The organism is Roseateles sp. DAIF2 (genome assembly GCF_015624425.1).
Classification (GTDB): Bacteria; Pseudomonadota; Gammaproteobacteria; order Burkholderiales; family Burkholderiaceae_C; genus Kinneretia.
In genome coordinates this window covers 2801429-2858895 of record NZ_CP049919.1, presented here as the reverse complement: position 1 = coordinate 2858895, position 57467 = coordinate 2801429, and the positions used below count along the sequence as shown (strand labels likewise).

Genomic DNA, 57467 nt, shown 5'->3' with positions numbered 1-57467 from the left:
CGATCCCCGGCCCGCTGGACCGCCCGAACGTGCCGCAGCTGCCCGACCTCTATCTGCGCGCCTTCTGACGCAACAGCCGCACGCCCGCCATGCCCTTCTCCCTCTTTCCGCGCCTGCGCGAGCTGGGCCTGCCGGGCCCGATCGGCGTGCTGCAGCTGGGCGCCAGCTACGGTCAGGAGCTGCGCGAATTCGCCGAGAACGGCATCCGCGCCGGCGTCTTCGTCGAGCCGCTGCCCGAGCCTTTTGCCCATCTGTCGCAGACCTGCGCGCTGCTGCCGCCGGAGCGCTTCATCCCGGTCAACGCGCTGTGCGCCGAGACCTCGGGCAAGACCTTCCGCTTCCATGTAGCCAGCAACGGCGGCATGAGCAGCAGCATCCTGGCGCCCGGCAGCCACCTGGCCGTCAACCCGAGCGTGCATTTCACGCATGAGCTCGAACTGGTCTCCAGCACGGTGGACGAGCTGCTGCAGCGCGAGGAGGCGCAGGGCCGCGGCCGCATCGTCGCGGCGCTGGACCTGCTCTACATGGATTGCCAAGGCGCCGAATTCCAGATCCTGCGCGGCGCCTCACGCTATCTGCCTCAGTTCAAGTACATCTACACCGAGGTGATGCGCAACGAGCTCTACCAGGGCCAGGTGCCCTTCCTCGGCTACTGCCATTACCTCGACGCGCTGGGCTTCACGCTGAACGACGTCTACTTCGGCTACCCCGAACAGGCCGGCAACGCGCTGTTCATTCGCAAGGATCTGGTGGCGGTTCGAGGCTGAAACCCAGCAGACTGTCGCAAACCTACTGCGGCGACCATCTGCGTCGTTGTGCGGTGCTCGGAATCCTCACGTACAGGAAGTACGTTCCGGTTCCTGCGCTCCGGGCGCCTAGCAGCTGGCCGTCCTCGCGACGGTTTTCAACAGCCTGCTGTCAGGGTCGAGTCTACACACCGCCGGTCGGTCACAGCAATGCTGGCTGAATGCCGATTCAGCACAACCCAGCGCCGCCTCACCACTCCAACGCCAGCAGGCTGTTCGGCAGCGCGCGCTCCAGCCCGTCGTGGCGGCTGGCCTGCAGGCCGGCCCGGCAGGGGCGGCCCAGGCGAGCCGCCAGCGCGGCCTCCAGCTGCGCCACCTCGGCGGCCGCACAGGGCCGGCTGGCCAGCACGCACAGCAGGCCGCCCGACTCGGGCTTCAGTGCCGCGCCCAGCAGGCCGGCCAGCCGCGGTAGCAGCGGCCCGGGCAGGCCCAGCACCAGCACCAGGTCGAAGCCGCCGTCCTGCGGCTCGTAGACCAGATTGCCGGCCGCCAGCGCGGCGGCGGCGATGTCGATCTTGACGCCGCGATGCGCCGGCAGATAGGCGCCCAGGGCCGCCTCGGCCGCATCGCATTCGGCCGGCTCGTAGGCGGCGGGTGCGCCCTCGTCCTGGATACGCAGCAGCAGGAGTCGGCCCGCACGCTCGCGGCGCGGCGCCAGCAGGTCCTGCAGCGCGCCGGCCACCTGACGCCGCGGCGCGATGCGCGCGCCCAGGCTGGAGCCATGGTGGTGGCAAAGGAACTCCAGCAGCTCGGGCCGCGCCGCATAGTCGCGCCCCTCATGGCGGCCATGGTCCAGGTAATGCTGGCGCGGATCGGCCTGCGCGGCGGCGTCGCCGCGGTGCAGCCACGCATAGCGCACCGCATCGAAATTGGCATGCACGCGGCCCGGGTGGATGTTGGCCGTGTTGTGGATCAGGTCGCTGTCGTTCTTCAGCCCCGGCAGATGCTCGAGCCGGGCGCCGCTGTGCTGCACCGCGAAGTCGAAGGACATCTGGTCGCGCTTGCCGAAGTTCAGGATCTGCTCCCACCAGGTGACGCCGAAGCGCTGCAGCGCCGGATGGCCATGCTGGCGCAGGATCACGGTGCAAGTGGACAGCGGCGTGATGCCCTCCAGCGGGCCGAGCTTGGCGTAAAAATCCAACTGGCCACAGATGCGCTCGGCGCTCTCGTAGCCCAGCTGCACGATGGCCGCCGCCTCCTGGCGCGGGTTGACCCGGCTCGCATGGCGGAACACCTTGAACAGATAGGGCCCGGCGCTGGCCAGGTCGGCCGCCTGCGGCAGGCGCTTGAAGACCGTGATGTTGTCGATGTAGAGGCTGTAGTCCCAATCCTGCAGGTACTCGTGCGGCAGGGCCTTGGGCCGGCGCGACAGCTTCTCGCTGGGCAGCGGATGCGCGCCGATATCGCGCAGCTGCCAGACCTCGGAGCGCAGCCGCGGGTTGTCGGTGAAGCAGACCCAGTCGATCTGCAGATCGCTGCTGGCGCCGGGCGGCAGCGCGGCCAGCGGATTGCCCAGCGCCTCCTTGGCGCCGGTCAACACGGTATAGATGACGAGGCGTTGTCGGGTCATTGATCGCGTCGGTTCGAGGCTTAGCGCAGGGGGGTGAGCACGCCGCGGCCCATCGACCACAGCAGCGCCACGGCCTGCTGGCCATCGAACAGCGCGTTGACATGGGCCACGCGCAGCGAATAGTAGTCGGCCTCCGAGCCCATCACGTCGAACAGCGAGCGCCGGCCGAGCTGCTGCCATTGCTGCAGGGTGGCGGCGCGCACGCGGTCGCTGTTGCGCAGGATCTCGACGATGCGGCGCGCGCGGTCGAAGGAGGAGACCGCGACCTCGTGCATGTCGGCCACACGGTAGCGGCGCGATTCGATCGCGTCCTCGCGCTGCAGCCGCGCCGCCTCGGCACGGCGGCGCGCGGCCGAGATGCTGTGGTCGGCGCCGGGGTTGTAGAGCGGGATGTTGAGCGTCACGCCGGCCACCCAGTCGCCGCCGCGGTTCGGGCCGGTGATCGCGGTGGTGCCGACCTGCCAACTCAGCTGCGGCTTGTGGCCGGCGGCCACCGATTCGGCATAGCTGGACTGGGCCTTGGCCTGGGCCGACAGCTGGGCCACTTCGGCCGCCTGCAGCACATCGGCCTGCATCTGGCCCAGCTCGGGCACCTGGGTCAGCAGGGCCGAGTAGCTGGCGCTGGGCGGCAGCTGGTCGCCGACGAAGCGGCGCAGCCGGATCTCGGTCTGGCGCAGCGCGGTGAAGGTCTGCTCGACGGCCAGCTCGGCCTGCTGGCGGTTCTTGGTCGCCTGCACCAGCTCGCTGGAGCGGCCGCGGTCGGCGCGCACGATGGTCTCCAGCGCCTCGACCAGGCAGGCCATCTTGCGCACATATTGGCCGTAGACCTGCACCTGCAGCTGGTAGCGGCTGCGGTCCATCGCCAGCGAGACGGTCTGCAGGGCCAGCTGCTGTTCGGCATTGATCAGGCCCTGGCGCGCGGCCTCGGCCAGCTGACTGCGCCAGGCGGCGAGCTGCTCGATGCGGCCCGAGTCATAGAGCGGCGCGCTGACGTTCAGCGAGGCGCGGCCCTGCACACCCTGCTGCACCGGCAGGCCCTCGGTCTTGGTCCCGACATGGGACAGGCCGCCGCCCAGATTGATGATCGGCAGGCGCGCGGCGCGCGCCTCTTCCCAGTCGTCGCGCGCGGCCTGCGCCAGAAGGGTGATCGCGCCGAGCGACTGGCTGCGCTGCTGAGCCATCGCCACCAGCTCCTGCAGCTGCCCGCGCGGATCGGCCGTGCTGGCCTCGAAGGCGCCCGGCGCGCCGGCCGCCCCGGGCAGCGCTTCCTCGTCGCCGCAGCGGGTGCCGCTGCTCACACCGTTGCCCTCCTTGGCCGCCGGCGCCGGCGCGCTGGCAACCATCACCGGCTCGACGCGCGACTTCGCGGCGGCGCGCTTGGCCGCGGCATTGCTCTGGGCCTGAACGGCAGGCGTCAGCAGCAGCGAGCAAAGCAGGAACGCGCTCGCGCGGGAGGGGGAAAAGACGTCCTTCAACATGAACGTTACTTCATCACAGTGCGGCCAAGGCGAAGGGCCGAACAACTGGTAGGCAGCGGCGCAAATCGAGGATTGCCGCGCATCGAGAAGGCAACTGCGCGGATGCCCCTGCGCGGCGAGAGCCGCGCTCAGCGCTCCCGCAGCGCTTCCTGCGTCTTCAGCAGCGGCCGCAGCACATAGCTGAGCACCGAGCGCTCGCCGGTCTTGATCTCGACGGCGGCGGTCATGCCGGGGATCACCGGCAGGGCCTCGCCCTTGTAGCGCAGGGTGCTGTGCTCGGCGCGCACCAGGGCGCGGTAGACGCGGCCCTCGCTCACCGGCTTGCCGTCGATCTCGGTCAGCGCGTCGGGGCTGATGTACTCGACCTTGCCCTGCAGGCCGCCGAACAGGTTGTAGTCGTAGCCGGAGAGCTTGACGGTGGCATGCTGGCCGACGCGGATGAAGCCGACATCGGCGGGCTTGATGCGCGCCTCGATCAGCACGCGCTCGCCCAACGGCACGATCTCCATGATCGGCGCGCCGGTCGTGATCACGCCGCCGACCGTGTTGGCGCGGATGTTCTTCACCAGGCCCTTGACCGGCGACTTCAGCACCGTGCGCACCAGCGCGTCCTGGCGCACCACCATCTGCTCGTCCAGCAGGGCCAGCTCGTTCTGCACCTTGACCAGATCACTGCTGGCCTCCTGGCGGAAGCGGCTGACCCGCTCGTTGCGCTGCTGCTGCAGGTCGTTGATCTGGCGATTCAGGCGCATCACCTCGACATCGGACATCAGGCCCTTGGCCGCCATGTCCTGCGCGATGCGCTGCTCGCGCCCGACCAGACCGGCGCTGCGGTTCAGCGCGGCCACCGCCTCGTCCAGCACGCGCCGGCGCGCCTCGAAGGCCTCGGTCTCGGCGGACACCAGGCCCGGCTGGCCCTTGATCAGTTCGGGCGGGAACACCAGCGCGCGGCCCGAGGCCTCGGCCGACAGCCGCGCCGCGGTGGCCCGCAGCGCCTGGCGCCGGATCTGGCTTTCGTTCTGCTGCGATTCGACCCGGGTCGGGTCCAGCCGCGCCAGCTCCTGGCCCTGCTCCACCTGCTGGCCCTCGCGCACCAGCAGCTCGCGCAGGATGCCGATCTCCATGCTGGCGATCACCTGCTCGCGCCCATCCGGCACGATGCGGCCGTCGCTGCGCGTGACCTGGTCGACCTGGGCCAGCGAGGACCAGGTCAGGGCCACCACCAGCGCCGCCAGCAGCAGGTACAGCACCCAGGTGACGCGCGGCAGCGGCTCATCGACCTGCGCCCGCGCCACCGCGCTGAGGAACATGTTCTCGTCGCGCGCCACGCCGCTCATGCTTCAGCCACCCGCATCAGACCGAGGCCGAGCGCTGCACCGGCTGCGCGGTCGGATGCATGTGCAGATTGGAGGATTCGGCGGCGGCGGCCTCGGCGGCCGGCTGCTGCGCCGGGCGCACGCCGGACAGCGCGGCCAGCACCTGGTCGCGCGGGCCGTCCATCACCAGGCGGCCGGCGTCCATCACCGCGATGCGGTTCACCAGCTCCAGCACCGCCGGGCGGTGCGTGACGACCACCAGGGTGCAGTCGCCCGCCGCGTCGCGCAGCTGGCGCAGGAAGGCGACCTCGGACTGCGCGTCCATCGAGCTGGTCGGCTCGTCCATCAAGAGGATCTTCGGGCGCGTCACCAGCGCGCGCGCCAGCGCCACCAGCTGGCGCTGACCGCCCGAGAGCAGGCTGCCCATCTCGCCGACCGGCAGATCCCAGCCCAGCGGATGGCCGGCGATCACGCGGTCCAGCCCGGTCAGGCGCGCCACCTCGACCAGGCGCGCCGCGTCGATATGGGCGCGGCCCATCAACACGTTGTCGCGCAGCGTGCCGTGGAACAGGCGCGGCTCCTGCGAGACGAAGCCGACCCGGGCGCGGAACTCGGCCGGGTCGATCTGGCGCAGGTCGATGCCGTCGACATCGACCAGGCCCTCGCTCGGCTGGTACAGGCCGGCCAGCAGGCGCAGCACGGTGGACTTGCCGCTGCCGATACGGCCCAGCACCGCCAGGCGTTCGCTCGGGCGCAGCTTCAGGGTCACGCCCTTCAGCACCTTGGGCGGCGTGCCCTCGCCCGCCATCGGGTAGGAAAAGCCCACGTCCTGCAGGCCCATCGCGCCGCTGATCTGGTTCAGCGGCACATAGTTGCGGTCGGCCACGCGCTCGGTCGGCTTGGCCATCAGCTGGTCCAGCGAGATCAGCGCCGCGCGCGCGCCCTGGTAGCGGGCGGCCAGGCTGACGACGCTGCCCAGCGGCGCGATCGCGCGGCCGGCGAACATCACCGCGCCGATCAGCGAGCCGGCGGTCACCGCGCCGGCCTCGATCAGGTAGACGCCCCAGACCAGCATCACCAGCGTGATGCCCTGCTGCAGAGTCATCGACAGGTTGTTGCTCCAGCTGTGCATGTCGCGCGTGCGCAGCGCCGATTCGGCGGCCAGCGCGGTGCTGGTTTCATAGGTGCGCAGGAAGCGGCCCTCGGCGCCCGAGGTCTTCAGATCCTCCAGGCCCTCGATCGCCTCGACCAGGGTGCCCTGCAGGTCGGCCATCTCGGCCATATTGCTGCGCACCGCGCGGCGCATGCGGCCCTGGATGGCCCAGGTCAGGCCCAGGATCAGCGGGATCGCGATCACCAGCACCCAGCCCAGCGGGCCGCCGACGACGAAGGCCATCGCGACGAAGATCACGATGAAGGGCAGGTCCGAGACCACCGAGACGCTGGCCGAGGTGAAGAAGTCGCGCACCACCTCGATCTGCGCCAGGGTATGGGCATAGGAGCCGGCCGAGTTCGGCTTGTGCTCCATGCGCACGCCCAGGGTCTGGCGGAACAGCTTGGAGCCGATGATCAGGTCGGCCTTGCGCCCGGCCAGGTCGATCAGGTGCGCGCGCAGCTGGCGCGCGAACAGGTCGAAGCCCAGCGCCAGCGCGGCGCCGATCGCCAGGGTCCACAGGGTCACGAAGCTCTGGTTCGGGATCACCTTGTCGTAGATCACCATCGTGACCAGGCCCGACACCAGCATCAGCACATTGCTGAGCAGGGCCGCCACCATCGCGGCGCGGTAATAGGGGATGAAGCGCTTCAGCGTGCCCCACAGCCAATGGCTGCCCTCGGCGCGCAGCAGCGGATCGGCGCGGCTCTGTGCCGACGCGGTTTCCTGCAGGGTGGCCAGCAGCACGAAGCCGCTGAACTCGGCCTCCAGCTCCTCGGCCGCGGCGACGCAGACATTGGCCTCGGCGCCCGGGAACACCACCTCGTAGCGCGGCCGGCCGCCCTGGCCCTCCTCCGCGCCCAGGCGGCGCACCAGCACGCAGGCGTCCCCGCCATTGAGCAGCAGCACCGCCGGCAGCAGCAGCGGGCTCAGATCGTCGATGTTCTTGCGCACCAGGCCGGCGTTGTAGCCGGCCTCGCGCATCAGGCGCAGCGCCTGGTCCGGCGCCAGCGGGCCCTCGCCCGGCTGGCCGGCGCGCAGCGATTCCGCCGAGCGGGCGCGGCCATGGTGCTGGGTCAGCCAGACCAGGGCCTGCAGCAGCGGGTCGCCGATATCGACCTCGGGTTCGTCGACGGCACGCGGCGGCGGCGCACCGCCGCCTTCCGCCGCCAGATAGAGGCTGGGCGGACCGGCCGGCTTGCCATTGGCGCCGTCGAAGAAGGGGTCGTGTCGCACCGCGTGTCAGTCCTTGGCTGGGCTCCTGCCTATCGGGCGGCGGCGTCGCGCTCGCGCAGCGGCAGGGCCAGGGCCTCCAGCTTGTCCTCCAGCTCGCGCACGAAGCCGGGAATGTCGAACAACAGCGAGGTACGCCCATGTTCGCTCAAAAAGCGCTTGTAGGACGCGACGCGGGCCGGATTCTGGCCAATTTGTACCGCGCGCTGCTCATATTCCTGCAGCGAATGGGTCACCAGGTCGGGCAGGCCCGCATGGGTCAGCAGGCTGCCGGCCATGCGCGAGATATGGCTGCGGCCCGAGCAGGTCAGGATCGGCGTGCCCATCCAGAGGCAGTCGCTGGCGGTCGTGCCGGCATTGAACGGGAAGGTGTCCAGCACCAGGTCGGCCAGCGCGAAACGCGCCAGGTACTCCGGCGGCGCCACGCGCGGCGCGAAGATCAGGCGCTCGGCCGCGATGCCGTGGCGGGCGGCGCGGGCCAGCATATTGGCGCGGCACCATTCGTTGTCCGACAGCAGCCACAGCACGCTGTTCGGCACCTGGCCGAGGATGCGCATCCAGCTGTCGAATACCGGCTCGGTGAACTTGTGGTTGTTGTTGAAGGAGCAGAAGACGAAGGCGTCCTCGGGCAGCTGGTAGCGCGAACGCTCGGGGCGCGGCGCCACCTCGCGCTGGCGGTCACTGACCTGGTAGCAATGCTCGAGATAGATCGGGCGCTCGGTGCAGTAGGGCAGGTATTCCTCGGGCATCACGAAGCGGTCCGCGATGATCCAGTCCACGCCCGGGATCGCCGAGGTCGCCGGCAGGCCCAGGTAGCTGACCTGCACCGGCGCCGGCCGGTAGGCCAGGATGTTGGGGCGGGCGCCATTGGTCAGGCCCTGCAGGTCGACCAGCACGTCGATGCCGGCCTGCGCGATCGCGCGCGCGGCGCTCTCGTCGTCGACGCCGACCAGGCGCGTCACCTTGTCCATGCCGCGCAGGAGGCGCGCGCGCTGCGCGGTGCCGTCCTCGCGGCTCCAGCAGAAGGCCTGCACCTCGACGCGGCGGCGGTCGTGCAGCTCGAACAGCTCGGCCGTCAGCAGGCCCACCGCATGCATGCACAGATCGCCGGACAGATAGCCGATCTTCAGCCGCCCTTCGCGCCGCGCCGGGCCGAAGCGGCGATGAAAGGGCTTGTCCTTGTACTTGACCACCTTCTCGGCCACAAAGCGCTGGGCCGACAGCAGCTGCAGCGCCGGATCGTCCGAAAGGCCCAGCATCGCCAGCAGCGAGGTGCTGGTCAGCAGCTGGTTCGGCGTGACCTGGCCCACCGGCTGGTAGACCGGCCATTCGCATTGCTTCTGGCGGATATGCACATAGTGCTGCAGCACATCGCTCTGGTCGGGCTTGAGCTCCAGGCTCTGGCGCATCAGCGCCTCGGATTCGGCATAGCGGCGCTCGCTCTCCAGCAGGCGCGCCATATTGTTCAGAGCATGCAGGCGCAGCTCCAGCGGGTCGCCGCCGAACACATCGGTCGGGCGCTCCTGCACCGCGATGCCGCGCCATTCGGCCAGCGCCTCTTCCTTGCGGCCCAGATGCTCCAGCTGATGCCCGAGGTTCAGGCGCGCCTGGATGAAGTCGGATTTCAGCGTCAGCGCCTGGCGGTAGGCGGCCTCGGCCTCGGCATGGCGGCCGATCGCGCCCAGCACCGTGCCCCAGTTGTAGCAGGCGACGATGCGCAGCGGCGACTGGTCGCTCGCGATCCATTGCTCGTACAGCGCGGCGGCGGCGGCGCCCTGCCCCTGGGCCTGCAGCTGGCCGGCCGCGGCCATCAGCTCGGGCAGGTCCATGCGCCGCGCGGTGGTGGCGGTCGTCGCATCGGCAAGCTGCTGGGCGCTGGGGGATGACATGTCCATGGCGGTTCCGCCACGCGAGGGCGCGGCACGGGTTTGCCTGGATGTTAGAGGGCCGGCCGCGCTCGAGGCCGGCAAATAGCCCGGTGATCCGCCCCCAAATCCGGCCCTGCGGCGCACCACCCCGGCTCCGGCCTGCGATCTGAGCGCCGTTCGGGCCGCTTTTCGGCCCATGCCCGGCCCGGGCGCTGCCGAAAATCAAGGCAGAGAGAAGAGAAAGAAACCGCGTCGCGCCGTCCGGAGGGGGATGGCGGAATGCCGGATCACTACAAGAAGCCAGCCATGCTGAACATTCTGTCTCGTTGGAAACGGTCCCGTTCGTTCGCGGCGCCCCTGCCCACCGGCAGCGCGCCGACGCAGCCGCTGTTGAGCCAGCACCAGCAGCAACGCATGCCGGATTCGCTGCTGCAGAGCCTGCTGCGCTGGCTGCCCGGCGAGAGCACGCCCTGGGGCGCCCGCGCCGAGGATCCCGGCCTGCTGCCGCTGCTGCGCAGCGAGTTCCGGCTCTGCCTGGCGGACATCGCGGCCCCGGACGAGCTGGTGCAGAGCATCCGGCGCGCGCGCCGGGTCGATGATTTCTGGCATCTGCGCGGCTGGCTTTACACCGAGGTGGCGCGCGCCCACACCCAGCGCGAGGCCGAGCTGCGCCTGGCGCGGCTGAACCGCCATTTCAGCGAACCGGCCGATACCTTCTTCATGGCAGCCCCGAACCGGAGGCAGTGACATGGAAACCCTGACCCTGCGCGAGATCCCGGACTTCCTGCCGCCTTGGTCCTATGCCTCGGCCGGCTCGGACCGCCGCGGCCACGCCCAGCGCGTGGCGGCACGGCGGGCCTTCATCGAGCTGAAGCTCGGTTTCACCCGCGCCGCGGCCGCGGTGCCCGGGCCGGACGGCGCCGACCTGCAAAGCCAGGTGCGCCATGCCAGCGAGCCGATCGAGCTCTGGCTGCTGCGCGGCCGCCTGCTGGCCGCCCTGCCCGACGAGACGGCCGAGATCCAGGCCCGCGAACTGGCGCTCGCGATGGCCGGCGTCGACCGGCTCGGCGCTCAGCGATTGCCCAGGTAGTCCGCCTTGCCCAGGTCCACCCCCGCGTGGCGCAGCAGCGCGTACGTGGTGGTGACATGGAAGTAGAAGTTCGCCAGCGCGTAGTGGCGCAGGTAATCCTCGCCGCGGAACTTCAGCGGCTCGCCACTGCGACGCGGGATCTCGATCGCACGCTCCTCGCTACCCTCGACCAGCGCGGCCGGCACCGAGTTCACATAGTCGATCGTGCGGCGGATGCGCTCGCTCAGCTCGTCCAGGCTCGCCTCCTTGTCCTCCCAGCTCGGCACCGGCTGGCCGGCCAGGCGCGCCATGCAGCCCTTGGCCGCATCGCTGGCGATCTGGATCTGGCGCGTCAGCGGCAGCATGTCCGGCGCCAGGCGCAGGCCCAGGTAGACGCTGGTATCGAACTTCTTCGCTTCGGCATGGGCGCGCGCGGCGTCCAGCCAGGTGAGCAGATTGCCCAGCATGCGGGTGAAGACCGGCGCGCTGGCGGAATGCATCGAGAGGCTCATGGGGTTTGTCTCCTGGAAGGAACGGGGGTGGGCGGCATCGTAACGATTTGCGCGATCTGCTGCAGACCCGGGGCCGGACGGCCCCAAACGCAAGGCAGAATGTCCGACCAGACGCCATGAACATCATCATCCTCGACGACTACCAGGATGCGGTGCGCAAGCTGCGCTGTGCCGCCAAGCTGGACGCCCTCAACGCCAAGGTCTTCACCAACACCGTCAAGGGCACGGGCCAGCTCGCCGTGCGGCTGCGCGACGCCGAGGTGCTGGTGCTGATTCGCGAACGCACCCATTTCCCGCGCCAGCTGCTGGAGAAGCTGCCCAGGCTGAAGCTGATCGCTCAGACGGGCCGGGTCGGCAGCCATATCGACGTCGAGGCCTGCACCCGGCTCGGCATCGCGGTGGCCGAGGGCGTCGGCTCACCCATAGCGCCGGCCGAGCTGACATGGGCCCTGATCATGGCCTCGATGCGGCGCCTGCCGCAGTACATCGGCAACCTCAAGCATGGTGCCTGGCAGCAGTCGGGGCTGAAGGCCCTGTCGATGCCGCCCAACTTCGGGCTGGGCATGGTGCTGCGCGGCAAGACCTTGGGGCTGTGGGGCTACGGCAAGATCGGCAAGCTGGTGGCCGGCTACGGTCGGGCCTTCGGCATGCAGGTGCTGGTCTGGGGCAGCGAGGGCTCGCGCCTGGCGGCGCAGAGCGATGGCTACCAGGTGGCCGAGAGCCGCGAGGCCTTCTTCGAGAACAGCGACGTGCTGAGCCTGCACCTGCGCCTGAACGACGCGACGCGCGGCCTGGTCACGCCGGACGACCTGGCCCGCATGAAGCCCACCGCGCTGTTCGTCAACACCTCGCGCGCCGAGCTGGTGGCGGACGGCGCCCTGGTTTCGGCCCTGAACCGCGGCCGCCCCGGCATGGCCGCGATCGACGTGTTTGAGAGCGAGCCGATCCTGCAGGGCCACCCGCTGCTGCGCCTGGAGAATGCGGTCTGCACGCCGCATATCGGCTATGTCGAGCAGGACAGCTACGAGCTCTACTTCGACGCCGCCTTCGACAATGTGCTGAACTTCATCAAGAGCGAACCCAGCAATATCGTCAACCCCGAAGCGCTGAAAGTGCTGCGGTGAGCGAGGCCGGGGTGCCGCTGGCGGGCGACGGGCAGCGCGCGCGGCCGGCCTCGCTGTCGGTGCTGTTCTGGGCCTTCAACCGGCTGGCGCTGCAGGGCTTCGGCGGCGTGCTGGCGGTGGCGCAGCGCGAGCTGGTCGAGCGGCTGGGCTGGCTGACACGCGAGGAGTTCCTCGAGATGCTGGCGATCGGCCAGGTGCTGCCGGGGCCCAATATCGTCAACCTCTCGCTGATGATCGGCGACCGCTTCTTCGGCCTGCGCGGCGCGCTGACGGCGCTGGCCGGCATGCTGGCCGTCCCCTGCGTGATCGTGCTGGGCCTGGCCTCGCTGTCCGGCGCGCTGCTGGAGCATGAGCGCATGGCCGGCGCGCTGCGCGGCATGGGCGCGGTGGCGGCCGGGCTGATCCTGGCCACCGGGCTGAAGCTGCTGCCCTCGCTGAAGAGCAACCCGGTCGGCCGCGCCTGGGCCCTGCTGTTGGCGCTGGCCGCCTTCGGCGCGATCGCGCTGGCGCGCCTGCCGCTGATCTGGGTGGTGCTGGGCCTGGGCGGCGCCGGCATGGCGCTGGCCGTCTGGCATCTGCGCCGCGCGGGGGCCGGATCGTGACGGGCGAGGCGCTGACCTTGGCCCAGTACGGCGATCTGTTCCTGCATTTCCTGCTGCTGTCGCTGCTGGCCATCGGCGGCGCGATCACCACCGCGCCCGAGATGCACCGCTACCTGGTCGGCCAGCAGGGCTGGCTGGACGATACCCAGTTCACCAGCTCGATCGCGCTGGCCCAGGCCGCGCCGGGCCCCAACATCCTGTTCGTCGCGGTGCTGGGCTGGAACGCCGCCGGCCCGCTGGGCGCCCTGGTCACGATGCTGGGCATCATGCTGCCCTCCACCACCCTGGTGCTAGCCGCCACCCGCTGGGCGCGCGAGCACAAGCACACCCTGGGCGTGCGCGCCTTCACCGCCGGCATGGCGCCCCTGACCCTGGGCCTGCTGGTCGCGACCGGCTGGCTGCTGGCCGTGCCCTATGTGAAGGATCCGGCGCACCGCCTGGCCACCCTGGCCCTGATGGCCGTGACCGTGCTGCTCACGCTCAAGACCCGCATCGGCCTGGTCTGGCTGGTGCTGGGCGGCGGGGTGCTGGGGGCGCTGGGCGTGGTCTGAGCCCGGCTCAGCGCGAGAAACGCCGCGCGCCCGCGACGCACAGCAGCACGCCCATGGTGACCGCCAGCATCGCCGGGCTCACCGCCTCGCCCAGCAGGCCGGCCGCCAGCGCCAGGCCGAACAGCGGCTGCCGCAGCTGCAACTGCCCGACCGCCGCGATGCCGCCCGGCACCCGCCTGCCGACGCACCGGGAGCTGGCGGCGCGCGAGGGCTTTGCACTCGTCACCGCCACCCGCGTCTATGCCGAGTTGGAGCGCATGGGCCTGGCCAGCGGAGAGACCGGGCGCGGCACCTTCGTTCGCGAAAACGCCCTGCCGCCGGGCCATGGCATCGAGCTGGCCGCGGGCGGCGCCGGGCAGATCGACCTGAGCTTCAACTATCCGGCGCTGCCCCGGCCAAGCGGAGCTGCTGCGGCGCGTGCTGCGGCAGCTGGCCGGCAGCGGCGACCTGGAGGCCCTGCTGCATTACCAGCCGCATGGCGGGCGAGCGCGCGACCGCGAGGCGGTGGCGCGCCATCTGCTGCGGCGCGGCCTGGCGGTTGGCGCGTCCGAGGTGCTGCTGGTCGACGGCGCCCAGCATGGGCCGGCGGTGGCCCTGATGGCGCTGCTCAAGCCCGGCGACGTGGTGGCGGCGGACGCGCTGAGCTATCCCGGCTTCAAGCTGCTGGCCCAGACCCTGCATCTGGAGCTGCTGCCGCTACCCGCGGCCGGCACGGGGCCGGACCTGGCGGCGCTGGATGCGCTGGATGCGCTGTGCCGGCGCCGGCGCGTGCGCGCGCTCTACACCATGCCCACCCTGCACAACCCGCTGGGCTGGGTCACGCCGCTGGCGCAGGGGCGCGAGCTGGTCGCCCTGGCGCGCCGCCATGAGCTGCTGCTGATCGAGGACGGCGCCTATGCCTATCTGGCCGAACCGGCCGCGCTGGCGCCGGAGCGCACGGTCTATGTCTCGGGCTTCTCGAAGAGCGTGGCCACCGGGCTGCGCGTCGGTTTCGTCGCCCTGCCGCCGCACTGGGTGGCGCCCTTCGAGCGCGCGATCCGCGCCACCAGCTGGAACACCGCCGGCGTGATGAGCGCCCTGGTCGGCGGCTGGCTGCAAGACGGCACGGTCGAGCGCCTGGAGGCCGAGAAGCGCCGCGATGCACGCGCGGCAGCGCCTCGCGGCCGATGTTCTGGGCCCGCTGCCACGCATCGGCCACGCCAGCTCCTACTTCGTCTGGCTGCCGCTGCCCGAAGAGGTACGCGCCGATCAGGTGGCGATGAAACTGCGCCTGCAGGGCATCAGCGTGTCGACGGCCGAACCCTATGCGCTCACGGCCCAGGCGCCGCATGCGCTGCGGCTGGCGCTGGGCTCGGTCGGCCTCGACGCCTTGCGCGATGCGCTGCGCCGGGTGCGCGAGACGATCGAGGCGCGCAGCTACTGAGGCGTCGGAGCTTCAGGCGTCCTTGGTGCCGAAGATCTTGTCGCCCGCGTCGCCCAGGCCCGGGATGATGTAGCCATGCTCGTTCAGATGGCTGTCGATCGCGGCGGTCCAGCAGCGCACCTCGGGATGCGCCTGGTTCAGCGCGGCGACGCCCTCGGGCGCGGCCACCAGCACCAGCGCGCGGATGTCCTTGCAGCCGCGCGCCTTCAGCAGGTCGACGGTCGCGATCATCGAACCGGCCGTGGCCAGCATCGGGTCGATGATCAGCGCGGTGCGCTCGGACAGCTGGCCGACGAACTTGTCGAAGTAGTTGACCGGCTTCAGGGTCTCATGGTCGCGCGCCAGGCCGACCACACTGACCTTGGCGTTGGGCATCATGTCCAGCACGCCGTCCAGCATGCCCAGGCCGGCACGCAGGATCGGCACCACGGTGACCTTGCGGCCGGCGATCTGGTCGATCTCGACCGGACCGCACCAGCCCTCGATCGTGGTCTTCTCCAGCGGGAAATCGGCGGTCGCCTCGTAGGCCAGCAGGCGCGCCACCTCGCCGGTCAGCTCGCGAAACTTCTTCGTCGAGGTGTCGGCCTCGCGCATCAGGCCGATCTTGTGTTTGACGAGGGGATGCTTGACTTCGATGACGGCCATGATGGGTGGGGCTCGGATATTGGGGGGTAATGGCCCGGATTATCGGCGCTGCCGGCCTTGCCCCTCAAACCGGTGTCGATCAGGGCAAGCCCTAGCCGCGGCGGCAACGCCGTTCCGCGATGCTGTGCTCGGAAAACAGCAGTAACAAAAAACCGGGCAGTCGATGACGGTGGCGGAAGAAGACGCGCAGCAGCGCTCAAGGTCCTGGGTCCGGGGCGCCGAGACGGCGGCCCTGATGGGTCTGCTCGTGATGGCCGCGGCCCTGCTGGGCATCTACAGCCGGCCGATGGGGCAGCTGGCCTCGCTGTGGCCGGCCAATGCCCTGCTGCTGGGGCTGCTGGTGCGCTTCCCGGCGCGCAACACGCCCGCCGCCTGGCTCGGCGCGCTGGCCGGCTATCTGGCGGCCGACCTGCTGACCGGCAGCACGCTCGCCACCGCCCTGCTGCTGACCGGCGGCAATCTGCTGGGCATCGCGACCGGCCAATGGCTGCTGTCGCGCCTGCCGATCGAGGACAGGCGGCTGCAGGGCCCGTTCTCGGTGCCGCGCCTGCTGCTGGTGACCACGGCCGCATCGGCGATGGCCGGCCTGGTGGGTTTCCTGATCGGACCCTCGCTGCTGGGCCTGTCGCCGCTGCTGGGCTGGGTGTTCTGCTTCGTCAGCGAGCTGGCCAACTACCTGGCCTTCCTGCCCGCGGTGCTGACCCTGCCCGAGGCCCAGCCGCACCGCGGCCCGGAGCGCCGGCGCCGGCTGCCGCCCTGGCCGGCGCTGGGGCATGCGGTGCTGCCGGCGCTGGCCCTGCTGCTGTCCTGCCTGCTGGCGATGGCAGTGGCGGGCCCGGGCGCGGTGGCCTTTCCGGTGCCGGCCTTGCTCTGGTGCGCGCTCAGCTACGGCGTGTTCGGCACGGCGCTGCTGACCCTGGGCTTCGGCGCCTGGGCGCTGATCTGCATCGCCCAGGGCCTGCTGCCGGTGGAGAGCGCGGGCGTCAGCCCGCTGACGACGCTGATGTCGATCCGCCTGGGCGTGTCGCTGATCGCGATCGCGCCGATCACCGTGGCCTGCGTGATGGCAGCGCGCCAGCGCCTGCTGAAGCGCCTTCAGCACATGGCCAGCCATGACCAGCTGAGCGGCCTGCTGAACCGCCATGCCTTCCAGGAGCGGGCTCAGGAGCTGCTGCTGCAGCTGGCCGCGACGCGCCAGCCGGTGGCCCTCTTGATGCTGGACATCGACCATTTCAAGCGCATCAACGACGCCCATGGCCATGCGGTCGGCGACCGCGTGCTGGTCGCCTTCGCGCGCCTGGGCGGCGAGGCGCTGCGCGAGGTCGACCTGTTCGGTCGTGTCGGCGGCGAGGAGTTCGCGATCCTGCTGCCGGGCTGCGAAGCGACGGCCGCGCTGGCGGTGGCGGAGCGGGTGCGCCAGGCCTTTCATGCCGCGACGCTCGACGACGGTCGCGGCGGTGTGATCACCGCCAGCGTCAGCGTCGGCGTGGTGGCCCTGCCACGCGCGCAGGCGGCGCTGGAGCCGCTGCTGCTGCGCGCCGACGAGGCGCTCTACCGCGCCAAGCGCGCCGGCCGCAACCGGGTCGAGCCGGAGAGCCCCCGGCCGGGTGGCGGCACCGCCGCCACAAGCGACGACACTCAGCCGCGCTGGCGCAAGGCTTCGTAGAGGCAGACGCCGGCGGCCACCGAGACGTTCAGGCTCTCGACCGCCCCCTTCATCGGGATGCTCACCAGCTCGTCGCAGGTCTTGGCGGTCAGCTGGCGCATGCCCTCGCCCTCGGCGCCCAGCACCAGGGCCACCGGGCGCTTCAGGTCGACCTCGTAGATCGACTTCTCGGCCTGGTCGGAGGTGCCGATGACCCAGATGTCCTGCTCCTTCAGCTCCTTCAGGGTCCGGGCCAGGTTGGTCACCATCAGGTAGGGCACGGTCTCGGCCGCGCCACTGGCCACCTTGGCCACGGTGGCGTTCAGGCCAACCGCATGGTCCTTCGGCGCCACCACCGCATCGGCGCCGGCACCGTCGGCCACGCGCAGGCAAGCACCCAGATTGTGCGGGTCGGTCACGCCGTCCAGCACCAAGAGCAGCGGCACGCCCTCGGCCGAGGCCACGTCCTCCAGCACCTCGTCCAGGGTGCGGGCCTGGGACACGGCCGAGACCCGCGCCACCACGCCCTGATGGCGGTGCGTGCCGCAGATCGCCTTCAGGCGTTCGTCGTCGCTGTCCAGCAGCTTGGCGCCGGCGGCCTTGGCCCGCTCGACGAACTGGCGCATGCGCTGGTCGCGCCGGCTCGCGTCGATATGGATCTCGCTGATCGAGTCGGGCGCGGTCTTCAGCCGCACGGTGACGGCATGGAAGCCGAAGAGGATCTTGTTGGCGCTCATGCCCCTATTGTCGCCTGCACCAGCATCAGCGCCCCGATCAGCAGCGGCTGGTGCAGCATGTAGAAGCTCAGCGACCAGCGCCCCAGCACCGCCAGCGGCCGCAGCGGCGCCGCCAGCGCGCCCTCCAGCAGCGCCGGCCGCCAGCGCGCCAGCGCATAGCCCCACAGCATCACGCCGAACCAGGGCAGGATCGGCACATAGTCCTCGGTCACCGGGCGCAGCGTCACCAGGCCCAGCGCATTGGTCCAACGGCTGTCGAAGAAGGGATGGGACAAGAACTGCGGCAGCACCAGGCAGGCCAGGCCCAGCGGCACCAGCGCGGCCAGCGGCAGGCGCGGCCCGAGCAGGCGCAGCAGGATCAGCATCACGGCCATGCCATGCAGCACGCCGAAGCTGATGAAGCTGCGCGGGAACATCCACCAGGAGCCCAGGCTCACCAGCAGCGCGCAGCCCGCCACCTGGGCCCAGCGGCGCCAGAAGCGCGACCAGGGCTGACCCTGCGCCAGCGCCACCGCCTGGCCCATGCCGGCGCACAGCAGGAACAGGCTGACGATCGCCGTGCGCTGCTGCTGCCAGAAGGGGTCGCGGTAGAAATCCCAGGCCGCATAGCGGAACCAGGCCAGGTCGAAGCAGAAATGGAACAGGGCCATCCAGACGATGGCGGCGCCGCGCAGGGCGTCCAGGCGTTCATGGCGGGTGGCAGGGTCAGGTCTTATCATCGGCCCCGCAGTCTACCGACCCGCCGATCATGCGCCGCCCTTTCGCCCTCCTCCTCTCCTCCGTCCTCTTTCTCATGGCCGGCGCCGCCCAGGCCCAGCAGCCGCGCCCGGTCGCGCCGCGCGGCCCGCTGGAGGCGGCGGAGCAGAACCATATCCGGGTGTTCAAGAAGGTCTCGCCCTCGGTGGTGCACATCACCACCCTGGCCTACCAGCGCGACTTCTTCTCGATGAACGTGTCCGAGGTGCCGCGCGGCACCGGCAGCGGCTTCATCTGGGACGAGGCCGGCCATATCGTCACCAATTTCCATGTGATCCAGGGCGCCAATGCCGCCAAGGTCACCCTGGCCGACCAGAGCACCTTCGAGGCCGAGTTGGTCGGCGCCTTCGAGGACCGCGACCTGGCGGTGCTGCGCATCAAGGCGCCGAAGGACAAGCTGCTGCCGATCCCGATGGGCGCCAGCCGCGACCTGCAGGTCGGCCAGCAGGTCTATGCGATCGGCAATCCCTTCGGCCTGGACCAGACCCTGACCACCGGCATCGTCTCGGCGCTGAACCGCGAGATCGAGTCGATGAACCGGCGCAGCATCCGCGGCGCGATCCAGACCGATGCGGCGATCAACCCCGGCAACTCCGGCGGCCCGCTGCTTGATTCGGCCGGCCGGCTGATCGGCGTCAACACCTCGATCTATAGCCCCAGCGGCGCCAGCGCCGGCATCGGCTTCGCGATCCCGGCCGACGAGGTCAACCGCGTCGTGCCGCGCCTGATCAAGGACGGCCGCTTCATCCGCCCGGCCCTGGGCGTGACGGCCGGCTCGGTGCAGCTGAGCCAGGCGCTGCGCCTGCCCAAGGGCGTGGCCCTGGTCGGCGTGGCCGAGGGCGGCCCGGCCGACCGCGCCGGGCTCAAGCCCTTCCAGCGCGACCGGCGCGGCCGCATCGTGGCCGGCGACGTGATCACCGCGGTCGATGGCCAGGCGGTCGCCGACCTGGACGACATGCTCACCCTGCTGGAGGACCGCCGCATCGGCGAGCGCGTCAACCTGACGGTCTGGAACGGCGGCAAGAGCCGCCAGGTCGGCGCGGTGCTGGGCACGGCAACCGATTGAGGCGCTCCCCGCAATAGGGGTCGCCGGGCTGCCGCGCCGGCGGGTGCTTGTGGTAGCGTGGTTCGAGCGCCCGCCCCATGAGCACAAGCACCGCCCTCCCGCCGCTGCCGCGCACCGCGTTCCGGCTTGGCCATGCGCGCTTGGGCTACTGGCCCGTCTGGCTGTGCGCGCTGCTGAGCCTGGCGCTGGGCCTGGCGATGCTGCGCGTGCAACAGCAGCAGCAGCGCGGCGAGGAGCGCCTGCATGTCGAGCAACGCCTGACCCTGCTGCGCGACCGGCTGGAGGCCAGCGCCCAGGCCACCTTCAGCCCGACCCTGGGCCTGTCCACCCTGATCCAGGTCGATGGCGGCATCAGCGAGCAGCGCTTCGAGCAGCTGATCCAGCGCGCCGTGACCCTGGTGCCGCAGCTGCGCAGCGTGGTCGCGGCGCCGGACGATGTGGCGCGCCATGTCTACCCGCGCGCCGGCAACGAGGCGGTGTTCAACCTCGACTACCGCCGCATCCCCGAGCAATGGGCCCAGGTGCAGGAGGCTCGCCAGCGCCGCCAGCCGCTGCTGCGCGCGCCGGTGCCCCTGGTGCAGGGCGGCCTGGGCGTGATCCAGCGCACGCCGGTGTTTCTGCGCGGCGAAGACGGCGGCGGCGGCGAGCCGCGCTACTGGGGCGTGGTCTCGGTGGTGGCGGACCTGGAGCGCTTTGTCCAGGCCGCGGGCCTCTCCGCCGAGCAGGAGCTGGAACTGGCCCTGCATGCGGCGACGCCCGAGGGCCGGCCCGGCGCGCTGATCTGGGGCCATGAAAACACGGCCGAGGACGGCGTGCACCTGAGCGCCCGGCTGCCCGGCGCCGACTGGCTGCTGCTGGCGCGGCCGCGCGCCGGCTGGGGCCAGGCCAGCCCCTGGAGCCCGATGCTCTTGATGCTGTGGAGCGGCGGCGCGCTGATCACCGCGCTGCTGGCCCTGCTGATGCGGCAATGGCATGCGCTGTGCCGCCACAACGAGGCGTTGACCCACGAGATCGAGCAGGGCCAGCGGATGCGCAGCCAGCTGGAGGAATCGCAGGCGCGCTTTCGCAGCCTGGCCAGCCTGGCCAGCGACTGGGTCTGGGAGCAGGACGCCGAGCTGCGCTTCACCTATATCTCGCGCATGGCCGAGGAGGCCAGCAACACCGATTCGAGCCTGGTGCTGGGGCACCGGCGCTGGGACTCGCCGGCCCTGGTGCCGGGCATCGCCTGGGACGAGCATCGCGCCCTGCTGGAGCGCCACGAGACCTTCCGCGACTTCGAGTACGCTCAGATCTCCTCGGACGGCAGCGTGCGGCATCTGAGTGTCTCCGGCGCGCCGATCTTCGACGCCCAGGGGCGCTTCGGCGGCTACCGCGGCACCGGCCGCGATGTCACGGTGCAGCGCCGCGCCGAGGCGGCGCTGCGCGCCTCGCAGGCCGAGCTGCAGGCCGCGCGCGACCGGCTGCAGGCGGTGCTGGATGCGGCGGTCGAGGTGGCCATCGTCGCCACCGATGCCGAGGACCGCATCACCGTCTTCAACCGCGGCGCCGAGCGCATGCTGGGTTACAGCGAGCCCGAGGTGCTGGGCCGCAGCCCGCATCTATGGCATCTGCCGGAGGAGATCGCGGCGCGGGCGGCCGAGGCCCAGGCCGAGCTGGGTGTGCCGGTGGCGCCGCACGAGGCCTTCATCGCCCGCCCGCTGCGCCAGGGCAGCGACACGCGGATCTGGACCTTCGTGCGCCGCGACGGCCGGCGGCTCGAGGCCTCGCTGACCGTCAGCGGCGTCTATGACCGCGACGGCCAACTGGTCGGCTTCCTCGGCGTGGCGCGCGACATCAGCGCGCAGCTGAGCGCCGAGCGCGCGCTGCGCAACCTGAACGCCGAGCTGGAGCAGCGCGTCGCGGCCCGCACCGCCGAGCTGGGCGAGACGCTGGAGACCCTGCAGCATGCGCAGGAGGAGCTGATGCGGGCCGAACGCATGGCCGCGCTCGGCTCGCTGGTGGCCGGCGTGGCCCATGAGCTGAACACGCCGCTGGGCAACTGCCTGACCACCGCCTCGACCCTGGAGGGCCGCAGCCGCGAGATCGCCGGCCAGCTGCAGACCGGCTCGATCCGCCGCTCCGGCCTGGAGGCCTATCTGCACGATGTCGGCACCGCCAGCGACATCCTGCTGCGCGGCCTGACCAGCGCCTGCGAACTGGTGCAGCATTTCAAGCAGCTCTCGGTCGACCAGACCAGCGAGCAGCGCCGCAGCTTCCCGCTGCAGGATGTCGTCGGCGATGTGCTGGGCCTGGCGCGGGCGCGCTGGAAGAGCACGCCCTACCGCATCGAGACCGAGATCGCCGAGCTGCCACGCCAGCTCGACAGCTACCCCGGCCCACTGGGTCAGGTCTTGTCCAACCTGCTGCAGAACGCGCTGATGCATGCCTTCGACGGGCGCGACGGCGGCCTGCTGCGCATCCGCGCCCGGCCACTGTCCGACGAGGGCTTCGAGCTGGTGATCGAGGACGATGGCCGCGGCATGAGCGAGGAGGTGCGGCGGCGCGCCTTCGACCCCTTCTTCACCACCAAGCTGGGCCGCGGCGGCACCGGCCTGGGACTGAACATCGTCTACAACATCGTCAACGATGTGCTGGGCGGCAAGGTGGAGCTGAGCAGCCGCCCCGGCGAGGGCTGCCGCTTCGTGTTCCGCCTGCCCTATGTGGCGCCGCAGCTGGCGGGCTAGCTAGCACAGAACCCAAAAACCCGACGCCGAACACGGCGGCGGGGGCGGTCCTAGACTGCGGCCCATCATGTCGACCCAGATTCCTCTCTCCATCCTCGATCTCGCCCCCATCGTCGAGGGCAGCGATGCCGCGACCGCGCTGCGCAACAGCGTGGCCCTGGCCCGCCATGCCGAAGGCCTGGGCTACCGGCGCTTCTGGGTCGCCGAGCACCACAATATGGACGGCGTGGCCAGCTCGGCCACCGCGGTGCTGATCGGCCAGATCGCGCAGGCGACCGAGCGCATCCGCGTCGGCTCCGGCGGCATCATGCTGCCCAACCATGCGCCGCTGACGATCGCCGAGCAGTTCGGCACCCTGGCCACCCTGTTCCCCGGCCGCATCGACCTGGGCCTGGGCCGCGCGCCCGGCACCGACGGACCGACGATGCGCGCGCTGCGCCGCCACTTGAGCAGCGCCGCCGAGGACCGCTTCCCCGAGGATGTGCTGGAACTGCAGGCCTATCTGGGCCCGGCCCGCGAGGGTCAGGTCGTGCGCGCGATCCCCGGCCAGGGCACCGAGGTGCCGATCTGGCTGCTGGGCTCCAGCCTCTACAGCGCGCAGCTGGCCGCCTATCTGGGCCTGCCCTTTGCCTTCGCCTCGCATTTCGCGCCGGAGCTGCTGATGCAGGCGCTGGAGCTCTATCGCGCCCAGTACCGCCCCAGCGCCCGTCATCCCGAGCCGCGGGCGATGGTCGGCCTGAACGTGATCGTGGCCGACAGCGACGAACAGGCCCGGCATCTGTTCACCTCGATCCAGCAGCGCTTCCTGGGCATGCAGCGCGGCCAGCGCGGCCCGCTGCCGCGCCCGGTCGAGGACATGGAGCCGCTGTGGAACCCGGCCGAGAAGGCCGGCGTCGCGCGCATGCTGGCCGAATCGGTGGTCGGCTCGCCGGCCACGGTGCGCGCCGGCCTGCAGGCTACCTTGGAGCGCACCGGCGCGGACGAGTTCATCGTCGCGAGCGCGGTGCATGACTTCGGGGCGCGGCTGCGGTCCTATGAGCTGCTGGCGGGGCAGGCCGGGGGCGCCGCGTCCGCCTAGTTGCTGAGCGCACGCCCGGCCCGGCCGCGCGCGCCGGCACCGCGACAATCGCGGCACCATGCCCCTGTCCCTGCCTGCCGGCCTCGCGGTCCTGCGCGAGCGCAACTTCGTCCTCTACCTGGCCGCGCGGCTGCTGGGCGCCTTCGCGGTGCAGATGCAGAGCGTCGCGATCGGCTGGCAGGTGTATGCCTTTTCCGGCGAGGTGTTGGACCTGGGCCTGGTCGGGCTGGCGCAGTTCCTGCCGTTCCTGATCCTGATCCTGCCCGCGGGGCAGGCGGCGGACCGGCTGGACCGGCGCCGCATCATCACGGTCTGCTTCGGCATCAACCTACTGTGTGCGCTGCTGCTGTGGCTGATGACGCATCGCGGCCTGACCAGCGTCTGGCCGGTGCTGGCGGTGCTGACGCTGTTCGGCTCGGCGCGCGCCTTCAGCATGCCGGCCAGCCAGGCGGTGCTGATCAACCTGGTGCCGCCCCAGCATTTCGCGCAGGCGGTGGCGATCAATTCCTCGACCTTTCATGTGGCGGTGATCGCCGGCCCGGTGCTGGGCGGCCTGCTCTTCCTGGCCGGGGCAGAGGTGGTGTACGGCTGCGTGACCCTGCTGCTGGGCGCCTCCGTGGCGCTGATGCTGATGCTGCCGCGCAGCGAGAAGAAGGCCGCGAGCCAGGAGCCGGCCTCGCTGCGCTCGGTGCTGGAGGGGCTGCGCTTCGTGTTCTCGCGCCCGATCATGCTGGGCGCGATCTCGCTGGACCTGTTCGCGGTGCTGTTCGGTGGCTCGGTCGCGATGCTGCCGGCGGTGGCGCGCGACCTGCTGCATACCGACGCCACCGGCCTGGGCCTGCTGCGCAGCGCGCCAGCGATCGGCGCGGCGCTGACCACCGCGCTGCTGGCGCTGCGGCCGATCCAGCGCCATGTGGGGCGCTGGATGTTCGGCGGCGTGGCCCTGTTCGGCGCGGCCACGATGCTGTTCAGCCTGTCCGGCTGGCTCTGGCTGTCACTGGTGGCGCTGCTGCTGATGGGCGCGGGCGACATGGTCAGCGTCTACATCCGCCATATCCTGGTGCAGTCACAGACGCCGGACGAGATCCGCGGCCGGGTCAGCGCGGTCAGCGCGGTCTTCATCGGCGCCTCCAACGAGCTGGGCGAGTTCGAGTCCGGCGCGGCCGCGGCCTGGCTGGGCCTGCGGCCCTCGATCCTGGTCGGCGGCGCGGCCACGATCGGCATCAGCCTGCTCTGGATGCGCCTGTTCCCGCAGCTGCGCCGGATGGACCGCTTCCCGCCGATCCACGGCTAGCGCAACGCCAACCCGAAGCGCTCCGGCCGCAGCGTCCAATGCCCCAGGATGTCGGCCGAGACCAGCACCCGCTCGGCGCGGCCGATCAGCTTCTCGCGCGGCACGCTGCCGATGAAGCGCGAATCCTCGCTGTTGTCGCGGCTGTCGCCCAGCATGAAGAACTGGCCCGCCGGCACGGTCACCGGCCCGAAGTCGCGCCGCGCGCCGGCAATGCCCTCGAGGTACTGCACCGCATGGCCGGCGCCCGCCCCGGCCGACTGCTCGCGCAGGCGCAGCGCCGGCAGCACCAGGCCGGGCGCCAGTTGCTCGTCGCCGCGCGACAAGGCCTGATACCGCGCGGCACGGCCGTTGATGAAGAGCCGGCCGGCGCGCAGCTCCACCCGCTCGCCGGGCAGCGCAACGATGCGCTTGATCAGGCGCGCGCCGGTGGCCGGCGAGGAGAAGGTCACCACATCGCCGCGTCGCGGCTCACCCAGTCGCCCGAGCAGGATCACGTCGCTGAGCGGCAGCTTGAGGTCGTAGGCCAGCCGGTTGACGAACACGACGTCGCCCTCCAGCAGGGTCGGCTTCATCGACGCCGAGGGGATCGGGTTCCAGTCCGCGATCGCGGTGCGGAAAAAGCCGAAGCACAGCAGGAACAGCAGAAAGCCGCGCTTGTCCTTGAGCCAGTGGCGCATCGTCGTGATCCCATGAAAGTGGCGATGCGTCAGTGTGGGCGGCGGCTGCAGCGGACAGGGGGTTGCGGCGGCGAATGGCGGCCCGGACGGCATGAGCGGCCCGGCCTGCTGCACGAAGGCTCAAAATACTGTATATTTATACAGTCTCTTGAGCATCGCGAGGCCCAGCCATCATGTATCTCGATCTTCAGGACCCCGACAGCATCGTCAACTGGTGGCGCGAGTTCCCCGAGCGCCACTGGTCCTATCTGGACGCGCTCGACCGCTTGACGCCGCAGTTCCGCGCCAGCATCCAGCTGGCCCGGCAGCGCATCCGCAAGCACCCGGACTTCCGCCCGCTGGCGTCGGGCGCGGCGACCCCGTTCCGCGCCGAGGCCGCCACCGCCGATCCGGCTCCCGTGGATGAGGACGATACCCGGGACTTCGCGCCCAAGTACGGCGCTGTCGTGGCGGCGCCGACGGACGCGTTCCACTGATTTCTTTTCCGAGCAGTTGCCGGGCTTCGCTTTTCTCCTGTTTCGACTTTTGGGAGCCCGAGCATTGGCCCGGTGAACCTCAGGGTTCACCGGGCTTTTTTTGGCTTGTCAGCCGATCGCCTTGCGCGCGTTGCGGAACATGCGCATCCAGGGGCTCAGCTCGCTCTTGTCGCCGCTGGTCCAGCTCATCAGGATGTTGCGGAACACGCGCTCCGGGTGCGGCATCAGCGCGGTGAAGCGGCCGTCGGCCGTGGTCACGCCGGTCAGGCCGCCCGGGCTGCCGTTCGGGTTCAGCGGGTAGACCTCGGTGGCCGCGCCGCTGTTGTCGACATAGCGCAGCGCGCGCGCCACCTTGTCGGCGTTGCCGCGCTGCGAGAAGTCGGCGTAACCCTCGCCATGCGCCACCGCGATCGGCAGGCGGCTGCCGGCCATGCCCTGGAAGAACAGGCTGGGCGATGCCAGCACCTCGACCATGGCCAGACGGGCCTCGAACTGCTCGCTCTTGTTGCGGGTGAACTTGGGCCAGTCCTGTGCGCCCGGGATGATCGGCGACAGCGCGGCCAGCATCTGGCAGCCATTGCAGATACCCAGGGCAAAGCTGTCCTGGCGCGCGAAGAAGGCCTTGAAGTCCTCGGCCAGCACCGGGTTGAACATCACCGACCGGGCCCAGCCCTCGCCGGCACCCAGGGTGTCGCCGTAGCTGAAGCCGCCGCAGGCGACGAAGCCCTTGAAGTCGCGCAGCGAGGCGGCGCCCGACTGCAGGTCGCTCATGTGCACGTCGTAGCTGTCGAAGCCGGCCAGCGCCATCGCATAGCTCATCTCGACATGGGAGTTGACGCCCTGCTCGCGCAGGATCGCCAGCTTGGGACGGGCACCGCTGTTGATGAAGGGGGCCGCGACATCCTCCTTCGGATCGAAGGTCAGGTGCACATGGCGGCCCGGATCGTCGGCGCGGCCGGTCTGGGCGTGCTCGCTATCGGCGCAGGCCGGGTTGTCGCGCAGCTGCGCGATGCGGTGGCTGACCTGGTCCCATTGCTGGTGCAGCTGGTCCAGCGGCGCGCTGAACACGGTCTTGGCGTCGCGCCAGACCTCCATCTTGCCGCTGGTATTGGGCTTGCCGACCACGTGCGAATGCTTGGACAGGCCATGCTTGCGCAGGACCTGCAGCGCGGCGTCGCGGTCCTCGGTCTTGACCTGCAGCAGCGCGCCCAGCTCCTCGTTGAACAGGGCCTTCAGGGTCAGCTCGTTGCGGCGGGCATCGACCTGCTGAGCCCAGTTCTTGACGTCGCCGTCCTCGGTCTCCGGGACCAGCATGTCCACGTTCAGGCTGATGCCGCTTTTGCCCGCGAAGGCCATCTCGCAGGCGGTGGCCCACAGGCCGCCGTCGCCGCGGTCGTGATAGGCCAAGAGCTTGGCCGAAGCGCGCAGCTCGTTGACCGCCTCGACCAGGCCCTTCAACAGGGCCGCGTCGTCCAGGTCCGGTACCTCGGCGCCGAACTGGTTCAGGGCCTGCGCCAGGATCGAGCCGCCCATGCGGTTCCTGCCCTGGCCCAGGTCGACCAGGATCAGCGAGGTGTCGCCGGCCTGCAGCTCGGGCGTCAGGGTGCCGCGCACATCGGCGATCGAAGCGAAGGCGCTGATGATCAGCGACACCGGCGCCGTGACCTGCCTATTCTCACCATCCTGCTCCCAACGGGTGCGCATCGACAGGGAATCCTTGCCGACCGGGATCGAGATGCCCAGCTGCGGGCACAGCTCCATGCCCACCGCCTTGACGGTGTCGAACAGCGCGGCATCCTCGCCCGGCTCGCCGCAGGCGGCCATCCAGTTGGCGCTGAGCTTGACGCGCGGCAGCTCGATCGGCGCGGCCAGCAGATTGGTGATGGCCTCGCCCACCGCCATGCGGCCCGAGGCGGGGGCATTGACCGCGGCCAGCGGCGTGCGCTCGCCCATGCTCATCGCCTCGCCGGCGAAGCCCTTGAAATCGGCCAGGGTCACGGCGCAGTCCGCCACCGGCACCTGCCAGGGGCCGACCATCTGGTCGCGGTGGTTCAGGCCGCCGACGGTGCGGTCGCCGATGCTGATCAGGAAGCGCTTGGAGGCCACGGTCGGATGGCGCAGCACGTCGACCGCGACCTTGGACAGGTCCACGCCGGTCAGGTCCAGCGCGCCGCCGTCGCGGGCCACGCGGGTCACGTCACGGTGCATCTTGGGCGGCTTGCCCAGCAGCACGTCCATCGGCATGTCGATCGCGCGCTCGCCACCCTCGCCGTCTTCCAGCACCAGCTCGCGCTGCTCGGTGGTCACGCCGACCACCGCGAAGGGGCAGCGTTCGCGCTCGCACATGCTCCGGAACAGTTCCAGGCTGCCCGGCGCGATCGCCAGCACATAGCGCTCCTGGCTCTCGTTGCACCAGATTTCCTTGGGCGCCAGGCCGCTCTCTTCCAGCGGCACCTTGCGCAGGTCGAAGCGCGCGCCGCGGCCGGCGTCGTTGACCAGCTCGGGGAAGGCGTTCGAGATGCCGCCGGCGCCGACGTCGTGGATCGCCAGGATCGGGTTCTGCTCACCCAGGCCCCAGCAATGGTTGATGACCTCCTGCACACGGCGTTCGATCTCGGGGTTGCCGCGCTGCACCGAATCGAAGTCCAGGTCGGCAGTGTTGGTGCCGGCCGCCATCGAGGAGGCCGCGCTGCCGCCCATGCCGATGCGCATGCCCGGGCCACCCAGCTGCACCAAGAGGCTGCCGGCCGGGAACTCGATCTTCGTCGTCTGGTCGGCGCGGATCGCACCGATGCCGCCCGCGATCATGATGGGCTTGTGATAGCCGCGCTGCACGCCGGCGACTTCCTGCTCGAAGACGCGGAAGTAGCCGCCCAGGTTGGGCCGGCCGAATTCGTTGTTGAAGGCCGCGCCGCCCAGCGGGCCCTCGATCATGATCTGCAGCGCGCTGGCGATGTGCTCGGGCTTGCCGATCTCGGCCTGCTCCCAGGGCTCGGCCAGGCCCGGCAGGCGCAGGTTCGAGACCGAGAAGCCGGTCAGGCCGGCCTTGGGCTTGGCGCCGCGGCCGGTGGCACCTTCGTCGCGGATTTCGCCACCGGCGCCGGTGGAGGCGCCCGGGTGTGGGGAGATCGCGGTCGGGTGGTTGTGGGTCTCGACCTTCATCAAGACATGGGCCAGCTCGCTACGCGCCTCGTACTTGGGGGCGCGCGCGTCGCCGGCCTGCATCCAGCGCTCGATGGGGTGGCCTTCCATCACCGCGGCATTGTCCGAATAGGCGACCACCGTGTGCTGGGGCGCCAGCTTCTCGGTGTTGCGGATCATGCCGAACAGGCTATGCGGCTGTTCCTCGCCATCCACCGTGAACTTGGCGTTGAAGATCTTGTGGCGGCAGTGTTCGCTGTTCGCCTGCGCGAACATCATCAGCTCGACATCGCTGGGGTTGCGCTTCAGGGTGTTGAAGGCGCTGACCAGGTAGTCGATCTCGTCGTCGGACAGCGCCAGGCCGAATTCCTTGTTAGCGCCTTCCAGCGCCTCTCGTCCCTGGCCCAGCACGTCCACATGGGCCAGGGGCTGGGCCGTCTTTTCGTCGAACAGATGCTGCGCATCCTCGCGCGCCAGCAGCACGCTCTCGGTCATGCGGTCGTGCAGCAGCGCGGCGCAGGCGACCAACTCATCCCGGCTCAGGGTCTTCACGCCGCCGAGCAGGCCGGACTTCAGCGTGATGCGGTATTCGGTGACGCGCTCGACACGATGGATCTGCTGCAGGCCGCAGTTGTGCGCGATGTCGGTGGCCTTGGAGGCCCAGGGGCTGACGGTGCCCAGGCGCGGCGCGACGACCACCAGGCCGCCCTCGCTGCCGCCTTCATAGGCGTCGCCATAGTTCAGCAGCGCGGCCAGCTTGGTCTTGTCTTCCTCGCCGAGCGCCACATCGCTCCAGACCCAGTGCACATGGCGGGCCGAGACGCCGTTGATGCGCTCGTTGACGGCCTGCAGCTGGGGCAGCAGGGCCTGGGCCCGGAAGGCGGAAAGAGCGTTGCCGCCCTCGAAGGAGAGAAGATGCTTGGAGGAGGTGGAGGCCATGGAATCCCGCGGTGCGCGCCGGGCCGGGTCGGCCCGGCCTTCTTCGGTCGGTGAAGCCCGGGATTCTACCGAGAGCCGCGCCGGCGCCCGGACTCGCCATGACAAGTTTCACTGGCTGGTCAAAAAGCGATACTCGCCGCCATGAGCCCCACACCGAGCCAGATCTGGAACCAACGCTATGCCAGGCAGGAACTGGTACGACAGGACGACTGGCTGCTGCCCTGGCGGGAGCGGCTGCAGACCCTGCCCCGGCCGCGCAGCGCGCTGGACCTGGGCTGCGGCGACGGCTTCGAGACCGCGCGCCTGGCGGACTGGGGCTTCGCGGTCACCGCCACCGACATTGCCGAACAGGCGCTGGCCCGCTCGCGCGAACGCACGCCGGCCGCGCAGCACCTGCGGGCCGATGCCCGCGCGATGCCCATGCTGGCCGACGCGAGCTTCGATCTGGTGATCGCCCACCTGTCGCTGCATTACTTCGACCGCGCCGGCACCCTGGCCGCCTTCGGCGAGGTGGCGCGGCTGCTGCGCCCCGGCGCCCTGCTGCTGGCCTGCGTCAACGCCGAGGACGATCTGAACTACGGCGCGCCGGCCGGGGCCGCGCAGAGCTGGGAGCTCAGCCTGGTCGACGGCGTGCCCAAGCAGTTCTTCGGCGAGGCCAAGCTGCGCGAGGCGCTGGGCTCGGGGCGCTACGAGATCGAGAGCCTGAGCAAGCGCAGCACCCCGCGCTACGGCGCGCCGAAGTCCCTGTGGGAGCTGGCGGCGCGCCGCGTCTAGGGTCGGGTCTTACTTTTCCGTCTTCATCCGCTCGACGATCGCCTCGGTGCGGTCCAGCAGGGCCGGCACGTCGATCGTCGTCAGCTCGCGGCCTTTGAGCACCTGCTTGCCGCCGACCCAGACGTCGGAGACATGCTCGCGGCCGGCCACATAGACCAGCTGCGCGTCGGCGTGATAGACCGGGCGGCATTCCAGCGCGTCCAGCGACACGGCCACCACGTCGGCCAGCTTGCCGACCTCCAGCGAGCCCAGCTCGTCGCCGCGGCCCATCGCCTTGGCGGCGCGGATCGTCGCCATCTCCAGCGCGGTGCGCGCCGAGACGGTCAGCGGGTTGCCGGTCACGCCCTTGGCCAGCAGGGCCGCGGCGCGGATCTCGCCGAACATGTCCTGGCGGTTGTTGGAGGCCGCACCGTCGGTGCCGAGGATGGTGTTGACACCCGCGGCTTCCAACGCGGTCAGCGGCTGCACGCCGGAGGCCAGCTTCAGGTTCGAGTTCGGGTTGTGGACCAGGTGCACCTTCTGCCTGGCCAGCATCGCAATCTCGTCCTCGTTCAGATGGACCATATGCACGGCCATCATCTTCTCGTTCAAGAGGCCCAGCTTGTTCAGGCGCTCCAGCGGGCGCATGCCGTACTGCTTGACGCTCTCATCCACCTCGAATTGAGTCTCGTGGATATGGCAGTGCATCTGCAGCTCATGCTTCTCGGCCAGCTCGCGCAGCTTGATGAAGGTCTCGTCCGAGACCGTGTAGGGCGCATGCGGCGCGCTGGTCCAGTCCAAGAGCCGCTCGCCCTTGAACTGCTCGAAGGCGGCCAGGCCCTTGGCGATGTAGTCGTCCGGACCGGAGGCATAGCCGGTGGGGAAATCGATCACATTGATCGACACGCCGGCACGGATGCCGCTGTCCACCGCCGCGCGCGCCATCGCGGTCGGGAAGAAGTACATGTCGTTCAGATAGGTCACGCCGCCGCGCAGCGCCTCGGCCGCCGACAGCAGCGAGCCCTGGTAGGTCCAGTCCTCGCTGACCCACTTCTTCTCCAGCGGCCAGATATGGTTGTTCAGCCAGTCCATCAGCGCCAGGTCGTCGGCCACGCCGCGCAGCAGCGACATCGCCGAATGGGTGTGGCCATTGATCAGGCCGGGGATCAGCACATGCCGGCCCAGCTCGACCCGCTCGGCGCTCGGGTATTGCGCCTCGGCCTGTTCCCAGGGCAGCACCGCGGCGATGCGCTCGCCCTCGATCACGACCGCATGGCGCGTCAGCACCTCGCTGCCGGGGGACATGGTCAGCACCCATTGGGCCTTCAGAATCTTGGTCGTCGTGCTCATGCTGTCATTCCTTGGTTTCAAAAGCCTGGGCAAAAAGTTCCAGCACGCCGTCCTCGTCGACCGCGATGCAGACCTGCTGCGGCGGGCAGGCGCTCCACGGCGTCTGGGCGCCGGTGGGCTTGGCGAAGTCCTGGATGGTCTGGCCGCGCGCGATGCCCTCGGTCACGACTCGCACCGGGCCGGCGCGCAGGGTGAACAGGCTCGGGTCGATCAGGTAGGCGATCGCGCTGCTGTCGTGCGAGTAGATGCCGCCGATGCCGTCCCGGCCATGGTAGAAATCCTGGTAGTGGCGCGTCGCCTCCCACAGGAAGTCGCCGGCGCCCTGCCCCTTGCCGCGCAGCCCGGCCAGGAACTCCTCCTTCATCACCACTTCCTGCGTGACGTCCAGGCCGACCAGCACCACCGGCCAGTCGGCGGTGAACACCAGGTCCGCGGCCTCGGGGTCGTTGATGATGTTGGCCTCGGCCACCGGCGTGACATTGCCGCCATGGCCGTAGGTGCCGAAGGCGCCGCCCATCACGATCACCTGCCTGACCTTCTGCGTGATCGAGGGATCGTGGCGCAGCGCCAGCGCCAGATTGGTCATCGGGCCGACGGCCACCAGGGTCAGCTCGCCCGGCTGGGCATTGACCATCTCGCAGATCAGCTGATGCGCGGGTCGGGGGTCGGGTCTTGCCGCCCCGCTGGACAGGCGCTCGAACATGCCGCCCAGGCCGTCGTCGCCATGCACATGGGCCGGAAACTCCTTCTCGCCCGAGGCGCCCAGCGGGCCGGCCGCGCCGGCCGCGACCGGGATAGACAGGCCGTAGAAGGCGCTCAGGGCCAGCGCGTTGCGCGTGGTCGTCTGCACCGAGGCATTGCCGAACACCGTGGTCAGCGCGCGCAGCTCGATGGACGGATGGCGCGCCAGCAGGAACAGGGCCATCGCATCGTCGATGCCCGGGTCGGTGTCGAAGATGACCTGATGAATGGGCTTGTGGCTGCTCATCGTCACAGCTCCTCTGCCAGTTCGGCGCGGCGCGGCATCGCCGACTGCACGCCGCTGCGGCTGACCGCGATCGCTGCGGCCGCCTGGCCCAGGCGCACCGCATCGGCCGCGGCCATGCCCTCGGCCAGGCCGGTGGCCAGGCCGCCGACGAAGGTGTCGCCGGCGCCGACCGTGTCGACCGCCTTCACCACCCGGGCCGGCAGATGCGTCAGCGCGCCCGTCGCTTCGCACAGCAGCACGCCCTGCGCACCCAGGGTCACCGCGACCTGGTGCGGGCCCTGCAGCAGCAGCGCGCGCGCCGCCTGGCCGGCCTCCTCCAGGCCGCCGGCCGGCAGACCCGCGAACTGGGCCGCCTCGGTCTCGTTGAGCACCAGCCAGTCGGTCAGCGGCAGCAGCTCGGCCCCGGCCGGCAGCGCCGGCGCGGCGTTCAGAATGGTCGTGACGCCGGCCGCGCGGGCCAGCTCGAAGGCGCGGCGGATCGCCGGCACCGGCACCTCCAGCTGGGCCACCAGCACCCGCGCGCCCTGCAGCAGCGCGGCGCCGGCGTCCACATCGGCGGGGGCCAGATCGGCATTGCTGCCCGGCACATAGACGATCGAGTTCTCGCCGCCCTCGCTAGCGACCATGATCACCGCGATGCCCGGCAGCGCCGCCTCGTCCACCACCACGCCCTCGGTCGCGATGCCCTCGGCGGCCAGTGCCGCCAGCAGCTCGCGGCCATGGGCCTGGGTGCCGACCCTAGACAGGAAGGCCACCGGCGCGCCCAGGCGCGCGGCGGCCACCGCCTGGTTCGCGCCCTTGCCGCCCGGCGTCATCGCGAAGGCCTCGCCCATCAGGGTCTCGCCGGGCGCCGGTAGGCGCTTGGAGAGCGAGATCATGTCCATATTGATGCTACCGACCACCACCACCTGGGCGGCGGGTCCTGCGGCAGCGCGCTGGTCCGTCATCGGAAGAACTCCCTCGTCACAGTCATCGTCATCATCGTCGTCATCTTGCGTTCCCGGCCGGGCTCAGCGCACCGGTGCGGCGGTGCTTTCGCGCACCACCAGGCGCGGCGTCAGCTGCACGTCCTTCAGCGGCGCGCCGGGGTTGTCGATGCGGTCGATCAGCACCCGCGCGGCCTCGCGCCCGAGCTCCTTGATCGAGCAGCCGACCGTGGTCAGTGCCGGGTAGACATAGCCGCTCAGCTCCACATCGTCGAAGCCGACCACCGAGAACTGGCGCGGCACGTTCAGGCCGGCCTCGGCCGCGGCACGCAGCGCGCCCAGGGCCATCAGGTCATTGCTGGCGAACACCGCGGTGATGTCGGGGCGTCGGCGCAGCAGCTGGCGCAGCGCCTCGTAGCCGCCGGCGCTGCTGAAGTCGCTCTCGACCAGCAGGCCCTCGTCGGGTTGCAGCCCGCGCTCCAGCTGGGCGCGGCGCCAGCCCTCGACCCGCTCGCTGGTCACCTCGAACTCGCTCGGGCCGCTGACGCAGGCGATGCGGCGGTGCCCCAGGTCGAGCAGATGCTTGACCGCCTTGTGAGCGCCGTCCAGGTTGTTGACGCTGACGCGGTCGGCGCGCGCGCCGGGCACCAACCGGTCAACCGTCACCAAGGGCACGGTGGCCAGCTTGAAGATGCGCGCCAGCGCCTCGGCATCGCCGGCGGAGGACAGCAGCAGGCCGTCGATGCGCTTTTCCAGCAGGGTGCGCATGTACTGCTGCTGGCGCTTCGGGTCGTTGTCCGAGTTGCAAAGGAACACCGAGTAGCCGGCCAGCCGGCAGCATTCCTCGACCCCGACCACCAGCTCGGCGAAGAAGGGGTTGTTCACGTTGGGCACCAGCACGCCGACGATCTTGGTCTCGCTCTTGCGCAGCGAGCGCGCCACCGCGCTGGGCAGGTAGCCGATCTCCTCGACCGCGGCCAGCACCCGGCGACGCGCATCGGCGCTGACCGGGCGGGTGTCGTTCAGGACATGGGAAACAGTGGTGAATGACACCCCGGCCAGGGCCGCAACATCCTTGATCGTGCTCACAGACTGACTCGGTCCTCGTGCCTACATTCCGGTTCGGATCGCGCCGGGCGGCGCTACATGCCTGAATTCGCAATGGCAAACGTTTGCCAACTGGGAAAGCATAGCTGAAATGTTAGCGCGCGTTTCACCTCGCTCCGGCCATTTGCGCAAATAGAGGGGACAGATCGCCCGGCATTAACCCTAGCTTCAGCCAACACTCGTTCCGAGGCAGAGCAAAGTCGTGCGCGTCTTAATGCCCCCTTCTGCAGGGCCGGGCTGCGCCGGGACGCGGGCATGCGCAATTGCTCCGTGTCCCCCGGGCCGCTTTGCGGCCCTCCTCCTTAACCTGCGCAATTGCGCATACCCGCATCCCGGCCAATCCACCGCACGTGGTTCGCGAAGAAAGCCCAACGCAGCACCAAGCAGGAGGGAGGGTAGGCCTGATGCGGAGGTCAAGGAGGAGGCCGCGAAGCGGCCGGGGGACACGTAGCAGCAGGCCTGCCCTCCCTCCTGCGCCCAGGCCTCTGCCATCGTGACATCACCAATCAAGGCGCAAGGAAGCAAAGAAAAACCCCGCGAGCCAAAGAAGGCTGGCGGGGTTCGGTCCGGCGGCCGGCGGGAGCGGATACCCTCCCCGACCGCGGATTCAAGCGTCGATCAGCGCTGGGCGATCGGCTTGACGTCGCGCGAGGTGGCGCCGACGAAGAGCTGGCGCGGACGGCCGATCTTGTACTCGGGGTCGCCGATCATCTCGTTGAGCTGGGCAATCCAGCCGACCGTGCGGGCCAGCGCGAAGATCGCGGTGAACAGCGGCACCGGGATGCCGATGGCGCGCTGCACGATGCCGGAGTAGAAGTCGACGTTCGGGTAGAGCTTGCGGGCGACGAAGTATTCGTCTTCCAGCGCGATCTTCTCCAGCTCCATCGCCAGCTTGAACATCGGGTCGTTGTGCAGGCCCAGCTCGTTCAGCACCTCGTGGCAGGTCTCGCGCATCAGCTTGGCGCGCGGGTCGTAGTTCTTGTAGACCCGGTGGCCGAAGCCCATCAGCTTGACGTTGCTGTTCTTGTCCTTGACCTGCTTGATGAACTCGCCGATCTTGGCCACGCCGCCCTGCTTCTGGATGTCGCCGAGCATGTTCAGCGCCGCCTCGTTGGCGCCACCATGGGCCGGGCCCCACAGGCAGGCCACGCCGGCTGCGATCGCCGCGAACGGGTTGGTGCCCGACGAGCCGCACAGGCGCACGGTCGAGGTCGAGGCGTTCTGCTCGTGATCGGCGTGCAGGGTGAAGATGCGGTCCATCGCGCGCACCAGCACGTCGTTGGGCTTGTAGTCCTCGCAGGGCGTGGCGAACATCATGCGCATGAAGTTGCCGGCGTACGAGAGATCGTTCTTCGGGTAGATGTAAGGCTGGCCGATGGTGTACTTGTAGGCCATCGCCACGAGCGTCGGCATCTTCGCGATCAGGCGGATCGCGGCGATCTCGCGGTGCTCGGGGTTATTGATGTCGGTGCTGTCGTGATAGAAGGCCGACATCGCGCCGACCAGGCCGGTCATCACGGCCATCGGGTGCGCGTCGCGACGGAAACCGCGCAGGAAAAACTGCATCTGCTCGTTGACCATCGTGTGGTTGGTCACGCGGGCGGTGAACTCTTCCTTCTGCGAGGCGTTCGGCAGCTCTCCGTACAGCAGCAGGTAGCAGGTCTCAAGGTAGTCGCAGTTGACGGCCAGTTGCTCGATCGGGTAGCCGCGATACAGCAGCTCGCCCTTGTCGCCATCGATGTAGGTGATGGTCGAGTTGCAGGAGGCGGTCGACAGGAAGCCCGGGTCGTAGGTGAACTTGCCCGTCTGAGCGTAGAGCTTGCGGATGTCGATCACATCCGGACCCACCGTGCCCTTGTAGATGGGCAGGTCCATGCTGGGGCTGCCGTCCGTGAACGACAGGGTGGCTTTGACGTCAGAGGGGGTCATGGGCATTCCTTATGACTTCTTTGGGGATTTGTTTAAGAAGGTGTCCTGAGCAGGCCCAGGACCTCTTGCACATCGGCGCGATCCAGCTCACCCTCGGGCTCCTTGCGGCGCAGCAGCAGATCCATCAGATCGTTGTCCGACAGATCCATCAGCTGGCGCAGGCCCTCGGCCTGGAACTCCGTCAGGCTGCTCTCGTGCCTCTGGAAGAAGCGCTCGATGAAAAGGTCATTCTCCAGCAGGCCGCGGCGGCAGCGCCACTTGAGCTTGGAAAGAGCCCTCTCATCGATGGGTTTGTCGAGCGCCGTCATCACGCTTGCATATCAGACGGCGCGACGCACCATCAGTTCCTTGATCTTGCCGATGGCCTTCGTCGGGTTCAGTCCCTTCGGGCAGACGTCGACGCAGTTCATGATGGTGTGGCAGCGGAACAGGCGGTACGGATCTTCCAGGTTGTCCAGGCGCTCGGCCGTCGCTTCGTCGCGGCTGTCGGCGATGAAGCGGTAGGCCTGCAGCAGGCCGGCGGGCCCGACGAACTTGTCGGGGTTCCACCAGAAGCTGGGGCAGCTGGTCGAGCAGCTGGCACACAGGATGCATTCGTACAGGCCGTCCAGTTCCTCGCGCTCCACCGGCGACTGCAGACGCTCCTTCTCGGGCGGCGGGTTGTCGTTGACCAGGTAGGGCTTGATCGAGTTGTACTGCTTGAAGAACTGCGTCATGTCGACGATCAGGTCGCGCACGACCGGCAGTCCGGGCAGCGGCTTGAGCACGATGGTGCCGGACAGCGTGCGCATGTTCGTCAGGCAGGCCAGGCCGTTCTTGCCGTTGATGTTCATCGCGTCCGAACCGCAGACGCCTTCACGGCAGCTGCGGCGGAAGCTCAGGGTCGGATCCAGGGCCTTGAGCTTGACCAGGGCGTCCAGCAGCATGCGCTCATGACCGTCGAGTTCGATCTCGAGGGTCTGAATGTAGGGCTTGGCGTCCTTGTCGGGATCGTAGCGGTAGATCTGGAAAGTGCGCTTCATTGTCTTGCTCTCTATCCTTGGCTTAGAACGTGCGGACCTTGGGCGGCACGGACTCGACGGTCAGCGGCTGCAGGTTCACCGGCTTGTAGTCCAGGCGGTTGCCTTCGGAGTACCACAGCGTGTGCTTCATCCAGTTGGCGTCGTCGCGGTTCGGATAGTCGTTGTGGGCATGGGCGCCACGCGATTCCGGGCGGGCCGCGGCCGAGGTCATCGTGGCCTTGGCGGCCTCGATCAGGTTCTCGACCTCCAGCGCTTCGACGCGCTCGGTGTTGAAGACCTTGGACTTGTCCTTCAGGCCGATGCCGCCGACGCGCTGGGCGACCTCAAGGATCTTCGTCACGCCCTCGTCCATGCTGGCCTGGGTGCGGAACACGCCGGCATGTTTTTGCATGGTCGAACGGATGTCGTTGGCCACGTTCTGCGCGTATTCGCCGTTGCTGGCCGACTCCAGGCGCGCCAAGCGCGCCAGGGTGCGGTCGGCGGCGTCCTTGGGCAGGGGCTTGTGCGACTTGGTCTTCAGGTTGAAGTCGACGATGTGGTTGCCGGCCGCGCGGCCGAACACCACCAGGTCGAGCAGCGAGTTGGTGCCCAGGCGGTTGGCGCCATGCACGCTCACGCAGGAGCATTCGCCGACGGCGTAGAGGCCGTTGATGATGTCGTTGTGCTTGCCGTTCTTCGGGATCACGACCTGACCATGGACGTTGGTCGGGATGCCACCCATCTGGTAATGGATGGTCGGCACCACGGGGATCGGTTCCTTGGTGATGTCGACGTTGGCGAAGTTGTGGCCGATCTCCAGCACCGAAGGCAGGCGCTTGGCGATGGTCTCGGCGCCCAGGTGGGTCATGTCCAGCAGCACATAGTCCTTGTTGGGACCGCAGCCGCGACCTTCCTTGATCTCCTGGTCCATCGAGCGCGAGACGAAGTCGCGCGGCGCCAGGTCCTTCAGCGTGGGCGCATAGCGCTCCATGAAGCGCTCGCCGTTGGCGTTGCGCAGGATCGCGCCCTCGCCGCGGCAGCCCTCGGTCAGCAGCACGCCCGCGCCGGCCACGCCGGTCGGGTGGAACTGCCAGAACTCCATGTCTTCCAGCGGGATGCCGGCGCGCGCCGCCATGCCCAGGCCGTCACCGGTGTTGATGAAGGCATTGGTCGAGGCCGCGAAGATGCGGCCCGCGCCGCCGGTGGCCAGCAGCACGGTCTTGGCCTCGAGGATGTGCACCTCGCCGGTTTCCATTTCCAGCGCGGTCACGCCCACCGCGTCACCTTCGGCGTCGCGGATGATGTCCAGCGCCATCCACTCGACGAAGAACTGGGTGCGGGCCTTGACGTTCTGCTGGTACAGCGTGTGCAGCAGCGCGTGGCCGGTGCGGTCGGCCGCGGCGCAGGCGCGCTGCACCGGCTTCTCGCCGTAGTTGGCGGTATGGCCGCCGAAGGGGCGCTGGTAGATCGTGCCGTCGGCATTGCGGTCGAAGGGCATGCCGAAATGCTCGAGCTCGTACACGACCTTCGGTGCCTCGCGGCACATGAACTCGATCGCGTCCTGGTCACCCAGCCAGTCCGAACCCTTGACGGTGTCGAAGAAGTGGTAGTGCCAGTTGTCTTCCGACATGTTGCCCAGGCTGGCGCCGATGCCGCCCTGGGCGGCCACGGTGTGCGAGCGGGTCGGAAAAACCTTGGACAGCACGGCCACGTTCAGGCCGGCCAGCGAGAGTTGCAGCGATGCGCGCATGCCGGAGCCGCCGGCCCCGACGATCACGACGTCGAATTTGCGCTTTGCAAGCGTGGTCCCAATCTGCATATTCTTCAAAGCCTCCAAAGCACCTGGATCGCCCAACCGGCGCAACCCACCAACCACACCAGCGTGAACACCTGCAGCGCCAGGCGGATGCCGACCGGCTGCACATAGTCCATCCAGATATCGCGCATGCCCACCCACGCGTGGTAGGCCAGCGAGATGATCACCACGAAGGTCAGCACCTTCATCCACTGCGACGAGAAGATCGCCGCCCAGTGGTCATAGCCCAGCGGGCCGGGCATAAGGAACTGCACCAGCAGCACGACGGTGAACAGGGCCATCAGCACAGCGGTGATGCGCTGGGCCAGCCAGTCGCGCAAACCGTAGTGCGCGCCGACGACCAGGCGTTTGGAGCCGAAGGTACTCATTTGGGTAGACCTCTCGTTTTTGGGGATCAGTAGACGCCGAACAGCTTGGCCGCGGTCAGCGCGGTCAGCAGCAGGCTCAGAACCAGCGTGAAGACGGCGGAGGACTTGCCCTGCTGCTTGCTGACGCTGTGGGTGGCATCCATCCACAGGTGGCGCACGCCGGCGATGAAGTGGTGGAAATAGGCCCAGGCCAGGGCCAGCACCACCAGCTTGACGAACCAGGCGGGCACGAAGCCGATGCCGGCCACGAAGGCGTTGGTGAAGGCCTCGTAGGAAATCTCGGAGGTCAGGCTGTTGTCGAACATCCAGATGATGAAGGGCAACAGCAGGAACATCAGCAGACCGCTGACGCGATGCAGGATGGATACAAAGCCGGCTGCCGGGAGGCGGTAGGTTCGGACATCGGTGAAGATGTTGATGTTCCGATAGACCGGTCGTTTCTTGGTAGCGGTGGCGTTTGTCATATCCGACCTTGTGTAATCAACGTGAAACCGAAGGATTTTATTGCAATGCAACAGGGAAGCGATGGACGACGTGCGACTTGCACACATCGCACGACGGCCGCAAGGATTAGTTCAGCTCATTGCGGTAGTAATGTGAAGCGGTGTGGTAGAGGCCGCGCCGCAGCTCCACCGGCTTGTCGCCATAGGTGAAGGACAGGCGCTCAACGCTGAGCAGCGGCGTGCCGACCGGCACCTGCAGCAGCCCGGCGCTCTCGGCATCGGCCACCACCGCGCGAATCTTTTCCTGGGCCCGGATCATGTGCACGCCGAACTCGGCCTCGAACAGGCCGTAGAACGGGCCGCGGTGCTGCTCCAGGCGCTCCGCGGTCAGGCCCTTGAACAGGGTGCCGGGCAGCCAGATGTCATCCAGCACCACCGGCTGGCCTTTGCTGTGCAGCAGGCGGCGCACCTCCACCATCGCGTCGCCGGCGCGCATCTGCAGCTGGCGCGCGATCCAGGCCGGCGCGCGCTGGCGCTTGCAGTCCAGCAGTTGGCGGCCCAGCGACTCCGAGCCCTCGTCGGGCACCAGGCGCAGGAAGCGATACTGGATCTTCTGCTCGGCATGGGTGGCCACGAAGGTGCCCTTGCCCTGGCGACGCACCAGCACGCTCTCGGCAGCCAGTTCGTCGATCGCCTTGCGCACCGTGCCCTGGCTGACGCCGAAACGGGCCGCCAGCTCCAGCTCGCTGGGAATGGCCTCGCCCGCCTTCCACTCGCCGGCCTGCAGGCCGGTAATGATCAGGCCCTTGATCTGGCGATACAGCGGGCTGAACGAGGGAGAGCCCTCCGCACGCGAGGCGTCGGAGACGGGCTGGGGCAAGGGAGGCATGACCCGGATTGCAACACAGCCGGGCGCCGGCCGTCCATCAAAGTTGACTAATGTCTTCTATAAGACATAAGACGACTGCGGAAAATTGCAAAACAAACGCATAATCGCGCGCTACAGCCCTGCACCGCGGCGGGACACCCCGGGAAAGCCCTGAGACTGTCCTACACTCGCGAGCGCACCCAGCTGCCGGACGGTCCGGCGACGGCGGGCTCGACCCGAATCCCTCACTTTTCTCTCGGAGCTTCCACATGAGCAACAAGAAACCCGTTCGCGTCGCCGTCACCGGCGCCGCCGGTCAGATCGGCTACGCCCTGCTGTTCCGCATCGCCTCGGGCGAGATGCTGGGCAAGGACCAGCCGGTGATCCTGCAGTTGCTGGAAATCCCCGACGAGAAGGCCCAGAACGCGCTGAAGGGCGTGATCATGGAGCTGGAAGACTGCGCCTTCCCGCTGCTGGCCGGCATCGAAGCCCACAGCGACCCGATGACCGCCTTCAAGGACACCGACTACGCCCTGCTGGTCGGCGCCCGCCCGCGCGGCCCCGGCATGGAACGCGCCGACCTGCTGGCCGCCAACGCCCAGATCTTCACCGTGCAGGGCAAGGCCCTGAACGCCGTGGCCTCGCGCAATGTGCGCGTGCTGGTGGTCGGCAACCCCGCCAACACCAATGCCTACATCGCGATGAAGTCGGCCCCGGACCTGCCGGCCAAGAACTTCACCGCCATGCTGCGCCTGGACCACAATCGCGCCGCCTCGCAGATCGCCGCCAAGACCGGCAAGGCCGTCGGCTCGATCGAGAAGCTGGCCGTGTGGGGCAACCACTCGCCGACCATGTACGCCGACTACCGCTTCGCCACCATCGACGGCCAGGGCGTCAAGGCCCTGATCAACGATGAAGCCTGGAACCGCGACACCTTCCTGCCGACCGTGGGCAAGCGCGGCGCCGCCATCATCGCCGCCCGCGGCCTGAGCTCGGCCGCCTCGGCCGCCAACGCCGCGATCGACCATATGCGCGACTGGGCCCTGGGCACCAACGGCAAGTGGGTCACGATGGGCATCCCGTCCGACGGCTCCTACGGCATCCCGAAGGAAGTCATGTTCGGCTACCCCGTCACCTGCGAAGGCGGCGAGTACAAGATCGTCCAGGGCCTGGAGATCGATGCCTTCTCGCAAGAGTGCATCAACAAGACCCTGAAGGAACTGACCGACGAGCAGGACGGCGTCAAGCACCTGCTGTAAGTCGCCGCTCGATTGAGCAAAAACACGACTGGCGAAGTCAGTCGTGTTTCGACACACTCAGAGGGCCGGCCTTGCCGGCCCTTTTTCTTTTCGTCTCCGATGTCATGAGCAACGCACTGCACCCCAAGCTGGCCCTGTTCGAAGAAGGCGATGCCGCCACCATCCTGCCGGTGGTGGACCATTACTGCGGCGTCGAGGTCCGCATGAAGAAGAGCCTGGAGCTGCAGGCCGAGATGGGCCCGGTGTTCGACATCACGCTGGACTGCGAGGACGGCGCGCCGATCGGCGGCGAGTCCGAGCATGTGGCCCTGGTCAACGAGATGCTGAATAGTGCCGACAACCGCTTCGGCCGCGTCGGCGCGCGCGTGCATCCGCTGGACCATGCGGCCTTCGAGGCCGATGTCGACGGGCTGATCGCCCAGTCCGGCGAGAAGCTGGCCTATCTGATGCTACCCAAGCCTCAGAGCGCCGCCGAGGTCGAGCGCGCGACGGCCTTCATCGATGCCACGCTGCGCCGCCATGGCATCCGCAAGCCGCTGCCGATCCACACCCTGGTCGAGACCCATGGCGCGCTGCGTGAGGTCTGGCAGATCGCCGCCCATCCGCGCATCGAGTCGATCTCCTTCGGCCTGATGGACTTCGTCTCGGCGCACCGCGGCGCGATCCCGCGCGCCGGCATGAGCCTGCAAGGCCAGTTCACCCATCCGCTGGTGGTACGCGCCAAGCTGGAGATCGCCGCCGCCGCCCATGCCCATGGCAAGACGCCCTCGCATTGCGTGGTCACCGAGTTCAAGCACAAGAATGCGATCGAAAGCGCCGCCACGCGCGCCGCGCGCGAGTTCGGCTACACGCGCATGTGGAGCATCCACCCGAGCCAGATCCAGCCCATCATCGATGCCTTCGCGCCCAGCGCCGCCGAGATCGACGAGGCGATCGACATCATCCATGCGGCCCAGGCCGCGGCCTGGGCGCCGATCCAGCACCGCGACACCCTGCACGACCGCGCCAGCTACCGCTATTTCTGGCAGTTGCTGGAGCGCGCCTACCGCACCGGCCAGCCGCTGCCGGTCGAAATCGAGCTGGCCTATTTCGAGAACTCCGACCGCGGGTAAAGCATAGGGCGCGGCTGGCGCGCCACACCGTGACAATCCGTCACCCAATCCCGGCCTGGCCGACACCGGCCGGCGCTACATTGCAGCGCACCGTTTTTCCCGCACAGACTTACTAGACAGGGCCTCCCTCCGCACCTCCATGAAACTCGCTCCGCTCCTGACCTTCCTGATCGGCTCCGCCGTCCTCACCAGCGCCGCGCTGGCCCAGACCCCGGCGCCCGCCCCGACCAAACCCGCCGCCAACAAGCCCGCCGCCACCAAGGCCACCCCGGCCACCAAGCCGCGCGCCAAGGCCCCGGGCAAGGCCGTGCCGCCGCCCCCGCCGCCGCTGCCCGAGCCCGACGAGGCCCAGCTGGCCGCCACCGAGATGGCCCACCTGGGCACCTACGACTGCGAGTTCAAGCAGTCGATCAGCATCACGCGCAACACCAAGCCCGGCTATCTGGACGTCTCCTGGCAGAAGTCGGTCTTCACGATGAAGCCGGTGCTGTCCAGCACCGGCGCGCTGCGCATGGAAGACGTCACCGGCCGCACCCTGATGATCCAGATCGGCAACAAGTCGATGCTGATGGACACCAAGGTCGGCCAGCGCCTGGTCGATGAATGCGTTCACCCCAAGCAGCGCGAGGCCATCGAGGCCGCGCGCGCCGCCCGTGCCGCCGCGGCCGCCTCCGGCGTGCCACTGGAAGGCGGCCTGGGCATCGAGCCCCGCCCGGCCGAGGGCACCGCAAAGCCCTAATACAGGCCGATTGACGGCACATTCCATGGTGCCGGCCGCGCGGAAAGTATGTAGAATTCATACATACTTTCCATTCCATACCACGGAGCGCCGCCGCCATGGAAGCCACTGTTGCCGAACGCGGGCAGATCACGCTGCCCAAGGCCGTCCGTGATGCCCTGGGCCTGACCAAGGGCACGACCCTGAAGGTGGAGTTGGACGGCGCGCGCATCATCCTGCGCAAGAACGTTGACGACGCCATCTCCCGCGCCCGCGGCAAGTTCAAGCTGGACGGCTTCGAATCGGTCGACGACGCGATGCGCACGGCCCGCGGCCGTGCCCCCGGCGACCCGGTGGAGCGCTGAGCCGGCCATGATCGCCATCGATTCCTCGGTCCTGATCGACCTGCTGTCCGGCAGCGCCCGCGCCGACATGGCCGAGGCCGCGCTGCGCGAGGCGCTGAGCCAGGGCCCGGTGGTCGTCTGCGACGTCGTCGTCTCCGAGGTCTGCTCCGCGCTGCAGGGCGGCGACCTGGCGATGCAGGTGCTCGAGGAGATGGGCGTGCGCTACAGCCCGGTCGAGCAGAAGGCCGCGATCCGCGCCGGCGAGATGCAGCGTCGCTACCGCATGCGCGGCGGCCAGCGCGCCCAGGCCAGCCCGCGCACCGTTCCCGATTTCATCGTCGGCGCCCATGCGCTGCTGCAATGCAGCGCGCTGATCACCGCCGACGACGTCTTTTTCCGTGACTACTTCAAGGGGCTGAAGCTGATCGTGCCGAGTACCGCGGCCTGAGAGCGTCCTGCCCCATTCCCACCTACTGCCAGCCAACCAGGAGTCGACATGCTGCAAGCCTATCGCCAACATCAGTCCGAGCGCGCCGCGCTGGGCATCCCCCCGCTGCCCTTGGATGCCAAGCAGGTCGCCGAGCTGATCGAGCTGATCAAGAACCCGCCCGCCGGCGAGGACGCCTTCCTGCTGGACCTGCTGACCCACCGCGTGCCGCCGGGCGTCGATGACGCCGCCAAGGTCAAGGCCTCGTTCCTGGCCGCCGTCGCGCATGGCGACCTGAAGGTCGGCCTGATCTCCAAGGCCAAGGCCACCGAGCTGCTGGGCACCATGGTGGGCGGCTACAACGTGCATCCGCTGATCGAGCTGCTGGACGACGCCGAAGTGGCCGAGGTCGCCGCCGCGGGTCTGAAGAAGACCCTCTTGATGTTCGACTACTTCAACGACGTCGCCGCCAAGGCCAAGGCCGGTAACGCGCAGGCCAAGGCCGTGATGCAGAGCTGGGCCGACGCCGAGTGGTTCACCTCGCGCCCCGAGGTCGAGAAGAAGATCACCGTCACCGTCTTCAAGGTGCCCGGCGAGACCAACACCGACGACCTGTCGCCCGCCCCCGACGCCTGGAGCCGCCCGGACATCCCGCTGCACTACCTGGCGATGCTGAAGAACACCCGCCCCGACGCGGCCTTCAAGCCCGAGGAAGACGGCAAGCGCGGCCCGATGCAGTACATCGAGGACCTGAAGAAGAAGGGCCACCTGGTCGCCTATGTCGGCGACGTGGTCGGCACCGGCTCCAGCCGCAAGTCCGCCACCAACTCGGTGATCTGGGCCACCGGCTCGGACATCCCCTTCGTGCCGAACAAGCGCTTCGGCGGCGTCACCCTGGGCGGCAAGATCGCCCCGATCTTCTTCAACACGCAGGAAGACTCCGGCTCGCTGCCAATCGAGGTCGACGTCAGCAAGCTGGAAATGGGCGACGTCATCGACGTGCTGCCCTATGAGGGCAAGCTGGTCAAGAACGGCGAGACCGTGGCCGAGTTCAAGCTCAAGAGCGACGTGCTGTTCGACGAGGTGCGCGCCGGCGGCCGCATCAACCTGATCATCGGCCGCTCGCTGACCGCCAAGGCGCGCGAGGCCCTGGGCCTGCCCGCCTCGACCCTGTTCCGCCTGCCGCAAGCCCCGGCCGAGACCAAGGCCGGCTTCACCCTGGCGCAGAAGATGGTCGGCCGCGCGGTCGGTCTGCCGGAAGGCCAGGGCGTGCGCCCGGGCACCTACTGCGAACCCAAGATGACCACCGTCGGTTCGCAGGACACCACCGGCCCGATGACCCGCGACGAGCTGAAGGACCTGGCCTGCCTGGGCTTCAGCGCCGACCTGGTGATGCAGTCCTTCTGCCACACCGCCGCCTATCCGAAGCCGGTCGACGTCAAGACCCATCGCGAGCTGCCCGCCTTCATCAGCAACCGCGGCGGCGTCTCGCTGCGCCCGGGCGACGGCGTGATCCACAGCTGGCTGAACCGCCTGCTGCTGCCCGACACCGTCGGCACCGGCGGCGACTCGCACACCCGCTTCCCGATCGGCATCTCCTTCCCGGCCGGCTCCGGCCTGGTCGCCTTCGGTGCCGCCACCGGCGTGATGCCGCTGGACATGCCCGAATCGGTGCTGGTGCGCTTCAAGGGCCAGATGCAGCCCGGCGTCACCCTGCGTGACCTGGTGCATGCGATCCCGCTGTACGCGATCAAGGCCGGTCTGCTGACCGTCGCTAAGGCCGGCAAGATCAACGCCTTCTCGGGCCGCATCCTCGAGATCGAAGGCCTGCCGGACCTGAAGGTCGAACAGGCCTTCGAGCTGTCCGACGCCTCGGCCGAGCGCTCGGCCGCCGGCTGCACGATCAAGCTGAACCCCGAGCCGATCAAGGAATACCTCACCAGCAATATCGTGCTGATGAAGAACATGATCGCCGACGGCTATGCCGACGCGAAGACCCTGCAGCGCCGCATCGAGAAGGTCGAGGCCTGGCTGGCCAAGCCGGACCTGCTGGAGGCCGACAAGGACGCCGAATACGCGCATGTGATCGAGATCGACCTGGCCGACATCAAGGAACCGATCGTCTGCTGCCCCAACGATCCGGACGATGCCAAGTTCATGTCCGAGGTCGCCGGCACCAAGATCGACGAGGCCTTCATCGGCAGCTGCATGACCAATATCGGCCACTTCCGCGCCGCGGCCAAGCTGCTGGGCGGCCAGCGCGACATCCCGGTCAAGCTGTGGGTCGCGCCGCCCACCAAGATGGACCAGAGCGAGCTGATCAAGGAAGGCCATTACGCCGCCTTCGGCACCGCCGGTGCGCGCACCGAGATGCCCGGCTGCTCGCTGTGCATGGGCAACCAGGCCCAGGTCCGCGAGGGCGCGACGGTGATCTCCACCTCGACCCGCAACTTCCCGAACCGCCTGGGCAAGAACACCAATGTGTTCCTGGGCTCGGCCGAGCTGGCCGCGATCGCGTCCAAGTTGGGCAAGATCCCGACCGTGGCCGAGTACCACGAGGCGATGGGCATCATCAACAAGGACACCGCCAGCGTCTACAAGTACCTGAACTTCGACCAGATCGAGGAGTACGCGGAAACCGCCAAGGGTGTGACCGCCTGATCGGCAATCGCCCACCAAAAAAGGCCCGCCCCTGGCGGGCCTTTTTTCGTTCGTCCGCTCGTTCCTCCGATGTAACGACGGCCTTGTTATGCTGCGCCGCATGACAAGAAGAGAAGAAGAACAGACTGGGGAGGATGACGATGGCCGGCTGGGCCTGGGCGCCCGGCTGATCGTGCTGCTGGTCGGCGGCGCGGTCGCGCTCTTCTTCGGCGGCGGCGCCGCGCTGTTCCTGCTGCGGCCGATGGCCCAGACCCTGCATGACGCCTGGCAGGTGCGGCAATGGCAGCCGGTACCGATCGAGGTGCTGGACACCTCGCTGCAGACCCATCACGGCAAGAAGCGCAGCGAGTTCCACGTCGTGCAGGCCCGCTACCGCTACGAGTTCGGCGGCCGGGTCTTTGAGGGCGAGCGCATCGGCCTGGCCCAAGGCGGCCTGGGCGACAACATCGGCGACTGGCAGCGGGACTGGCATCAGCGCCTGCAGGCGGCCCGGGACGGCGTCGGCCCTTCGCTGCAGGCGCGGGTCAATCCGCGCGATCCGGCGCGCGCGCTGCTGGATCCGCAGATCCGCGGCGCGATGCTGCTGGTCCAGCTGATGGTCGCGCTGCCCTTCAGTGCTCTGGCCCTGGGCGCGCTGCAGGCCTGCTGGCGCGCGCTCGGCGGGCAGCTCCGCCCGGTGCCGGATCGGCGCTACCGCCTCGTCGGCAGTTGGCCGCCGGCCCTGCTCTGCGGCGGCTTCGCGCTGCCGATCGCCGCCGTCTACTGGCTTACCCCGCAGCCCTGGCCGCCGCGCCTGCTGGCCCTGCTGTTTGCGCTCCTTGCGCTGTGGCTGATCCACGCGGCGCAGCGCCCTGCGGAGCAGCCGCAGCTCGAAGCCGAGCCTCGCCAACCGGCGGCCGCAACCGCCGAGCCGGCCCACACGGATGACGCCCTGTACCAGGAGCGGCCGGTGCCGCCGGCCGGCCCGGGCCGCGCGCCGCCGCTGCCGCCCGGCGTCACCGTCCAGGACACGCCCGAGGCACGGACTCTGCGGTTCTCCCGCTGCGGCTGGCGCTGGCTGGCCCTGCTGGCGCTGGCGCCGCTGGCCCTGCTGGCCTGGCTGCTGCGCAACCGCACCGGCGCGGGGCTGCCGCTGGGCCTGCTGGCCGGCATGTTCGCGCTGGTCGGCCTGATCCTGCATGGCGTCAGCTGCCACTGGTCGCTGCAGGCGCTCAAGAGCGGCAGCCTGCGCCTGCGACATGGCTCCTGGCTATGGCGGACCCGCCGCGAGCTGCCGCCCGAAACCGTCGGGCAGCTTTTCCACCGCCTGCTCTACAGCAGCAGCTCCCCCGGCCGGCCGGACCGCCATTTCCATGCGCTTTATGTCCATGTCGCCGGCGGCACCCAGCGCCTGACGCCGGGCCTGCCCGGCAGCGCCGGCGCGCTGGCCGTGGCCCGGGCCCTGCAGGACGCCCTGATCCCTTCCCAACCCACGAGACCCTGACCCATGCCGACCTCGTCGCTTCGCCGCAAGGCCGCTCCCCTGCTCGCCGGCGCCCTGCTGGCGCTGGCCCAACTGCCGGCCCTGGCCGAGTCCTCGCTGCAGAGCTGGCCGCTGCGCGCCGATCCCGCCGCCGCGCGCGACGACTTCGCCGACCTGGCGCCGCTGGGCAAGGCCCTGGCCAAGGCTCGCGTAGTGGCGCTGGGCGAGCAGACCCATGGTGCGCATGAGGAGTTCGCCTACAAGCTGCGCCTGCTGCGCTATCTGCACGAGAAGCAGGGCTTCGACGTGCTGCTGCTGGAGAGCGGCTTCTACGACATCGGCCGCCTGACCCAGGCCATGGCCGGCGGCGCGCAGCTGGACGAGCTCTCACCCGGCAATGTGTTCTACATGTATTCCAAGAGCGCCGAGGGCCGCGCGCTGATGCGCTATATCGACGCGCGCCAGCGCACGGCGCGGCCGCTGCGCCTGGCCGGCATCGACAGCCAGCACAGCGGCGAGCTGAGCCGCACCGAGCTGCTGCCAGGCCTGGCGCGCGCGCTGGCCGCGGCCGGCCGCGCCGAGCTGGCGCAGGGCGAGGCCTGGGGCGCCTACAGCGCCCACGTGCCGGCGCTGATCGGCCTGTCGCGCGAGGCGCCGCCCGCGGCGCAGCAGCAGGCCTTCTATGCGCAGCATGAGGCGATGCGCGCGGCCCTGTGCGCCGCGCCGGAGACCAAGGCCGAGGTCGAGGGCAAGGGCTGGTGGTGCCAGGTCTTGCTGAACCTGGAATCGCAGGCGCGCAGCCTGTGGAGCGACAACCGCGACTACCAGCGCGACAACGCGATGGGCGCCAACGCGATCTGGCTGATGGAGCGCCTGTTCCCCGGCCGCAAGGCGGTGGTCTGGGCCCACACCATCCATGTCGCGCGCGGCTACCAGCGCTCGCCGGCGCATCTGCAGGCCGGCGAGGTGATGCACCGCCATTGGGGCCCGGCCTACCAGGTGCTGAACTTCAGCACCGCCGGCGGCCGCTACTACGAATATGTCAGCGGCCGGGAGACCGCCGTGCCCGCCCTGCCCGCCGCCGCGCTGGAGCACCGGATCGCGGCGCGCCAGCCCGGCGGCGTGACCCTGCTGCGAGCCACCGCGCCACAGCAGGTGCCGCAGTTCGGCTGGGAATACCAGACCCAGGCGCCCGAAGGCCAGCCGGACACCGGCATGCTGGGCCGCCATTGGGACTGGCTGGTGTTCTTCCCCCAGGTCTCGCCGGTGCGCATGGTGCGCTGAGAGCGCCGGCACCACCACGATGCCTCGCCGCCCCGGCCTGCTGATCGGCCGGCCGGCTCAACGATCACTCATCGCGCCCCCGGCCACAGGATTGCGATCGAAACAACAATACCCGCGCTGCCAGGCAGGAAGCGTCGCACTTGTAACTTGAATTTGCGACACTCGCGCTGCGTCGGCGGGTCGTGATCACGACCCGTCGGTCTTTCCGTTTCCGGGAGCCCACTCCCGCCGCCCCAGCCACGATGCAAATCGCCGGATACCGCCTGCAGGACCTGATCTACGCCAACGGCGCGACCGTGGTCACGCGCGCCACGAACCCGCTGGGCCAGGTCGTGGTGCTGAAGTACATCGATGGCGAGCAGCCGCCGCCCGCGATCGGCGCGCGCTGGCGCCATGAATACGCGGTGCTGCAGGGCATCGACTCGCCCTGGGTGATCAAGGCCCTGGGCCTGCTGGAGTCGGAGCGCCGGCCGGTGCTGGTGCTGGAGGATTTCGCGGCCAGCAACCTGGCCCAGCTGATCGAGCGCCAGGTGCTGAACCTGGAGGAGCGCCTGACCCTGGCGGTGCAGCTGTGCCAGGCGCTCAGCGCGGTGCACCAGCATGGCCTGATCCATGGCGACATCGCACCGAAGAACGTGCTGGTGGACCTGGCCGGCTTGCGCATCAAGCTGTGCGACTTCGCGCTCTCCAGCCCGCTGGCGCCGGCGCAGCAGCAGCTCGAGGCCTATGGCGCGCTGCGCGGCACCCTGGACTATGTCTCGCCCGAGCAGACCGGCCGCACCGGCCTGGAGGTCGACTACCGCAGCGACTTCTATTCGCTGGGCATCACGCTCTACGAGCTGTTCGCCGGCCGCAAGCCCTTCCAGTTCGCCGATCCGATCGCGCTGCTGCATGCCCAGCTGGCGCTGATGCCGACGCCGCTGCACGAGCTCGACCCGGAGCTGCCGCAGCCCCTGTCCGCGCTGGTGCACAAGCTGCTGGCCAAGTACCCGGACGAGCGCTACCAGAGCAGCTACGGCCTGCTGCAGGACCTGAGCCATTGTCTGGAGCAATGGCGCCAGCAGCGCCGCATCGAGCCCTTCGCGCTGGCACGCGCCGACATCCCCGAGCGCCTGTGCATCGCGCAAAAGCTCTACGGCCGCGAGGCCGCGATCCAGGGCCTGCTCGCGGCCTTTGAACGCGCCAGCGAGGGCCGGCCCGAGCTGCTGCTGGTCGGCGGCTATTCGGGCATCGGCAAGACCGCCCTGGTCGGTGAGCTGCACCGCCCGGTGGTAGCGCGGCGCGGCTATTTCCTGCGCGGCAAATGCGACCAGTACAGCCGCAACGAGCCCTATGCGGCGCTCGGTCAGGCCCTGCGCCAGCTGCTGCAGCAGCTGGCCGCCGAAGGCCCGGAGCGGCGGCACTATTGGCGCGGCGTGCTGCTGCAGGCGCTGGGCGACAACGCCGCGGTGGTCGGCGCCCTGCTGCCCGACATGACCCTGCTGACCGGCACGCTGGCGCCGCCCGCGCCGCTGCCGGTGGCCGAGACCGAGCAGCGCCTGCACATCGCCTTCAAGCAGTTCATGCACGCGCTGGCCCAGCGCGCGCATCCGCTGCTGATGTTCCTGGACGATCTGCAATGGGTCGACGAGCCCAGCCTGCGCCTGCTGCGCCAGCTGCTGCAGGGCACCGACGAGGGCCCGTCCAGCCTGCTGATCATCGGCGCCTACCGCGACAACGAGGTCGACGCCGGCCATCCGCTGGCCCTGCTGATCCAGGAGCTCTCGCGCAGCGAGGAGCGGCCCCTGCAGACCCTGAAGCTGGCGCCGCTGGACGCCGCCGACGTGGCGCAGTTGGTGGCCGACACGCTGCGCCGCCCGAGCGCCGAGGTGGCCGAGCTGGCCGCCCTGTGCCTGGAGAAGACCCAGGGCAACCCCTTCTTCCTGGGCCAGTTCCTGCGCGACCTGCACGGCCACGGCGACCTGCGCTACGAGCGCCGCCAGGGCGCCTGGCATTGGGACCTGGCGCAGATCCGCCGGCGCGACATCACCGACAACGTCGTGACCCTGATGCTGCAGCGCCTGCGCGACCTGCCCGAGGCGACCCAGGCCCTGCTGGCCAAGGCGGCGCTGCTGGGCGACCGGGTCGACCTGCGCGAGCTGATGGCGCTCGGCGGCCGCTCGGCCGCCGCGACCGCCGCCCTGCTGCGCCCGGCCCTGCAGTCCGGCCTGGTGCTGCCGCTGGGCGAGGACTACAAGTTCGAGCAGAGCCCGCAGCTGCTGGAGGGCGCACGCTACCGCTTCCTGCACGACCGGGTGCAGCAGGCCGCGCATGACCTGACCCCGGCCGCCGCCCTGCCCGCGCTGCGCCTGCATTGCGGCCGCCGCCTCCTGGCCGCCAGCGGTCCGGCCGAGCTGGAGAGCCGGCTGTTCGTGATCCTGGACTGCCTGAACCAGGCCGCCCGGCTGATCGACGACGCGGCCGAACGCGAACGCCTGCTGGAGCTGAACCTGCGCGCCGGCCAGCGCGCCAAGGCCGCCTCGGCCCATGGCGCGGCCTGCGCGCTGCTGCGCCAGGCGATGGCGCTGCGCGGCGCGCGCGACTGGCAGGACCATCCCGAACGCACGCTGACGCTGTTCCGGGCGCTGGCCGAGGCCGAATACCTGGCCGGCAATTTCGAGGCCGCGGAGCGCCTGTATCCCGAGGTGCAGACCGCCTGCCCGGACCCGCTGGGCCGGATCTCGATGCAGCTGGTGCAGGTCGACCAGTACCATATCCAGGGTCGTTTCGCCGACGGCTATGCGGTGCTGCAGCAGGCGCTGGGCAGCATGGGCCAGCCCTTCCCGGACGATGCCGAGGCCGCTGCGCTGTTCCCGGCCGAGTTCGAGGCGACCGAACGGCTGCTCGAGGACCTGGGCCGCGACGCGGTGCTGCATGCCCCCGAGATGCTCTCGCCGACGCACCGGCTTGAGATGCAGCTGTACTACGCGATGTCGCATGCCAGCTATCAGAGCGGCCGCTTCGGCGCCTTCGCGCTCGATGCCTGCCGCATGTTGCGCACCACCCTGCGCCATGGCCAGGACGATCTCAGCTGCATCGCCTATGCCGCCTACATGAGCGCCAGCGCGGCGATGCGCAAGCCCTATCCGCAGAGCTATGCGCTGGGCCGGCTGGCGATGCGCCTGGCCGAGCAGCGCGACAACGCCCATGTGCGGCTCACGATCTACCAGTATTTCTCGGCCTTCTACCAGCATTGGTGCGACCCGCTGGGCGAGACCCTGGCCAAGCTGGACCGCGGCGTCGAGATGGGCCAGAGCGGCCTGAACCCGCTGGACGCCGGCTACGCCGCCCTGCTGGGCCAGCTCAACCGCTTCCTGCTGGGCCAGGAGCTGGGCGAGCTGGAGACGCGCTGCGAGCAGAGCCTGAAGTTCCTACAGAAGACCCACCAGGGCGCGACCGAGGCGATGCTGCGCCATGGCGTGCTGCAGCCGCTGCGGGCGCTGCGCGGCAAGACCCTGACGCCGCTGAGCTTCGACAGCGAGGACTGCCGCAGCAGCGAGCTGTTCCAGCGCCCCGATGTCGCGCCCTCGATCCCGCTGGCGCTGTTCTGCGTGGCCCAGCTGCGCCATGCCTATCTGATGGGCGATGCACCGGCCTGGCGACTGAATGCCGCGCGCCTGCCGCTGGTGGCCGCCTGCCTGCCCGACAGCCCCGCGATGGTCGAAGGCCATTTCTACGCGGCGCTGGGCGCGCTGCGCGAGGGCTTTGCCGAGGATGCGGACGAGGGTCGGGTCCAGGCCCTGGCGCTGCTGGAACGATTCGAGACCTGGGCCGAGGGCTGCAACGCCAACTTCGCCCACAAGCGCGACCTGATCGCGGCCGAGCTGGCGCGCGCGCAGGGCGAGGAGCGCGCCGCGATGGGCCTTTACGTCAAGGCGATCGAATCGGCCGGCGCGGCCGGCTTCGGCGCGATCGAGGGCCTGGCCAACGAGGCCTATGCGCGCTTCTGGTCCGCGCTGCAACAGCCGCAGCTGGCCGGCCACTTCCTGCGCGAGGCCCATTACCACTACCAGCGCTGGGGCGCGCTGGTGAAATGCCGCCAGCTGGAGGACCAATGGCCGCAGCTGCCCTTCGGCGTGGCGCGCCGCGCCGGCTCCGGCAGCAGCAGCGGCGGCAGCTACCGCGATCCGCTGGAGAGCGGCTTCAGCGTCGACCTGCATGCGCTGCTGAAGGCGAATCAGCTGCTGGCGCAGGAGATCCATCTGGACAGCCTGCTGCCGCAGATGCTGGGCGTGCTGCTGCAGCATGCCGGCGCCGAGCGCGGCGCGATCGTGCTGGACGAGGACGAATCGCTGGTGGTGGAGGCGATCGGCGGGCTGGACGAGCGCGGCCGCCTGGCCTCGCAGCGCCTGTGCATGCCGCTGGCCGAGCTGGGTGACCAGGGTCAGGCCCTGCTGCCCAGCGGGCTGATCGAGTACGCGCGGCTGACCCGCCGCACCCTGGTGCTGAACCGGCCCGAGCAGGACGAGCGCTTCTCCCACAGCGAATACCTGCGCCAGCAGGCGCCGCGCTCGGTGATCTGCCTGCCGGTGCTGAGCCAGGGCAAGCTGGTGGCCCTGGTCTATATGGAGAACACCCGGCTCGAGAACGCCTTCACGACCCGGCACCAGCAGACCCTGGAACTGCTGAGCAGCCAGGCCGCGATCTCGCTGGTCAATGCGCGGCTCTATGAGAACCTGGAGAACAAGGTAGCGCTGCGCACCGAGGAGCTGCGCCAGATGAGCATGCGCGACGGGCTCACCGGCGTGGCCAACCGGCGCGCCTTCGACGAGCGGCTGCAGCTGGAATGGCGGCGCAGCCAGCGCCAGGGCAGCCCGCTGGCGCTGCTGATGATGGATATCGACTTCTTCAAGCAGTTCAACGACCACTACGGCCATCTGGAGGGCGACCGCTGCATCAGGGCGGTGGCCCAGCAGCTGCAGCGCGTCGCCTGTCGCTCCACCGACCTGCTGGCACGCTACGGCGGCGAGGAGTTCGCGCTGCTGCTGCCCGACACCGATGTCGAGGCGGCGCAGCGCCTGGCCCAGGCCTGCCTGGAGGCCGTCGAGGCGCTGGCTTTTGCCCATGCGCAGTCAACGGTGGGGCCGCATGTCAGCCTCAGCCTGGGCTGCGCCAGCATCGTCGCCAGCGGCGAGGCCCCGCCGGAGCAGTTGGTGGCCGCCGCCGACCGGGCCCTCTATCGTGCCAAGCGCGAGGGCCGGCGCCGCTGGGTCGGCGCCGAACTGACTGCCTGATCTCGCCTAGATGCTGACGCTGTTCGGCACCTGCGAAGGCAGCTGGAAGGGATAGGGCATCGGCCGGCCCTTGTTGCGCTTGCGGATCTCGATCTCGGCCAGCGCCAGCGCCGACTGGAAATCGGCCACCAGCGGCGCCACCCGCGGGTCGACGAAGTACGGCGTGCGCGGGTTGTGCTCGTACTGGCCCAGGCGGTCGAACTGCACGCCGCTGAGCAGGTACTCGAAGGACAGGGTGTAGAGCGCCACATCCAGCGGCGGATACCAGGGCAGACAGTCCTGCTCGCTGGCGATGCGGGTCGAACGGGTCGGCGGCGCCTGGTACAGCGTGCCGGCGACGCTGGGCATATAGGACATCAGCGGGTACTGCGCATAGTTGACCGAGGCATGCTGCGGCCCGGCGATGTAGATGATCTGCGCCACCATCTCGACCAGGTAGTCCAGGCTCTCCAGCCGCCAGGGGCGCTGTGCATTGCCGCTGGGCACCAACCCGCCCAGGCCCTGGAAGCCGGCGTAGCGCGGGTCCACCAGCTCGGCAACGAAGGCCTGCAGCTCCTCGTCCTCGCGCACGTCCGCGTCGCCGCGGTAGTACAGGCGCAGATAGCCGTCGACGAATTGGCGCACCGCACGCCACAGCAGCAGGGTGTCGTCGCGGAAGGGGAACAGCGGCAGCCGGTCGACGCCGCGCAGCGCGAACAGGCGCTCCGGATGGTTGTCGTCCCAGCGCCATTCGCCACGCGCCTTGGCCACCAGACCCAGGGTGCATTCGATCGCCGGCCCGACATTGGTCGCCACCACGCCGCCCGGCACGATCAGGCTGTGGATCGCCGAGTCGTTGATGTTGATCGTGAAGCGGAAATGCGGCTCCAGCAGCTTCAGCAGCGGATGCACATCGGCCAGCTGGCGGTGCGCGGCGACGACGATAGGCTCGATCACCAGATGGCAGTTGCCCAGGTGCGCGATCGACTCATGCTGGATCGCCGCCACCACATTGACGAAATGCTTGGCGATGCGCCACTTGAAGCCCTCGGGGTCGTTGGCGCCGGCGCTGTCCCTGGGCGTGAAGATCGGCGCCGTCTCGGCGTCATGCTGCTGGGCCAGCTGGATCGCCAGCGGCTGCAGCACGCCCTCGGCGCAGGGCGGGTAGCCGGCTGGGGCCTGCGGGTTCCAGTAGAACAGCGCGATCGGCGCGGCCAGGTAGCGCTGCTGGCCATGCAGGGCGTCGGCCCAGGCGCCGTCCAGCAGCGCATAGTCGACCGCGAACAGGCGGCCGCGCGCCGCGGCCTCGGCCACGCTGGGCGCGCCCGGGCCCAGCTCGGCGGCCAGCAGCGCGTCGCTGACCGGCAGCTTGCGCCGCAGCTCGGCCAGCGCCAGCTGCTGGCTGCCCGGCGCCGGCTCGGGCACCACGGCGCGCAGCAGGGTGGTGTTGAAGCCGGCGATCTGCAGCCAGCCGAAGAACCAGTCCTGCTCGCAGGGCAGCGCCGGCTGGGCCGGCA

At 69.6% G+C, this 57467-nt stretch carries 47 protein-coding genes and 1 pseudogene (2 of these 48 running past the window's edge); 24 read left to right on the top strand and 24 right to left on the bottom strand.

Translation table 11 applies throughout. From position 1 onward, the window contains the following. Positions 1-68, top strand: the 3' end of a protein-coding gene (gene asnB / locus G8A07_RS13065; protein ID WP_195797402.1) for an asparagine synthase (glutamine-hydrolyzing). 3400 nt of this gene lie to the left of the window's left edge; the window shows 68 of its 3468 coding nt (coding positions 3401-3468); its start codon lies off the left edge, out of view; it ends in the stop codon at positions 66-68. Positions 69-89: 21 nt separating this feature from the next. Next, a complete protein-coding gene (locus G8A07_RS13060) occupies positions 90-767 on the top strand; it encodes an FkbM family methyltransferase (protein ID WP_195797401.1) in 678 nt (225 codons plus the stop codon). A gap of 229 nt (positions 768-996) precedes the next feature. On the opposite strand, the gene G8A07_RS13055 is transcribed toward G8A07_RS13060, so the two are convergent. The 5 genes from G8A07_RS13055 to G8A07_RS13035 form a co-directional block, all read right to left on the bottom strand. After that, positions 997-2376, bottom strand: a complete 1380-nt coding sequence (locus G8A07_RS13055) for a glycosyltransferase domain-containing protein (protein ID WP_195797400.1) — start codon at positions 2374-2376, stop codon at positions 997-999. A gap of 20 nt (positions 2377-2396) precedes the next feature. After that, positions 2397-3854, bottom strand: a complete 1458-nt coding sequence (locus tag G8A07_RS13050) for a TolC family protein (RefSeq protein ID WP_195797399.1) — start codon at positions 3852-3854, stop codon at positions 2397-2399. A gap of 128 nt (positions 3855-3982) precedes the next feature. After that, the gene (locus G8A07_RS13045) at positions 3983-5191 is read right to left on the bottom strand and encodes an HlyD family type I secretion periplasmic adaptor subunit (RefSeq protein ID WP_195797398.1); all 1209 of its coding nucleotides are present in this window, start codon (positions 5189-5191) and stop codon (positions 3983-3985) included. A gap of 16 nt (positions 5192-5207) precedes the next feature. Next, positions 5208-7559, bottom strand: a complete 2352-nt coding sequence (locus tag G8A07_RS13040) for a type I secretion system permease/ATPase (RefSeq protein ID WP_195797397.1) — start codon at positions 7557-7559, stop codon at positions 5208-5210. 29 nt (positions 7560-7588) lie between these two features. After that, positions 7589-9451: a tetratricopeptide repeat protein gene (locus G8A07_RS13035; RefSeq protein WP_195797396.1), complete on the bottom strand. Its 1863-nt coding sequence runs from the start codon at positions 9449-9451 to the stop codon at positions 7589-7591. A gap of 279 nt (positions 9452-9730) precedes the next feature. Here G8A07_RS13035 and G8A07_RS13030 point away from each other — a divergent pair, with 279 nt between their 5' ends. Together G8A07_RS13030 and G8A07_RS13025 are read left to right on the top strand one after the other, a co-directional pair. Then, complete coding sequence (locus G8A07_RS13030; RefSeq protein WP_195797395.1) at positions 9731-10171, top strand: hypothetical protein; 441 nt, start codon at positions 9731-9733, stop codon at positions 10169-10171. A gap of 1 nt (position 10172) precedes the next feature. Beyond that, positions 10173-10514, top strand: a complete 342-nt coding sequence (locus G8A07_RS13025) for a hypothetical protein (protein WP_195797394.1) — start codon at positions 10173-10175, stop codon at positions 10512-10514. On the opposite strand, the gene G8A07_RS13020 is transcribed toward G8A07_RS13025, so the two are convergent. Further along, positions 10496-11005: a DUF1993 family protein gene (locus tag G8A07_RS13020; protein ID WP_195797393.1), complete on the bottom strand. Its 510-nt coding sequence runs from the start codon at positions 11003-11005 to the stop codon at positions 10496-10498. The two genes, G8A07_RS13025 and G8A07_RS13020, sit on opposite strands and share 19 nt — an antisense overlap. Before the next feature lie 116 nt (positions 11006-11121). Between G8A07_RS13020 and G8A07_RS13015 the strand changes: the two genes are divergently transcribed. From G8A07_RS13015 to G8A07_RS13005, 3 genes are read left to right on the top strand one after another with little or no spacing between them, the layout of a single operon-like run. Continuing rightward, positions 11122-12129, top strand: a complete 1008-nt coding sequence (locus G8A07_RS13015) for a D-2-hydroxyacid dehydrogenase family protein (RefSeq protein WP_195797392.1) — start codon at positions 11122-11124, stop codon at positions 12127-12129. Then, positions 12126-12731: a chromate transporter gene (locus tag G8A07_RS13010; RefSeq protein ID WP_213086277.1), complete on the top strand. Its 606-nt coding sequence runs from the start codon at positions 12126-12128 to the stop codon at positions 12729-12731. Before G8A07_RS13015 ends, G8A07_RS13010 begins: the two co-directional genes overlap by 4 nt. Beyond that, positions 12728-13282: a chromate transporter gene (locus G8A07_RS13005; protein WP_213086276.1), complete on the top strand. Its 555-nt coding sequence runs from the start codon at positions 12728-12730 to the stop codon at positions 13280-13282. The genes G8A07_RS13010 and G8A07_RS13005 overlap by 4 nt, the downstream gene beginning before the upstream one ends. A 7-nt stretch (positions 13283-13289) precedes the next feature. Here the strand turns inward: G8A07_RS13005 and G8A07_RS13000 are convergent, their stop codons facing one another. After that, a complete protein-coding gene (locus tag G8A07_RS13000) occupies positions 13290-13508 on the bottom strand; it encodes a hypothetical protein (protein ID WP_371816466.1) in 219 nt (72 codons plus the stop codon). Between G8A07_RS13000 and G8A07_RS12995 the strand changes: the two are divergent. Continuing rightward, a pseudogene (locus G8A07_RS12995) lies at positions 13441-14705 on the top strand (PLP-dependent aminotransferase family protein); the annotation flags it as partial. The gene G8A07_RS13000 and the pseudogene G8A07_RS12995 overlap by 68 nt on opposite strands. Positions 14706-14717: 12 nt before the next feature. On the opposite strand, the gene upp reads toward G8A07_RS12995, so the two are convergent. Further along, positions 14718-15350: a uracil phosphoribosyltransferase gene (gene upp / locus G8A07_RS12990; protein WP_195797391.1), complete on the bottom strand. Its 633-nt coding sequence runs from the start codon at positions 15348-15350 to the stop codon at positions 14718-14720. Between the two features lie 169 nt (positions 15351-15519). Here upp and G8A07_RS12985 point away from each other — a divergent pair, with 169 nt between their 5' ends. Continuing rightward, complete coding sequence (locus tag G8A07_RS12985; RefSeq protein WP_195797390.1) at positions 15520-17016, top strand: diguanylate cyclase; 1497 nt, start codon at positions 15520-15522, stop codon at positions 17014-17016. On the opposite strand, the gene rlmB is transcribed toward G8A07_RS12985, so the two are convergent. Beyond that, a complete protein-coding gene (gene rlmB, locus G8A07_RS12980; RefSeq protein WP_195797389.1) occupies positions 16989-17732 on the bottom strand; it encodes a 23S rRNA (guanosine(2251)-2'-O)-methyltransferase RlmB in 744 nt (247 codons plus the stop codon). The two genes, G8A07_RS12985 and rlmB, sit on opposite strands and share 28 nt — an antisense overlap. Next, positions 17729-18451, bottom strand: coding sequence for a DUF1624 domain-containing protein (locus G8A07_RS12975; RefSeq protein ID WP_195797388.1), 723 nt, complete (start codon positions 18449-18451; stop codon positions 17729-17731). The genes rlmB and G8A07_RS12975 overlap by 4 nt, the downstream gene beginning before the upstream one ends. A 74-nt stretch (positions 18452-18525) precedes the next feature. Here G8A07_RS12975 and G8A07_RS12970 point away from each other — a divergent pair, with 74 nt between their 5' ends. The 4 genes from G8A07_RS12970 to G8A07_RS12955 all read left to right on the top strand — a co-directional run bounded on the left by G8A07_RS12970 (position 18526) and on the right by G8A07_RS12955 (position 24649). Continuing rightward, positions 18526-19554: a S1C family serine protease gene (locus tag G8A07_RS12970; RefSeq protein ID WP_249937322.1), complete on the top strand. Its 1029-nt coding sequence runs from the start codon at positions 18526-18528 to the stop codon at positions 19552-19554. A gap of 77 nt (positions 19555-19631) precedes the next feature. Beyond that, positions 19632-22277, top strand: coding sequence for a PAS domain S-box protein (locus G8A07_RS12965; protein WP_195797386.1), 2646 nt, complete (start codon positions 19632-19634; stop codon positions 22275-22277). 67 nt (positions 22278-22344) lie between these two features. Beyond that, positions 22345-23355, top strand: coding sequence for an LLM class flavin-dependent oxidoreductase (locus G8A07_RS12960; protein ID WP_195797385.1), 1011 nt, complete (start codon positions 22345-22347; stop codon positions 23353-23355). A 58-nt stretch (positions 23356-23413) separates the two neighbouring features. After that, positions 23414-24649, top strand: a complete 1236-nt coding sequence (locus G8A07_RS12955; RefSeq protein ID WP_195797384.1) for an MFS transporter — start codon at positions 23414-23416, stop codon at positions 24647-24649. Here the strand turns inward: G8A07_RS12955 and lepB are convergent. Next, positions 24646-25326 (bottom strand): signal peptidase I, encoded by a 681-nt coding sequence (gene lepB / locus G8A07_RS12950; RefSeq protein ID WP_195797383.1) that lies wholly within the window; start codon positions 25324-25326, stop codon positions 24646-24648. The two genes, G8A07_RS12955 and lepB, sit on opposite strands and share 4 nt — an antisense overlap. Before the next feature lie 173 nt (positions 25327-25499). On the opposite strand from lepB, the gene G8A07_RS12945 reads away from it, so the two are divergent. Further along, a complete protein-coding gene (locus G8A07_RS12945; RefSeq protein WP_195797382.1) occupies positions 25500-25802 on the top strand; it encodes a hypothetical protein in 303 nt (100 codons plus the stop codon). Positions 25803-25910: 108 nt separating this feature from the next. Here the strand turns inward: G8A07_RS12945 and purL are convergent, their stop codons facing one another. Further along, positions 25911-29882 carry a phosphoribosylformylglycinamidine synthase gene (purL, locus tag G8A07_RS12940; protein WP_195797381.1) on the bottom strand — a complete coding sequence of 1324 codons (3972 nt, stop codon included), beginning with the start codon at positions 29880-29882 and terminating at the stop codon, positions 25911-25913. A 141-nt stretch (positions 29883-30023) separates the two neighbouring features. On the opposite strand from purL, the gene G8A07_RS12935 reads away from it, so the two are divergent. Next, positions 30024-30656 carry a class I SAM-dependent methyltransferase gene (locus G8A07_RS12935; protein WP_195797380.1) on the top strand — a complete coding sequence of 211 codons (633 nt, stop codon included), beginning with the start codon at positions 30024-30026 and terminating at the stop codon, positions 30654-30656. A gap of 9 nt (positions 30657-30665) precedes the next feature. On the opposite strand, the gene G8A07_RS12930 is transcribed toward G8A07_RS12935, so the two are convergent. The 11 genes from G8A07_RS12930 to G8A07_RS12880 all read right to left on the bottom strand — a co-directional run bounded on the left by G8A07_RS12930 (position 30666) and on the right by G8A07_RS12880 (position 41452). Then, positions 30666-31985: a TRZ/ATZ family hydrolase gene (locus G8A07_RS12930; protein ID WP_195797379.1), complete on the bottom strand. Its 1320-nt coding sequence runs from the start codon at positions 31983-31985 to the stop codon at positions 30666-30668. Between the two features lie 4 nt (positions 31986-31989). After that, entirely contained in the window at positions 31990-32973 is a 984-nt protein-coding gene (locus G8A07_RS12925) for a nucleoside hydrolase (RefSeq protein WP_195797378.1), read from the bottom strand. 2 nt (positions 32974-32975) lie between these two features. Further along, positions 32976-33920, bottom strand: coding sequence for a ribokinase (rbsK, locus tag G8A07_RS12920; RefSeq protein ID WP_195797377.1), 945 nt, complete (start codon positions 33918-33920; stop codon positions 32976-32978). 63 nt (positions 33921-33983) lie between these two features. Beyond that, positions 33984-34988 (bottom strand): LacI family DNA-binding transcriptional regulator, encoded by a 1005-nt coding sequence (locus tag G8A07_RS12915; RefSeq protein WP_195797376.1) that lies wholly within the window; start codon positions 34986-34988, stop codon positions 33984-33986. Between the two features lie 636 nt (positions 34989-35624). Beyond that, the gene (gene gltA, locus G8A07_RS12910) at positions 35625-36935 is read right to left on the bottom strand and encodes a citrate synthase (RefSeq protein ID WP_195797375.1); all 1311 of its coding nucleotides are present in this window, start codon (positions 36933-36935) and stop codon (positions 35625-35627) included. A 32-nt stretch (positions 36936-36967) separates the two neighbouring features. Beyond that, entirely contained in the window at positions 36968-37243 is a 276-nt protein-coding gene (locus tag G8A07_RS12905; protein WP_195797374.1) for a succinate dehydrogenase assembly factor 2, read from the bottom strand. 12 nt (positions 37244-37255) lie between these two features. Continuing rightward, positions 37256-37957 carry a succinate dehydrogenase iron-sulfur subunit gene (locus G8A07_RS12900; protein WP_195797373.1) on the bottom strand — a complete coding sequence of 234 codons (702 nt, stop codon included), beginning with the start codon at positions 37955-37957 and terminating at the stop codon, positions 37256-37258. Positions 37958-37979: 22 nt separating this feature from the next. Next, complete coding sequence (sdhA, locus tag G8A07_RS12895) at positions 37980-39755, bottom strand: succinate dehydrogenase flavoprotein subunit (protein ID WP_195797372.1); 1776 nt, start codon at positions 39753-39755, stop codon at positions 37980-37982. Between the two features lie 5 nt (positions 39756-39760). Then, positions 39761-40120, bottom strand: coding sequence for a succinate dehydrogenase, hydrophobic membrane anchor protein (sdhD, locus tag G8A07_RS12890; RefSeq protein WP_195797371.1), 360 nt, complete (start codon positions 40118-40120; stop codon positions 39761-39763). Between the two features lie 26 nt (positions 40121-40146). Beyond that, the gene (gene sdhC / locus G8A07_RS12885; protein WP_195797370.1) at positions 40147-40584 is read right to left on the bottom strand and encodes a succinate dehydrogenase, cytochrome b556 subunit; all 438 of its coding nucleotides are present in this window, start codon (positions 40582-40584) and stop codon (positions 40147-40149) included. A gap of 106 nt (positions 40585-40690) precedes the next feature. Further along, entirely contained in the window at positions 40691-41452 is a 762-nt protein-coding gene (locus G8A07_RS12880) for a GntR family transcriptional regulator (protein ID WP_195797369.1), read from the bottom strand. 248 nt (positions 41453-41700) lie between these two features. On the opposite strand from G8A07_RS12880, the gene G8A07_RS12875 reads away from it, so the two are divergent. The 9 genes from G8A07_RS12875 (at position 41701) to G8A07_RS12835 (ending at position 55971) form a co-directional block, all read left to right on the top strand. Continuing rightward, positions 41701-42690: a malate dehydrogenase gene (locus G8A07_RS12875; protein ID WP_195797368.1), complete on the top strand. Its 990-nt coding sequence runs from the start codon at positions 41701-41703 to the stop codon at positions 42688-42690. Between the two features lie 104 nt (positions 42691-42794). Further along, positions 42795-43802: a CoA ester lyase gene (locus G8A07_RS12870; protein WP_195797367.1), complete on the top strand. Its 1008-nt coding sequence runs from the start codon at positions 42795-42797 to the stop codon at positions 43800-43802. 139 nt (positions 43803-43941) lie between these two features. After that, positions 43942-44541, top strand: a complete 600-nt coding sequence (locus G8A07_RS12865) for a hypothetical protein (protein WP_195797366.1) — start codon at positions 43942-43944, stop codon at positions 44539-44541. A gap of 98 nt (positions 44542-44639) precedes the next feature. Further along, the gene (locus G8A07_RS12860; RefSeq protein ID WP_195797365.1) at positions 44640-44885 is read left to right on the top strand and encodes an AbrB/MazE/SpoVT family DNA-binding domain-containing protein; all 246 of its coding nucleotides are present in this window, start codon (positions 44640-44642) and stop codon (positions 44883-44885) included. 7 nt (positions 44886-44892) lie between these two features. Then, a complete protein-coding gene (locus G8A07_RS12855; protein WP_195797364.1) occupies positions 44893-45312 on the top strand; it encodes a type II toxin-antitoxin system VapC family toxin in 420 nt (139 codons plus the stop codon). A gap of 48 nt (positions 45313-45360) precedes the next feature. Beyond that, on the top strand, positions 45361-47952 hold the full coding sequence (acnB, locus tag G8A07_RS12850) for a bifunctional aconitate hydratase 2/2-methylisocitrate dehydratase (RefSeq protein ID WP_195797363.1): 2592 nt from the start codon (positions 45361-45363) through the stop codon (positions 47950-47952). Between the two features lie 100 nt (positions 47953-48052). Next, on the top strand, positions 48053-49435 hold the full coding sequence (locus G8A07_RS12845; RefSeq protein WP_195797362.1) for a DUF3592 domain-containing protein: 1383 nt from the start codon (positions 48053-48055) through the stop codon (positions 49433-49435). Between the two features lie 3 nt (positions 49436-49438). Then, a complete protein-coding gene (locus G8A07_RS12840; RefSeq protein ID WP_195797361.1) occupies positions 49439-50698 on the top strand; it encodes an erythromycin esterase family protein in 1260 nt (419 codons plus the stop codon). A gap of 242 nt (positions 50699-50940) precedes the next feature. After that, a complete protein-coding gene (locus G8A07_RS12835; RefSeq protein ID WP_195797360.1) occupies positions 50941-55971 on the top strand; it encodes a diguanylate cyclase domain-containing protein in 5031 nt (1676 codons plus the stop codon). A 6-nt stretch (positions 55972-55977) separates the two neighbouring features. Here the strand turns inward: G8A07_RS12835 and G8A07_RS12830 are convergent, their stop codons facing one another. Beyond that, positions 55978-57467, bottom strand: partial view of a lipoxygenase family protein gene (locus G8A07_RS12830; RefSeq protein ID WP_213086275.1) — the 3' portion only. 667 nt of this gene lie beyond the right edge of the window; the window shows 1490 of its 2157 coding nt (coding positions 668-2157); its start codon lies off the right edge, out of view; it ends in the stop codon at positions 55978-55980.

Bases quoted from the DNA above. Each gene is read 5' to 3' on its own strand.
- G8A07_RS13060 (WP_195797401.1), top strand. From the start codon at position 90: ATGCCCTTCTCCCTCTTTCCGCGCCTGCGCGAGCTGGGCCTGCCGGGC.
- G8A07_RS13055 (WP_195797400.1), bottom strand. From the start codon at position 2,376: ATGACCCGACAACGCCTCGTCATCTATACCGTGTTGACCGGCGCCAAG.
- G8A07_RS13050 (WP_195797399.1), bottom strand. From the start codon at position 3,854: ATGTTGAAGGACGTCTTTTCCCCCTCCCGCGCGAGCGCGTTCCTGCTT.
- G8A07_RS13045 (WP_195797398.1), bottom strand. From the start codon at position 5,191: ATGAGCGGCGTGGCGCGCGACGAGAACATGTTCCTCAGCGCGGTGGCG.
- G8A07_RS13035 (WP_195797396.1), bottom strand. From the start codon at position 9,451: ATGGACATGTCATCCCCCAGCGCCCAGCAGCTTGCCGATGCGACGACC.
- G8A07_RS13030 (WP_195797395.1), top strand. From the start codon at position 9,731: ATGCTGAACATTCTGTCTCGTTGGAAACGGTCCCGTTCGTTCGCGGCG.
- G8A07_RS13025 (WP_195797394.1), top strand. From the start codon at position 10,173: ATGGAAACCCTGACCCTGCGCGAGATCCCGGACTTCCTGCCGCCTTGG.
- G8A07_RS13020 (WP_195797393.1), bottom strand. From the start codon at position 11,005: ATGAGCCTCTCGATGCATTCCGCCAGCGCGCCGGTCTTCACCCGCATG.
- G8A07_RS13015 (WP_195797392.1), top strand. From the start codon at position 11,122: ATGAACATCATCATCCTCGACGACTACCAGGATGCGGTGCGCAAGCTG.
- upp (WP_195797391.1), bottom strand. From the start codon at position 15,350: ATGGCCGTCATCGAAGTCAAGCATCCCCTCGTCAAACACAAGATCGGC.
- rlmB (WP_195797389.1), bottom strand. From the start codon at position 17,732: ATGAGCGCCAACAAGATCCTCTTCGGCTTCCATGCCGTCACCGTGCGG.
- G8A07_RS12975 (WP_195797388.1), bottom strand. From the start codon at position 18,451: ATGATAAGACCTGACCCTGCCACCCGCCATGAACGCCTGGACGCCCTG.
- G8A07_RS12970 (WP_249937322.1), top strand. From the start codon at position 18,526: ATGGCCGGCGCCGCCCAGGCCCAGCAGCCGCGCCCGGTCGCGCCGCGC.
- G8A07_RS12965 (WP_195797386.1), top strand. From the start codon at position 19,632: ATGAGCACAAGCACCGCCCTCCCGCCGCTGCCGCGCACCGCGTTCCGG.
- G8A07_RS12960 (WP_195797385.1), top strand. From the start codon at position 22,345: ATGTCGACCCAGATTCCTCTCTCCATCCTCGATCTCGCCCCCATCGTC.
- G8A07_RS12955 (WP_195797384.1), top strand. From the start codon at position 23,414: ATGCCCCTGTCCCTGCCTGCCGGCCTCGCGGTCCTGCGCGAGCGCAAC.
- lepB (WP_195797383.1), bottom strand. From the start codon at position 25,326: ATGCGCCACTGGCTCAAGGACAAGCGCGGCTTTCTGCTGTTCCTGCTG.
- G8A07_RS12945 (WP_195797382.1), top strand. From the start codon at position 25,500: ATGTATCTCGATCTTCAGGACCCCGACAGCATCGTCAACTGGTGGCGC.
- purL (WP_195797381.1), bottom strand. From the start codon at position 29,882: ATGGCCTCCACCTCCTCCAAGCATCTTCTCTCCTTCGAGGGCGGCAAC.
- G8A07_RS12935 (WP_195797380.1), top strand. From the start codon at position 30,024: ATGAGCCCCACACCGAGCCAGATCTGGAACCAACGCTATGCCAGGCAG.
- G8A07_RS12930 (WP_195797379.1), bottom strand. From the start codon at position 31,985: ATGAGCACGACGACCAAGATTCTGAAGGCCCAATGGGTGCTGACCATG.
- G8A07_RS12925 (WP_195797378.1), bottom strand. From the start codon at position 32,973: ATGAGCAGCCACAAGCCCATTCATCAGGTCATCTTCGACACCGACCCG.
- rbsK (WP_195797377.1), bottom strand. From the start codon at position 33,920: ATGACGGACCAGCGCGCTGCCGCAGGACCCGCCGCCCAGGTGGTGGTG.
- gltA (WP_195797375.1), bottom strand. From the start codon at position 36,935: ATGACCCCCTCTGACGTCAAAGCCACCCTGTCGTTCACGGACGGCAGC.
- G8A07_RS12905 (WP_195797374.1), bottom strand. From the start codon at position 37,243: ATGACGGCGCTCGACAAACCCATCGATGAGAGGGCTCTTTCCAAGCTC.
- G8A07_RS12900 (WP_195797373.1), bottom strand. From the start codon at position 37,957: ATGAAGCGCACTTTCCAGATCTACCGCTACGATCCCGACAAGGACGCC.
- sdhA (WP_195797372.1), bottom strand. From the start codon at position 39,755: ATGCAGATTGGGACCACGCTTGCAAAGCGCAAATTCGACGTCGTGATC.
- sdhD (WP_195797371.1), bottom strand. From the start codon at position 40,120: ATGAGTACCTTCGGCTCCAAACGCCTGGTCGTCGGCGCGCACTACGGT.
- sdhC (WP_195797370.1), bottom strand. From the start codon at position 40,584: ATGACAAACGCCACCGCTACCAAGAAACGACCGGTCTATCGGAACATC.
- G8A07_RS12880 (WP_195797369.1), bottom strand. From the start codon at position 41,452: ATGCCTCCCTTGCCCCAGCCCGTCTCCGACGCCTCGCGTGCGGAGGGC.
- G8A07_RS12875 (WP_195797368.1), top strand. From the start codon at position 41,701: ATGAGCAACAAGAAACCCGTTCGCGTCGCCGTCACCGGCGCCGCCGGT.
- G8A07_RS12870 (WP_195797367.1), top strand. From the start codon at position 42,795: ATGAGCAACGCACTGCACCCCAAGCTGGCCCTGTTCGAAGAAGGCGAT.
- G8A07_RS12865 (WP_195797366.1), top strand. From the start codon at position 43,942: ATGAAACTCGCTCCGCTCCTGACCTTCCTGATCGGCTCCGCCGTCCTC.
- G8A07_RS12860 (WP_195797365.1), top strand. From the start codon at position 44,640: ATGGAAGCCACTGTTGCCGAACGCGGGCAGATCACGCTGCCCAAGGCC.
- G8A07_RS12855 (WP_195797364.1), top strand. From the start codon at position 44,893: ATGATCGCCATCGATTCCTCGGTCCTGATCGACCTGCTGTCCGGCAGC.
- acnB (WP_195797363.1), top strand. From the start codon at position 45,361: ATGCTGCAAGCCTATCGCCAACATCAGTCCGAGCGCGCCGCGCTGGGC.
- G8A07_RS12845 (WP_195797362.1), top strand. From the start codon at position 48,053: ATGACAAGAAGAGAAGAAGAACAGACTGGGGAGGATGACGATGGCCGG.
- G8A07_RS12840 (WP_195797361.1), top strand. From the start codon at position 49,439: ATGCCGACCTCGTCGCTTCGCCGCAAGGCCGCTCCCCTGCTCGCCGGC.
- G8A07_RS12835 (WP_195797360.1), top strand. From the start codon at position 50,941: ATGCAAATCGCCGGATACCGCCTGCAGGACCTGATCTACGCCAACGGC.